The organism is Dactylosporangium cerinum, assembly GCF_042653625.1.
GTDB lineage: Bacteria > Actinomycetota > Actinomycetes > Mycobacteriales > Micromonosporaceae > Dactylosporangium > Dactylosporangium cerinum.
This window is the reverse complement of the sequence record NZ_JBHSIU010000053.1, coordinates 168,730-210,141: the sequence shown is the minus strand read 5'-3', so window position 1 is coordinate 210,141 and position 41,412 is coordinate 168,730. Positions and strand designations below refer to the sequence as shown.

The 41,412-nt window shown below is 70.8% G+C and carries 34 protein-coding genes and 1 riboswitch (1 of these 35 only partly in view); of the genes, 12 read left to right on the top strand and 22 right to left on the bottom strand.

What is annotated here, in order from left to right; genetic code table 11:
- Positions 1-79: 79 nt before the first annotated feature.
- From ACFPIJ_RS37905 to ACFPIJ_RS37895, 3 genes are all read right to left on the bottom strand, one after another.
- Positions 80-439: a DUF1801 domain-containing protein gene (locus ACFPIJ_RS37905; protein ID WP_380122673.1), complete on the bottom strand. Its 360-nt coding sequence runs from the start codon at positions 437-439 to the stop codon at positions 80-82.
- A 44-nt stretch (positions 440-483) separates the two neighbouring features.
- On the bottom strand, positions 484-2,070 hold the full coding sequence (locus ACFPIJ_RS37900) for a serine/threonine-protein kinase (protein WP_380122671.1): 1,587 nt from the start codon (positions 2,068-2,070) through the stop codon (positions 484-486).
- Between the two features lie 90 nt (positions 2,071-2,160).
- Complete coding sequence (locus tag ACFPIJ_RS37895) at positions 2,161-2,754, bottom strand: GNAT family N-acetyltransferase (protein WP_380122669.1); 594 nt, start codon at positions 2,752-2,754, stop codon at positions 2,161-2,163.
- Positions 2,755-2,793: 39 nt separating this feature from the next.
- Between ACFPIJ_RS37895 and ACFPIJ_RS37890 the strand changes: the two genes are divergently transcribed.
- Positions 2,794-3,513 (top strand): M50 family metallopeptidase, encoded by a 720-nt coding sequence (locus tag ACFPIJ_RS37890; protein WP_380122667.1) that lies wholly within the window; start codon positions 2,794-2,796, stop codon positions 3,511-3,513.
- A 416-nt stretch (positions 3,514-3,929) separates the two neighbouring features.
- Here ACFPIJ_RS37890 and ACFPIJ_RS37885 read toward each other — a convergent pair whose 3' ends face one another.
- On the bottom strand, positions 3,930-5,009 hold the full coding sequence (locus tag ACFPIJ_RS37885) for an LLM class flavin-dependent oxidoreductase (protein WP_380122665.1): 1,080 nt from the start codon (positions 5,007-5,009) through the stop codon (positions 3,930-3,932).
- 149 nt (positions 5,010-5,158) lie between these two features.
- On the opposite strand from ACFPIJ_RS37885, the gene ACFPIJ_RS37880 reads away from it, so the two are divergent.
- Entirely contained in the window at positions 5,159-5,806 is a 648-nt protein-coding gene (locus ACFPIJ_RS37880) for a hypothetical protein (protein ID WP_380122664.1), read from the top strand.
- A 925-nt stretch (positions 5,807-6,731) separates the two neighbouring features.
- Here the strand turns inward: ACFPIJ_RS37880 and ACFPIJ_RS37875 are convergent.
- Positions 6,732-8,429 (bottom strand): putative bifunctional diguanylate cyclase/phosphodiesterase, encoded by a 1,698-nt coding sequence (locus ACFPIJ_RS37875; RefSeq protein WP_380122662.1) that lies wholly within the window; start codon positions 8,427-8,429, stop codon positions 6,732-6,734.
- 107 nt (positions 8,430-8,536) lie between these two features.
- On the opposite strand from ACFPIJ_RS37875, the gene ACFPIJ_RS37870 reads away from it, so the two are divergent.
- The 3 genes from ACFPIJ_RS37870 (at position 8,537) to ACFPIJ_RS37860 (ending at position 11,343) form a co-directional block, all read left to right on the top strand.
- Positions 8,537-9,187, top strand: a complete 651-nt coding sequence (locus ACFPIJ_RS37870) for a hypothetical protein (RefSeq protein WP_380122660.1) — start codon at positions 8,537-8,539, stop codon at positions 9,185-9,187.
- Positions 9,188-10,100: 913 nt separating this feature from the next.
- Positions 10,101-10,430 (top strand): hypothetical protein, encoded by a 330-nt coding sequence (locus tag ACFPIJ_RS37865; RefSeq protein WP_380122658.1) that lies wholly within the window; start codon positions 10,101-10,103, stop codon positions 10,428-10,430.
- A gap of 76 nt (positions 10,431-10,506) precedes the next feature.
- Positions 10,507-11,343, top strand: coding sequence for a DUF5753 domain-containing protein (locus tag ACFPIJ_RS37860; RefSeq protein ID WP_380122656.1), 837 nt, complete (start codon positions 10,507-10,509; stop codon positions 11,341-11,343).
- On the opposite strand, the gene ACFPIJ_RS37855 is transcribed toward ACFPIJ_RS37860, so the two are convergent.
- The 3 genes from ACFPIJ_RS37855 to ACFPIJ_RS37845 all read right to left on the bottom strand — a co-directional run bounded on the left by ACFPIJ_RS37855 (position 11,344) and on the right by ACFPIJ_RS37845 (position 15,952).
- Positions 11,344-15,042, bottom strand: coding sequence for a PQQ-dependent sugar dehydrogenase (locus ACFPIJ_RS37855; protein ID WP_380122654.1), 3,699 nt, complete (start codon positions 15,040-15,042; stop codon positions 11,344-11,346).
- A gap of 413 nt (positions 15,043-15,455) precedes the next feature.
- Positions 15,456-15,740 (bottom strand): hypothetical protein, encoded by a 285-nt coding sequence (locus ACFPIJ_RS37850; protein ID WP_380122652.1) that lies wholly within the window; start codon positions 15,738-15,740, stop codon positions 15,456-15,458.
- A 2-nt stretch (positions 15,741-15,742) separates the two neighbouring features.
- On the bottom strand, positions 15,743-15,952 hold the full coding sequence (locus ACFPIJ_RS37845; RefSeq protein ID WP_380122650.1) for a hypothetical protein: 210 nt from the start codon (positions 15,950-15,952) through the stop codon (positions 15,743-15,745).
- Between the two features lie 235 nt (positions 15,953-16,187).
- Here ACFPIJ_RS37845 and ACFPIJ_RS37840 point away from each other — a divergent pair, with 235 nt between their 5' ends.
- Positions 16,188-17,165, top strand: a complete 978-nt coding sequence (locus tag ACFPIJ_RS37840) for a LuxR C-terminal-related transcriptional regulator (RefSeq protein ID WP_380122648.1) — start codon at positions 16,188-16,190, stop codon at positions 17,163-17,165.
- Between the two features lie 24 nt (positions 17,166-17,189).
- Here ACFPIJ_RS37840 and ACFPIJ_RS37835 read toward each other — a convergent pair whose 3' ends face one another.
- From ACFPIJ_RS37835 to ACFPIJ_RS37810, 6 genes are read right to left on the bottom strand one after another with little or no spacing between them, the layout of a single operon-like run.
- Positions 17,190-18,488 carry an ABC transporter substrate-binding protein gene (locus ACFPIJ_RS37835; protein WP_380122646.1) on the bottom strand — a complete coding sequence of 433 codons (1,299 nt, stop codon included), beginning with the start codon at positions 18,486-18,488 and terminating at the stop codon, positions 17,190-17,192.
- A 20-nt stretch (positions 18,489-18,508) separates the two neighbouring features.
- Positions 18,509-19,609, bottom strand: a complete 1,101-nt coding sequence (locus ACFPIJ_RS37830) for a branched-chain amino acid ABC transporter permease (protein WP_380122645.1) — start codon at positions 19,607-19,609, stop codon at positions 18,509-18,511.
- Positions 19,606-20,493 carry a branched-chain amino acid ABC transporter permease gene (locus ACFPIJ_RS37825; RefSeq protein ID WP_380122643.1) on the bottom strand — a complete coding sequence of 296 codons (888 nt, stop codon included), beginning with the start codon at positions 20,491-20,493 and terminating at the stop codon, positions 19,606-19,608. The genes ACFPIJ_RS37830 and ACFPIJ_RS37825 overlap by 4 nt, the downstream gene beginning before the upstream one ends.
- Positions 20,490-22,289: an AMP-dependent synthetase/ligase gene (locus ACFPIJ_RS37820; RefSeq protein ID WP_380122641.1), complete on the bottom strand. Its 1,800-nt coding sequence runs from the start codon at positions 22,287-22,289 to the stop codon at positions 20,490-20,492. Before ACFPIJ_RS37820 ends, ACFPIJ_RS37825 begins: the two co-directional genes overlap by 4 nt.
- Positions 22,286-23,050, bottom strand: a complete 765-nt coding sequence (locus ACFPIJ_RS37815) for an ABC transporter ATP-binding protein (protein WP_380122639.1) — start codon at positions 23,048-23,050, stop codon at positions 22,286-22,288. Before ACFPIJ_RS37815 ends, ACFPIJ_RS37820 begins: the two co-directional genes overlap by 4 nt.
- A 28-nt stretch (positions 23,051-23,078) precedes the next feature.
- Entirely contained in the window at positions 23,079-23,852 is a 774-nt protein-coding gene (locus tag ACFPIJ_RS37810; RefSeq protein WP_380122638.1) for an ABC transporter ATP-binding protein, read from the bottom strand.
- 290 nt (positions 23,853-24,142) lie between these two features.
- Positions 24,143-24,291: riboswitch (cyclic di-AMP (ydaO/yuaA leader) on the top strand.
- A 7-nt stretch (positions 24,292-24,298) separates the two neighbouring features.
- On the opposite strand from ACFPIJ_RS37810, the gene ACFPIJ_RS37805 reads away from it, so the two are divergent.
- Both ACFPIJ_RS37805 and ACFPIJ_RS37800 read left to right on the top strand, forming a co-directional pair.
- Positions 24,299-25,285 carry a C40 family peptidase gene (locus ACFPIJ_RS37805; RefSeq protein ID WP_380122636.1) on the top strand — a complete coding sequence of 329 codons (987 nt, stop codon included), beginning with the start codon at positions 24,299-24,301 and terminating at the stop codon, positions 25,283-25,285.
- A gap of 42 nt (positions 25,286-25,327) precedes the next feature.
- Positions 25,328-26,074 carry a methyltransferase domain-containing protein gene (locus ACFPIJ_RS37800; RefSeq protein ID WP_380122634.1) on the top strand — a complete coding sequence of 249 codons (747 nt, stop codon included), beginning with the start codon at positions 25,328-25,330 and terminating at the stop codon, positions 26,072-26,074.
- Between the two features lie 99 nt (positions 26,075-26,173).
- Here ACFPIJ_RS37800 and ACFPIJ_RS37795 read toward each other — a convergent pair whose 3' ends face one another.
- The 3 genes from ACFPIJ_RS37795 to ACFPIJ_RS37785 form a co-directional block, all read right to left on the bottom strand.
- Positions 26,174-27,097 (bottom strand): sigma-70 family RNA polymerase sigma factor, encoded by a 924-nt coding sequence (locus ACFPIJ_RS37795; protein ID WP_203847973.1) that lies wholly within the window; start codon positions 27,095-27,097, stop codon positions 26,174-26,176.
- A 415-nt stretch (positions 27,098-27,512) separates the two neighbouring features.
- Positions 27,513-28,484 (bottom strand): NAD-dependent epimerase/dehydratase family protein, encoded by a 972-nt coding sequence (locus ACFPIJ_RS37790; RefSeq protein ID WP_380122632.1) that lies wholly within the window; start codon positions 28,482-28,484, stop codon positions 27,513-27,515.
- Between the two features lie 73 nt (positions 28,485-28,557).
- Positions 28,558-29,502 (bottom strand): glycoside hydrolase family 16 protein, encoded by a 945-nt coding sequence (locus tag ACFPIJ_RS37785; protein WP_380122631.1) that lies wholly within the window; start codon positions 29,500-29,502, stop codon positions 28,558-28,560.
- Between the two features lie 225 nt (positions 29,503-29,727).
- On the opposite strand from ACFPIJ_RS37785, the gene ACFPIJ_RS37780 reads away from it, so the two are divergent.
- The 3 genes from ACFPIJ_RS37780 (at position 29,728) to ACFPIJ_RS37770 (ending at position 34,613) form a co-directional block, all read left to right on the top strand.
- Complete coding sequence (locus ACFPIJ_RS37780) at positions 29,728-31,575, top strand: bifunctional metallophosphatase/5'-nucleotidase (RefSeq protein WP_380122629.1); 1,848 nt, start codon at positions 29,728-29,730, stop codon at positions 31,573-31,575.
- Positions 31,576-31,689: 114 nt separating this feature from the next.
- Positions 31,690-32,484, top strand: a complete 795-nt coding sequence (locus tag ACFPIJ_RS37775) for an SAM-dependent methyltransferase (RefSeq protein ID WP_380122627.1) — start codon at positions 31,690-31,692, stop codon at positions 32,482-32,484.
- Between the two features lie 14 nt (positions 32,485-32,498).
- Entirely contained in the window at positions 32,499-34,613 is a 2,115-nt protein-coding gene (locus ACFPIJ_RS37770; RefSeq protein WP_380122625.1) for a putative bifunctional diguanylate cyclase/phosphodiesterase, read from the top strand.
- Between the two features lie 2 nt (positions 34,614-34,615).
- Here the strand turns inward: ACFPIJ_RS37770 and ACFPIJ_RS37765 are convergent, their stop codons facing one another.
- From ACFPIJ_RS37765 to ACFPIJ_RS37745, 5 genes are all read right to left on the bottom strand, one after another.
- Positions 34,616-34,990 (bottom strand): hypothetical protein, encoded by a 375-nt coding sequence (locus tag ACFPIJ_RS37765; RefSeq protein ID WP_380122624.1) that lies wholly within the window; start codon positions 34,988-34,990, stop codon positions 34,616-34,618.
- A 108-nt stretch (positions 34,991-35,098) separates the two neighbouring features.
- A complete protein-coding gene (locus tag ACFPIJ_RS37760) occupies positions 35,099-36,343 on the bottom strand; it encodes a CehA/McbA family metallohydrolase (protein ID WP_380122622.1) in 1,245 nt (414 codons plus the stop codon).
- Between the two features lie 71 nt (positions 36,344-36,414).
- A complete protein-coding gene (locus tag ACFPIJ_RS37755; RefSeq protein WP_380122620.1) occupies positions 36,415-37,677 on the bottom strand; it encodes a hypothetical protein in 1,263 nt (420 codons plus the stop codon).
- A 27-nt stretch (positions 37,678-37,704) separates the two neighbouring features.
- On the bottom strand, positions 37,705-37,920 hold the full coding sequence (locus ACFPIJ_RS37750; RefSeq protein ID WP_033358663.1) for a hypothetical protein: 216 nt from the start codon (positions 37,918-37,920) through the stop codon (positions 37,705-37,707).
- 12 nt (positions 37,921-37,932) lie between these two features.
- Positions 37,933-41,280: a cyclic nucleotide-binding protein gene (locus ACFPIJ_RS37745; protein WP_380122618.1), complete on the bottom strand. Its 3,348-nt coding sequence runs from the start codon at positions 41,278-41,280 to the stop codon at positions 37,933-37,935.
- 106 nt (positions 41,281-41,386) lie between these two features.
- Here ACFPIJ_RS37745 and glpK point away from each other — a divergent pair, with 106 nt between their 5' ends.
- Positions 41,387-41,412 carry the beginning of a glycerol kinase GlpK gene (glpK, locus tag ACFPIJ_RS37740; RefSeq protein WP_380122616.1) on the top strand. The gene runs 1,447 nt beyond the window's last position, so 26 of the gene's 1,473 nt are visible here — the first part of the coding sequence; it begins with the start codon at positions 41,387-41,389; its stop codon lies beyond the right edge, outside the window.

Below are 41,412 nucleotides of genomic sequence, written 5' to 3'. Positions count from 1 at the left end.
GCAGGCTCCAGTGGCCACCGGCCGCGCAGGCCCTGATCTCAACCAGGCGCTCGCGGGTCGACGCGGCGCTGTCGAGCGCCTACGTGACGGCAAACTCCAGATACTCGACCAGATGCTCGTGGGTCGGCGCCGAGCTGTCGGGGGTGAAGTGCAGGTAGCGCAGCCGCTTGCCGGTGCCTTGCAGCAGCCCGTGCGGATCGGGCATGTCGGCGCCGTGCTCGAACCCGACCGACACCGAGTCGGTGCCCGGAAAGAGGCCGGCCACATATCCCCGCTCGGGGTGGTGGAAGCCAAGTCCGTGCCAGCCCTGATAGATCCGCTCGGTCAACTCGGGCCGTGCGTCGAGGATGACATCCCGCAGGTGGCGGGCCAACGCGGCGATCTCAGCACAGTGCTCTTCGAGAAGTTGCTCGAGGCCCGAGGGCTCGGTGGCTATCATGCCGACACCTCACCACATGGGTACGACAATTCCAGCGACTTTTCCTACCAGTCGAACTCGGGTCCCCAGGCCTCCCCACCGGGCAGGATCGCCCGGCCGGTGTAGACCCATTTCTGCAGCACGGCGTACCTGTGGCCGCGCGGCACGGTGGCGTCGAACGGCCCGCAATTGTGCTCCGGGGCGAAGTCGGTGAACATCAGTCCGGTGCATGGGTGGGGTCCGTCCATGACCTCGCCCGAGTCGACGTCGACGAGCGAGATCGACATGTCCGCCTGGATACCGGGCAGCGCCTGGGCGTGCCCGACCATGCGGATGCCGCTCTCGCTGGTCTGATGGCACGGCTGCGCCAGCAGTGGATGGCCGAGATCCCAGGTGTACTGCTCCGCACACTGCCAGGCACCCCAGACAATTGCCTCGACAGGTCCGGCCGAACGCGTCGGCGCACCTGCTCCGAGTCTCGATCCGCCAGGTGTACGACTACCGCCCGCCACTGGCCCGCCACTCTGCTCCGGCCTCGCGGCCTGACTCTCCGCGATCGCCGTCGGCGTCTCGGCGCGCTGGGTCGCGGTCCCGGCGCTCGGCTGGTGCGCGATCCGCCAGGCGGGCACCGCCACGACCGCGAGCGCCGCGAGCGCGACCGCAAAAACTGTCATACGCGAGCGCGATGATGTCGGCGTTCGGGGCTTCGGCACCGGCGGATCGAAGGAGGGCACCTCATGGATCACGGGTTGGGGCGGCAGCGGCGGATCGCCGGCGGTGCGCTTGGCCACGACGCGCAGCGCGTGCGCCAGTTCCTTCGCCGATGGGCGACGGCCTGGGCGCTTGTCCATGCAGGCCTCCACGACCCGCCAGACCGTCTCCGGCATGCCCTCCACGCGCTGCGGCGACTCGTCGACGTGCCGGCGCAGGATCGCCCAGGCCGGGCCGCCGGCGTAGGGCGGCCGTCCGGTGACGAGCTCGAACAGGACCACGCCGAGGGCGTAGACGTCCGCGGACGGTGCCGGCCGCCCGCCGTAGACGGCCTCGGGCGCGATGTAGTTCGCGGTGCCGACGAGCGCGCCCGGCGTGGTCATGCTCGGCGTGTCGAGCACCCGCGCGATGCCGAAGTCGGTGAGCCGGGTGTGCGGCTCACCGCCGTCGCGGTCGAGCAGGATGTTGTCCGGCTTCAGGTCGCGGTGCACGATGCCGCGCCGGTGCGCGGCCGACAACGCGTCGGCGACCTGGGCGAGCAGCGTCGCCGCGGCGGCGGGCGCCAGGGTGCCCTGCTCGTGCAGGTGGTCACGGAGGCTGCCGCCGTCGACGAGGTCCATGACGAGGCCGAGCGACGTGCCGACCGTGACCAGATCACGGACCCGCACGATGTGCGGGTGGCTCAACATGAGCAGGATCGCGCGCTCCTGGACGAACCGGCTGACCGCCTTCGGCTCCGCCATGAGGTCCTCGCGCAGCAGCTTGACGGCGACCTCGCCCTCGCCCTGCAGCGCCCTGGCCCGCCACACGGTGCCCGTGCCACCGCCACCGATCGGCTCGATCAGCTGGTAGGCGTCACCGATGAGGTAACCGGTGAGGTCCTCGCTGAGCGACTGGAGACGGTCGTCCGTGTCGTCGCGCGCTTCGGGGGGAGTACGCATCGGGGTATTCGTACAGAATGCAAGATGAAGGTCACAACCGTTACCAGGCATTACTCCCCTCATGGGGGACTCTTCGGGCGTCGGGGACCTTTACAACTGCCGATACATGATATGGAAGTCGACCAACCCGTGCTTCGTGCTGCGGAAGCCGTCCGGAATCGTGCCGACGATGATGAAGCCGAGCGAGCGCCAGAGCTTCACGGCGGTGGTGTTGGTGGAGACGACCGCGTTGAACTGCATCGCGGCGAAGCCGAGCTCGCGGGCCCGGTCCAGGCAGTGCTCGCCGAGCGCGCGACCCAGGCCACGGCCTCGCGCACGGGTCGACACCATGAAGCTCGCGTTCGCCACGTGGTCGCCGAGGCGTCCCTTGTTCGGGCCGACCTTGTAGGTGCCGAGCACGTCGCCGTCCTCGACCGCTACCCAGACCTCGAAGGGTGGTGGCAGCAGCCAGTGTGACCTCGCCTGCTGCTCGGTGGACGCCGGGTCGTTGTCATAACTCTCACCGGCCGCGACGACCTCGTGCCAGACCTCCCAGAGCCCACGCCCGTTCCCGCCGCGCTTCCCGCCGTGTCCATGACCGTCATCGCCGAGGTCGACGCCGTGCTCACGACCGTGTTCGTCGCCCAGTTCGCCGCCCAGTTCGTCGCCGTTCCAGTCGGTGTCGACAAAGCGCCTGATCTCCACGCTGTTCATTCAACACGTCAGGTGGCAGGCTCTGCATTCGTGTTCGATGTGTTGAGCGACGCATTCAGCCGGTTGCCCGCACCTCCGCGTGAGGTCGTCATCGCCACCGCCGTGGTGGCGCTCCTGGCGGTCCTGCTGCGGCCGGCCTGGCGGGTCATGCGCAACTTCGTCACCATCGCGCATGAGGGCGGCCACGCCCTGGCGGCGGTGTTGAGCGGCCGGCGGCTCTCCGGGATCCGGCTGCACTCCGACACGTCGGGCCTGACGCTGTCGAAGGGCCGGCCCAACGGGCTGGGCATGGTGGTGACCGGGCTGGCCGGATACATCACGCCGTCGCTGCTGGGGCTCGGCGCCGCCGCGATCCTCGGCGCCGGTCGCATCACGGTGCTGCTCTGGCTGCTGCTGCTCCTGCTCGCCGCGATGCTCGTCATGATCCGCAACGTCTACGGCGTGGTGTCCGTCGTCGTGGCCGGCGCGATCATCTTCGGCGTCTCGTGGTTCGGCTCGCCGCAGGTGCAGGGTGCGTTCGCGTACGCCTTCTCCTGGTTCATGCTGCTCGGCGGGGTCAGGGCCGTGTTCGAGCTGCAGCAGTCCCGGTTCCGGCGCCAGGCGCCCAACTCCGACGCCGATCAGATCGGCCGGCTGACGCACGTGCCGGCGATCATCTTCGTGGCGTTCTTCGTCATCGTGTCGCTGGCCTCGCTGGCGTTCGGCACGCGGCTCATGCTGGGACCGGTGTCAGACCTGATCTCCGGCTGAGCGGATCTGGGCTTCTCCCGGCGCGCCAGATCCGCCGGCTCACGCCAAGTCCGGGCCTCCAGGCTGAGCACCGCATTGCCGACCTGGCGTCAACCCGGACTTCCAGCCGAGCACCGCCTCGCCGACCCCGCGCACCGGTTCCTGCGGCTCACGCCGGTCCGGCTTCCGGCTGAGCACCGCGTTGCCGACCCGGCGCACCGAATCCGGTGGCTCAGGCCGGTCTGGGCTTCCGGCTGAGCACCGCGTTGCCGACCCGGCGCGCCGGAGCCGGCGGGCTCACGCCGGGATTTGGCTTCTCCTGATCTCCGGCTGATCGGATCTGGCGCGTCTCCCGGTATGCCAGGCCGGCGGTTCACGCCGGTCCGGGCTTCCGGCTGAGCACCACTTTGCCGATCCGGCCCGCCGGATCCGGCGGCTCACGCCAGGACGGGCGTCAGTCCGGGCTTCCGGCTGAGGACGGCTTCGCCGACCCGATGCGCCTCCTCGAGGTGCGGCCAGCCGGAGAGGATGAACTCGTCGACGCCCTCGTACTCGGCCAGGCGCTGCCGGATCTCCACGGGGCTGCCCACCAGTGCGGTGCCGGCGCCCTCGCGGACCAGCCCGATGCCGGCCCACAGGTTGGGCGCGATGACCAGGCCGTCGGCCGTGCCCGCGTTGAGCGCGGTCATCCTGGCCTGCCCCACCGAGTCCATCCTGGCGAACCTCGCCTGCGCCGCCGCGATCCGCCCCGGGTCCATGCCGCGCAGCAGCCGGTCGGCCTCGGCCCACGCCTGGTCGGCGTCGTCACGGACGATGACGTGCACCCGCAGCCCGAAGCGCAGCGTACGCCCGTGCGCCGCGGCCTTGGCCCGCATCCGCGCGACCCGCTCCGCGATCGCGGCGGGTGGCTCACCCCACATCAGGTAGACGTCGGCGTACTGGGCCGCCACGTCCTCGGCGGCCGGTGACGCGCCGCCGAAGTAGATGGGCGGGACGTCGGCGAGCGGGGTACCGAGGCCGCCGCATTCGACGTGGTAATAGTCGCCGTGGAAGTCGAACCGTTCACCCTTCCACGTGTTGCGAAGGACCTGGAGATACTCGGCGGTGCGGGCGTACCGGCCGTCGTGCTCGACGAAGTCGCCGTACGCCCGCTGCTCCTGCTGGTCACCGCCGGTGACGACGTTGAGGGCGAGCCGGCCACCGGAGATCCACTGGAACGCCTCCGCCTGCTGGGCGAGCAGCGTGGGCAGCGTGAACCCGGCCCGGAACGCGACGAGCATCCGCAGTGTGGTCGTGTGCTGTGCGATCGCGGTACACATGACGAGCGGATCCAGGCAGCCCGCGCCGACGGGCGTCAGCACCGAGGCGAACCCCGCCTCCTCGGCCGCCCTGGCCACCTCCGACAGGTACGCGACCGTGGGCGTCCTCACGTGTGCGGCGGCACCCGCAGCGACCGTCGCCGCGCCGACCTGATCGCCGTCTCCGGTCGTCGGCAGGAACCAGTGGAACGTCGTCATGCCGCCACCCTACCTACTGAAACGGTCTGTTTCACAGACAGTCCGCCGAGACTGGGAAATGTGGCGCCGATCGATTAGAATGTGTGTACGAAAGTCGCTCTTGAGCTGGGGTTCTTGAGCCGGTTTCGTTGGCTGGGAGGAGAGCGCAAGTGACCGTGTCCACCGTCACCCCGGGGTCCGTTCCGTATGCGACCCTGTTGAGTTTCACGCGCTATGTCGGCCGCACCGGCCCGCGCAAGGCGAGCTTCGTGGGCGGCCTGCGCCGTCAACGCGAGTCGGGCTCCGGCTTCAACCCGCACGGCCAGCTCGTCAAGGCACTGAAGGCCGACATCCGGTTCCGGACCGGCGGCACGTACCTCAACGCGGTCGTCGATCAGGTCAACTCGCGGTGGCGCCCGCTGTATGAGTCCGTCGTCCCCGGCGCGCTGCGCTACATCGAGTCCCTCGGCGATCTGTCGCAGGTGGAGATCACCCCGACCCGCGACGCCCTCGGCATGCTGGGCAACCTCCCCGTCAAGATCAATCCGCACTTCGGCCTGCGGTATGCGGACGGTCACGGCGAGGCGGTCCGGCTGCACTTCGACGAAGACCCGCCGCAGAACGAGGCAGCGGTCGCCACCCTGCACCTGATGACCCGCCACATGGACCTCGTCCTGCCCAACGCCACCCCCGTCCTCGTCGACCTCCGCCGCGGCGACGTCCTGCGCCCCGACCCGGCACTCAAGCAGGGCGAGGTCGAGCGCTGGCTCGCCGGCGAGGCGGCCGCGTTCGCCGCGATGTGGGGCACCACCGCCTGACCCAACCCGACCCGATCCGACCCCGCAGGACGCGGACGAGGCACGCCACCCCTCTGGCGCGCCTCGTCCGCCCGCACCCACCAACTGCCGTGCGCCCCTGGGCACGCGGTTCTGGGCATGGGCTCCAGGCACACGGCTCCAGGCACACGGCTCCAGGCACACGGCTCCAGGCACACGGCTCCAGGCACACGGCTCCAGGCATGGGGCTTTCAAGGGCGAACATCTTGGGTCGATGCCGGGCAGGCCGCTCCGGGCACACCGCTCCGGGCACACCGCTCCGGGCACACCGCTCCGGGCACACCGCTCCGGGCACACCGCTCCGGGCACACCGCTCCGGGCACACCGCTCCGGGCACACCGCTTTTCAGGGGCGTGCACCGTGAGGTCGATGCCGGCGACGTGGACGAGGCACGCCACAAGGCACTCCACCACCTCGGGCAGGGCCTTATCCGTCACCGCGGAGCCCCTTCCCTGCCTCGCCGGTGATCCAGGTCGACACTCGGCGGCGCGACCAGAAGCGCGGTGCGCACCGACTACGCCCACGCCGGATCGAGTCGCCCCACCGACCGGTCCAGGCAGCCGTCGGGCGACCATCCTGACGACCAACCCGCGACTTCGATCAGTGATCCGGCTGATCGAAGTCGCCCGACGGCCGCCCGGACAGCCAGCCCGCGACTTCGATCTTTGAAAGTCCCGCCGGTAGGTCCTGGCACGACAAGCCGAACGATCTCAACGTCACCGCGTGCCAGCGCCCAGTCCGGCACGACCGATGTCCGGATCAGCCCCTTTGCCCGCTTGTGCTGCGCCGGAAGTGGATCTCCCCGTGATCCACTTCCAGCGCGGAACAACCGCCCAAACCTCGAAACCCCTCATGATCCGGAAGACCTTGCACACCCCTGGGTGCGCAAGGTCTTCCGGATCATGGGTCAGGGGCGGTAAGCGGGGGAGGTCAGGGACGGTTCGGGAGTGCAGAGCGGGGCGATCTCCGCCGCCGGCAGTGGCCGGGCGAAGTAGAAGCCCTGGGCCAGCCGGTACCCCAGCTCCAGCAACCGCGACGCCTGCTCGGCTGTCTCGACGCCCTCCGCCACCGCCTCCAGCCGCAGCGCCTGGGCGATCTCGCTGATCGAGGTGGCGATCGCCTCCTGTTCGACCGAGCCCGTGACCCCGTCGACGAAGGACTTGTCGACCTTCAAGACGTCCACCGGGCAGGTGCGCAGCAGGCCGAGCGAGGAGTGCCCGGTGCCGAAGTCGTCGAGGGCGATCTTCACCCCGAGGGCGTGCAGGGCGCGGACGGTGTCCAGGGCGCGGCCGCCGCCGAAGACCGCGGTCTCGGTGATCTCGATGGTGAGGCGGGCGGGGTCGAGGCCGGTGTCGGCGAGGGTGTCGGCGACGGTGCCGACGAAGGCCGGCTCGAGCAGCTGCCGGGCGGAGGCGTTGACGCTGATCTTCCAGGGTGCAAGGGGACCCAGGGAAGCGGCCCAGCGGGCGCCCTGCGCGCACGCCTGGCGCAGGACCCAGGCGCCGATGGGCACGATGAGGCCGGTGCGCTCGGCGACGGGGATGAAGGTGACGGGTGAGACGAGGCCGCGGGTGGGGTGGCGCCAGCGGATGAGGGCCTCGACGCCGCGGACGTCGCCGTCGGGGAGGCCGACGATGGGCTGGTAGAGGACGAACAGCTCGTCGCGGTCGAGGGCCTGGCTGAGCTCGGCGGCGATCTGGGCGTGCTCGACCGCGTGGGCGTCGAGCTCGGGGCCGTACTCGACCCAGCGGCTCTTGCCGAGCTCCTTGGCCGCGTACATGGCCATGTCCGCGCGGCGCAGCAGGTCGCTGGCGTCGCAGTCGGCGGTGTGCCGGGCCACGCCGATGCCCGCCTGGATCAACAACTCGTAACCGGCGGCGCGGACGGGGGCGGCGAGGGCGTCGATGAAGGTCTCGGCGATGCGGGCGCTCTCGGCGGCGTTGGCACCGGGCAGGAGGACTGCGAACTCGTCGCCGCCGAGGCGGGCGACCGTGTCGCCGGGGCGGACGCTGGCGCGGAGCCGCTCGCTGACCTCGACGAGGAGGGCGTCGCCGACGGCGTGGCCGAGGCGGTCGTTGATGGCCTTGAAGTCGTCGAGGTCGACGAGGGCGAGGGCCAGGCCGGCGGCGGAGGAGGACTGGGCGACCCGGACCGCCTGGGTGGTGGCAGTGTTGAACAGGGCCCGGTTGGCGAGGCCGGTGAGCGCGTCATGGGACGCCTGGTAGCCGAGCTGGTCCTGGTAGCGGCGGGCCTCGGTGATGTCGCGGGCGTTGCTGACGATGCCGCGGACGCTGGGGTCGTGCAGGAGGTTGCTGCTGACCACCTCGAACCAGCGCCAGTCGCCGGCGGCGTGGCGCAGCCGCACCTGCTGGGTGACGGTGCCGGCGGGCGCGCGTGCCAGGCGGCGGGCCTCGACCAGGTCCTCGGGGTGGACGCGGTCGCTGATGGTGGCGCCGAGGATCTCCTCGACCGCGAGGCCCAGGAAGCGCAGGAGGCTCGGGCTGGCATACGTGACCCGCCCCGCGGCGTCGGTGATGGCGAAGATGTCCGCGGAGTTCTGCACGAGGGAGCGGAAGCGGCGTTCGTGGCGGCGCAGCTCCAGCATGCTGGCGTCGACGCGGGCGAGCAGGGTGCTGTTCTCGTAGAACGAGATGAGCTGGCGGGCGACGACGAGCAGGGTGAGCAGGACGGAGCCGCCGACGAGGACGCGGTGTGGCGCTGGTCGGGGCCGATGCCGGCCAGGACGAAGCCGTCGGCCACGATGACCGCCAGATACGGCAGCAGGCTGAACGGCCGCGATGGGGCCCGGGGAGCCGCCACCCGCACGACGGCGAACCGCTGGAGGAGGGCGGCGAGGGTGATGCCGGCGGCGCAGACCGGATCGACAGGTGGCAGTCGTTGAGGTACGGCCGGGACTCCAGCAACGGCGCGACCGCACCGAGGGCGGCGCCGGCGATGACGGTGCCGCCGAGGACCCACAGCGCGCTGCGGTCGAGCCCGCCGGTGCCGGCGAGGGCGACCTTGGCGACCGCGAGGAGGCCGGCGAACAGCAGCACCACCACGCCGAAGATCGCCCACGCGGTGCCGGTGACCCGGGCCAGCTCGACCGAGCCGCGGGCGGCGAAGTACCAGGTCATGAGGCTCACCGAGCAGACCACGACGGCGAGGTCGAGCCCGAACGTGATGAGCCGGCGGCGGACCGGCAGCCGCAGCAGGGCCCAGACGAGGACTAGGACGGCACCCAGGTACAGGGTCATGGTGACGCTGCTGGAGCGCTGCGTCGGCGCGCCGGGGCCGACGAGGGAGTCCACGGCGCTGCTGAGGACACCGCCGAGCAGGATGAGCATGATGATGCCCAGGTGACGCCAGAAGCGGCCGGCGGGGCCGGCGAGGCGGGCGGTGCGGAAGCACACGGCGGCGGCGAGGCCCGCGCTGAGCGGCACGGGGATCCAGCCGATCGCGGGGTGGACGATCACGTGCGGCCACTGTGCGACGAGCCAGCCGGTGCTCAGCACCGCCAGGATCACGGCGCCGCGCAGCGCAGGGTGCGCGCGCACCGACCGCACATCGACCGACATCGACAGAGCCCTCCACCCGCCCGGACGTGCTGGACATTCGGCCGCCCACCGCCAGATCTGAGAGATTCCAGAAGAATGTCCAAATTGTCCAATCCTCAGATACCGCGAAGCGACTTGATCTATGGGTAGCCGGACGGTCACACATCGACGGCTCCCAGTGCTAGGTTGACCGCAGCGTGCTTCCTCATCCTTGCGCTGCGTAGCGGCCTCGCCGCCGAGAAGGGAACTCGATGACCGAGGGCCGGCACCACCGGCGTCGCGACGTCGAACACACGGAGGACGGGATCTACTTCCCGCCGCCGCGTGAGGTGCCACGCTCACGGGCTGCGCCGCAGGTCCGGCCGGTCGCCCCCTCCCCCTGGGCACCGACCGCACCGGACCGGCCGGCGCCGCATCTCCCACCGGCCCCTCCACCCGCGGCGTCGCCACCCGCACGCGAGCCGACTGCACGGCAGCCGGGCGGCGACACCCACCCCCCGGAGGCACCGGTCTACTACGCACGCGCGTCCGACTGGACCGTCCGCCCCTCCCCCTGGGCGACGGTCAAGGACGACGAATTCGCGGATGAGGACACGTACGCACCGGCGGAGGACCAGCCCCCACCTCCGCCGGTGCGGGCCCCACATCAGAAGAACACAACGACAAAAGCGGCCACGGTACCGGCAGGCCGCGCACAAAAGCAGCAACGGCGCCAACCGGTGCCCAGGGAAACAACCGTCCCGGCCCGGATGCCCGATCTCGCCGACAACCCGGTCTCCCCAACCGTGCCGGCGCCCGCGCAGCGACAGACCGTGCCGAGACAGACCGTGCCGGCGCCCGCACCGCGACAGACCACGCCGAGACAGACCGTGCCGGCGTCCGCGCCCGCCCAGGTGAGCAGCACGACCGCGTGGTGGATCGCGGCCGGCGTGATCATCGTCGCGCTCGCGGTCGCCGCCGGCATCCTCGTCGGGCTCAGCCTGGCTCAGCGCGATGGCCAAGATCTCCCTGGCGGCACCCACTCCCGGCCGGCGTCACCAGCAGGCTGAAATCATCAGGTGCATTTGCCGCAAAGAGGGTAGAGACGCCGCGTTGCCATCTGGACGCGATTTGGGGGAAGAGTCCATGAGTGGACCGATCGTGGGCAAGCGTCGCCTTCGAGCCGAGTTGCGACGGCTCCGGCGGGAGCGCGAGCTCACCCAGGACCTGGTGGCCGCCGAAATGGAGTGGTCACTGTCGAAACTGATCCGGATCGAGAACGGCACCGTCGCCATCTCGGTCAGCGACCTGCGCAGCCTCCTGGCCTACTACCGGCTGCACGACACCCAGCTGGTCGACGACCTGCTGGAACTGGCCCGGGCGGCGAAGCGGCGGATGTGGTGGGACGAGTACCGTGCCGCCTTGCCCGGCTCCCTGCTCACCTACGTGGGCTTCGAGGCGGAGGCGGTGTTCGTCGGCGGCTTCGAGCCGATGCAGTTCCCCGAGCTGATGCAGACCCGGCGGTACGCGACCGCGACGACCGCCGAACAGAAGGCCGGCGATCACGAGCAGCGCGTCGAGTTCCGGCTGCGGCGGCAGAGCGAGCTGTTCGAAAGGGAGACGCCGTCGCGGTTCCAGGCGCTGATCGACGAGTCGGTGCTGCGCCGGTTGCCGCTGCACGACGACGATTCCGTCCTCGTCGACCAGATCGAGCACGCGGTCGAGTTCGCCCAGCGGCCCTACACGGACGTGCGCATCGTGCCGTTCAACGCCGGCCACCACGTCGGGTGGGAGGGCGCGTTCACCGTCCTCGAGTTCGGCGCCGACGACGGGATCCTGCACAAGGGCGGGCAGCTCCTCGAGGAGCCGGAGCTGATCACCGCGTACACCGAGGGGTTGCGTGCGCTGGCCGGGATGGCCCTGCCGCATGAGGCCTCGATCGACCTCATGCGGCAGGTGGCCGCCGAACTGAAACGGGGATGATCAGGCGGGCGGGTGGAAGAGCACCCCGTTGCCGCTGACCAGCACCGGCTGGTTGTTGGCATACTGGTAGGCAACGGTCCCGGCGGCGTTCTCGATCCCGACGGTGGCGTTGCTGCCCTGCTCGAACGCGTTGTCGAGGTCCTTGTACGCGAACGCGATGTCGCCGTTCTCGTAGAAGACCGCCTCGAACGTGAGGCGACGGGACAGGTTGCCGTAGATGTACACGTTGCGCCACTCGATGACGTAGGCCCGGTTCGGCGCCGCACCGGTGGTGGCGGTGCGGACGCTGGACTGGCCGTCCACGACGAGGTCCGACCAGAACGGGTAGACCGTCGCGTTGGGCGCGGCCGTGGTCGGCAGCGTCGTGTGATCGGCGTTGGCCGCACCGGGGTTGACGAAGCTCGCCTTGCCGTTGGTGTCGACCCAGACGGAGTTGTACGAGGTGCCGTACAACTTCACCGGGAACGGCGTGGTGAGCTGGACAATGCTGTCGTCTCCGGTGAGCGTCAGCGGCGTGTCACCGTCGATGAACGCCCGGGTGCCGTCGGCGCAGGTGTAGCCGAACGCGTCGGCCCCCTGCGTCAGCGCCAGGTTGACGGTGGTGCTGCCGGCGGCGACGGTCACCGGGGCCGAGGCCCCGCCGCCACCGCACTGCCCGCCCGAGCCGATCGAGGCGGTCACCGTGTACGAGCCGGCGGCCACGTTGGTGAACGTGTACGTGCCGTTCGCGGCGGTCGTCTTCGACGCCCCGCCCGGGGTCAGCGTCACCGTGGCGCCGGCCACCGGCGTGCCGGTGCCCTGGTTGGTCACGGTGCCGGTGACGGTGCCGGTCACGGGCGGCGGTTCCTCCCCGCCACCACCGGGCGCCTTGAACAGCACACCCATGCCGTTCTGCAGCGCCGAGGTGTTGTTGGAGTACTGGATACCGACGGTGCCGGCGGCGTTCTCGATGCCGACCGTCGAGGACGCGCCCGCCTCGGCGGTGTTGTCGATCCCCGAGTAGTTGGTGACGACGTCACCGTTCTCGTACAGGATCGCCTCGGCGTTGATCCGCCGGGACGTGAACCCGTACTGGTAGGCGTTGCGCCACTCGACCACGAACTGCCGGTTGGGCGCGGAGCCGATCGTCGCGGTCCGCACGCTCGCGGAGCCGTCGACGACGAGGTCGGTCCAGTACGCGTACACCGACGAGTTCGGCGTGGCCGTCGACGGGATCGCACCGTGCGCCGTGGTGGAGGCGCCCTGGTTGGCGAAGCTCAGCCGGCCGTTGGTGTCGATCCAGGCCGAGTTGTACGTCGTGCCGTAGAACTTGAAGCCGAACGGCAGCGAGATCTGGCTGAGGTTGTCGTCGCCGGTGAGCGGCAGCACGGTGCCGTCGGCCGGCACGAACGCCCGCGGCGCCGCCGAGCAGACGTAGCCGAAGGCGTCCACGCACGAGGACGTGTAGGTGGCCGTGTAGGTGGTGTTGGTCGCCGGCGCGGTGATGACGTGTGTCTGCGCCCCGCTGTCGGACCAGCTGCCGAACGCGGCCGGCACGTTGTTGACCAGCTGCGGCGTCGGCGCGCTGACCGTGTTGGTCGAGCCCTGGATGACGGTGCGGGTGAACGGCGCGGTCTGGCTCGTCGCGCCGACCGTCAGGTTCAGCCCGGCCGGGTTGCTGACGAACGTCAGGTCGACCGTCTTGGGCTGCACGTTGACGGTGGTGGTGCTGGTCAGCCCGCCCGAGTCGGTCGCCGTCAGCCGGAACTCCAGATACGACGGGTACTCGTGGTCGGGTGCGGTGAGCGTCCCGCCGGCGACGCCGTTGAGCGTCTGCATCGGGTGCTCGTGGCATACGCCCGGCGAGGAGCAGTGGTGCAGGATGATCGTCCAGCTCAGCGCGGACGCGGGCAGGGTGCCCTGCTGCGGGTCGGTGGCGCGGCCGGTGAAGTTGATCTGGTTGCCGACCGCCCAGGTGAACGAGGCCGCCGGCGTGTCGATGATCGCGGTCGGCGCGTCGTTGCCGGCCGTGATCGTCACCGTCTTGTCGTTGGTGACGCCGAGCGTGTCGGTGACCCGCAGCCTGGCCGTGTACGTCCCGGGCGTGGTGTACGTGTAGTTCGCCGTGACGCTGGCCGCGTTGTTGGGCGTGTCGAGGGTGCCGTCGTTGGTGAAGTCCCAGGCGTAGGTGAGCAGGCCCTGGTCGGCGGGGTCGGCGTCGGATGACGTGGCACCGCTGAAGGTCACCGCGAGCGGCGTGCCGCCGGACGTCCGGTTGGTGGTGATCGCCGCGACGGGCGGCTGGTTGCCGGCGTAGTACCGGATCCGGCGCACGGTGCCGCCGAGGTCCACGTAGTACAGCTCGCTGCCGGGGCCGATGGCCAGGTCGACCGGGTTCGCGGCGCCGGCGGAGAACGTGATGATGTTCGACGTGGACGGCAGGCCGCCCGCGGTCGCCGGCATCATCGCCCAGATGCAGTCACGGCTGTAGTCGGAGAAGAACATCGCGCCGCGGTAGGCGGCCGGGTAGGGGCCGCTGTCCGGGTAGAAGGCCACGCCGGAGGACGAGGAACTGCCGCTGGGGCAGGTCTCGCCGGTGACGACCTTCGAGCTGTGGTTCCAGGCGAAGTACGGCTGGACGTTCGGCACCGACGGGGTCGCGCCGTACATCGGCTCGCACAGGTTCAGGTTGGCGCCGTCGTAGCCGCTCTGCGGGCTCGGGCCCTCGATGCACGGCCAGCCGTAGTTGCCGATGGTGCTGGCGACCGGGTTCTGCACCCGGTTGATCTCCTCGTAGGTGTTCCAGCCGACCTCGCCGCTCCACACCTCGTTGGTGCCGGGCTTGATGTTGAACCGGAACGGGTTGCGCATGCCGTAGGCCACGATCCGGCGGGCGTTGGCGTCCGCGGAGGCGAAGTTGGGGTTGGTCGGCAGCGCGGCGCCGGTCGACGGGTCGATCCGGATGATGGTCCCGTTGAGCCCGGTCGGGTCGGCGGTGGTGCGGATGTCCTGCGCGCGCAGGGCGCCGCCCTCGGCGGTGGGCGGGGTCAGCGCGGTGCCGGCGGCCGACGGCGGGTCGCCGCACCCGTTGGCGAACTGGCCGTAGTCGGTGGCGCTGAAGCTGGCGCCGTCACCGGAGGAGGCGTAGAGCGCGCCGTCGGCCCCGAAGTGCAGGTCGCCGATCGAGTGGCTGGGGTACTGCTGGCACCAGTCGGTGATCAGTACCTGCTCGGCACCGGTCATCTGGTTGCCGTTGGCCTGCAGCCGGGACAGCCGGCCGGTGACGATGCAGCTGCCGTTGTTGATGTCCGGGCAGACGTCGTTCCACTTCGGCGCGGCGCCGCCGGGCAGCGCGTCGTAGGTGTACAGGACGTAGACCCACGGGTTGGTCGGGAAGCCCGGCGCCAGCGCCAGGCCGAGCAGGCCCCGGTCCCACTGGTCGTGCACGTTGGTGCGCAGGTCGGCGAAGACGTCCGGGGTGGTGTCCGCAAGGCTGTCGAAGACCTTGATGAGCCCGCTCTTCTCGGCGACGAAGACGCGGCCGTCAGGCGAGAACTCGATGTTGGTCGGGTTGGTCAGCCCGCTGTAGACGACCTGCTCCTGGAAGCCGGTCGGCATGGTTGCCGCGGCGGCCTCGGGCGCGCTGGTCAGCGGGACGAACACGCTCGCCGTGAGCACGGCGGCGAGGAAAGCGCGCACGGTACGTCGACGTATCGACATGAACCGTCCTCTCCTGGGGGGGTGGGCAGAGAGGCGGGAGTCCCGCTGAAATTGCGCCAGCGTACCGAGCGGTAGGGCGTGAAGAAGTGTCGCGTTACCGACGGCGCACGGCCCGGCCCAACGCGAATCGGGCGAGTTCCGGACAAGATCGACGGAAAACGACCCGTTCGGCCAGTCAGCCGAACGGGTCGTGTGCAGGCCCGGAACGGCCCTGGGCCCCGTCAATGGCCCGGCCCGTCGGTTGTCGGGCTCCCGATGCGGTGCCAGGCCATGGAAACCGGTCCGGAGCAGTCGTGCACATCACTCGAAGGCGGCGCAGGCCTCGACGATCAGCGGCTCGTTGTCGCCGCAACCGAGGCCGTGGCCGCGGACCAGGATCTGCCGGCTGCCGTCGGCCACGCACAGGAGTTCCCTCATTCCATGAACTCGAGTTCGGAATTGAGTCGCCAGCCACCCAGAACGGGATCGGTGGACAATGCGCGGTGACACACCCGGCGCGCATTCGCGGTTGCCTCGGCGAGGTTTCCGGCGAGCCCGAAGAATCCGACGTGCATGCCGTTTCCGGTGGCTTTCACGCTGATGTGCTCCACCCGGTCGGACGGGATCACGCGGGCCCGCAGCGCCGCCGCCACCCGGTCCGGCCCGACACCCGGTGGCGCCCCGGGCCTCGCCTCCAACAGGAGCTTGACCAGGTACATCGCTACGGCCAGCCCCAGCCGTCCGGGTGCGCCGGCGGGGTCGTGGAGACCACCACCACCGGCTCGCCGCCATCGGCCCGGAAGCCCGTCGCGGCGCCGGCCCCGCTGGCCCCACCGATCCCGGCCAGGAGCGCGAGCGCCGCCCCGAACAGCATTCCGACAATGACCGTGGCGATGATTCGACGGTTGGTGAGGCGGGCGGAAAAAGGCATGGCTGCGCTCCTGCTCGATTCGGTGTTCCCCGTTTCCGGAGGTTTTCGATCGCCTCCGGTGAGGAATACCTTCCGGCATTGCCGGCGGCGCCGGAAGGTGTCCGGACGGGCCGGAACCGGCCTGACCGGAACCGGCCAAGTGGACCTTGAGCAGGCCCCCGGACTCTGAAAGAATCAAGCTGTCTCGATAGGTGCGGGGACGCGCCGTCACGGGGAATCGGACAAGGGGATCGACGTGCTCGAAGTGCTCGGTCTCGGCGCGACCGCCGAGACGGTCTACCGTGCGATGCTGCAACAGCCGGGCCTGGGCGTCGCCCCACTCGCCGACGCCCTGGGGGTCACGGCCGGCGAGGTCCGGGCCGCGCTCGACGAGCTTTTCGAGCTCTCACTGCTGCGCGAGTCGGTCGAACACGAGGGCCAGCTCCGGGCGGTCAATCCCGGTGTCGGGCTCCAGGCGCTGCTGGCCCGCCAGCAGGCGGAGCTGGAGCGCAAGCAGCTGCTGATCGCGCAGAGCCAGACGTCGGTCGCCACCCTCATGGCGCAATACGCGGAGCGGCCGGTGGCGGCGCTGGACGCGGAGCGGCTCGTCGGCCTCGACGCGGTGCAGGCCCGGCTGGAGGAGCTCGCGCAGGGGATCCGCATGGAGGCGCTGAGTCTGCTGCCCGGCGCGGCGCTGCCGGCGCCCGGCCTGGCCGCGGCCCATCGCAACAACACCGACCTGCTCGCCCGCGGGATCACGATCCGCACGGTGATGCAGGACTCCGCCCGCAACGACCGGCCGACCCTGGCCTACGCCCAATCATTGACCGACGCCGGGGCCGAGGTGCGCACCGCACCCGTGCTGCCGCCGCGGATGTTGATCGCCGACCGGCGGGTGGCGATCGTGCCGATCGACCCGGAGGACACCGGCGCGGGCGTCGTGCAGCTCACCGGCAGCGGTGTGGTCGCGTCGCTGGTGACGCTGTTCGAGCAGGTGTGGAGCACGGCGGTGCCGCTGGGTGCGAGCCGGGCCCGGGACCGCAAGGGCGTCACGGCGCAGGAGGCGGAGCTGCTGAAACTGCTCAGCCAGGGCCACACGGACGAGTCTGCGGCCAAGCGCCTGGGGCTGTCGGAGCGCAGCGCCCGGCGGATGATGGCCGATCTCATGGAGCGCCTCGGCGCGCGGTCGCGGTTCGAGGCGGGGCTGCTGGCCGCGCGGGAGGGCTGGCTGTGATGCCCTCCCGCGCGGCGGAGCCGGTTAGAGCTTCTCGTAGCAGGGCTTGTCGAGCTTGTAGTCCTTCGCGACGGTGCCGGTGAAGTAGTCCTTCATCAGCTTGATGTCGTTGGGGCCACCGGCGCCGACGGTCGGGTTGTAGATGAGGGACTGGCGGAAGACGCCGTCCGCGCCGGCGGCGTAGTTGCCGGCGCCCTCGGGCAGCATGCCCTCGTAGTCGACCTTGCTGAGCGACTTCGCGGCCTTGAGCAGGCCGGCCCGCGTCAGGTCACCGTCGGCCTGGGCCTTCTTCAGGGCGGCGAGCAGCGGGTAGGACCAGACCCAGCCCGACGTGTAGCCATCGTTCGGCGTGACGGACGAGCCGAGCGCCTCCCGCATGGCCTTGTGTCCGGGGGTGTCGGACGCCCACGACTTCCACGGCGAGGACTGCAGGTAGAGCGCCTTCAACGCGGGTGCCGCGGCGGTGGCGAGGAGGCCCTGGTTCCACGACGGGCTGGTGCCGATGAACTTGCCGGTGAAGCCGCGCTGGGCGGCGCCGCCGACGATCGCGGCCGCGTCCGCCGGTCCGGTGGTCAGGATGACCAGGTCCGGCTTCTGCGTGACGATGGCGGTGACCGCGCCGGCCTGCTTGTCGGTGCCGGAGTCGGTCTTCACGTTGATGAACGTCATGCCCAGCTTCTCCGCGGCGATCTTCGCCCCGGCCGCGGCGTCGTCGCCGTAGTCGCCGGCGAGGTGCACCGCCATGACGGTCTTGGGCTTGAAGGTCTCGTTGGCGTAGTCGACGGCGTTCATCGACTCGATGCAGTAGTTGGCGCCGGACTCGAGGATGTTGTCCTCGAACGCGTACGCCGAGGTCCAGGCGGCCGGGGCGGCGATGATGTTGTTGGTCTTCATGTCGGGCAGGATCGCCGCGGTGGTCGGCGAGCCGAGGCTCTGGGCGAGGGCGAGGACCTTGCCCTTCATCTCCTGGTAGGCCTCGTTGTGCGTCTGCGGGTTGTACTTGTTGTCGCGGACGTAGGTCTCCGCGTCGATGTCATAGCCGCCGATGCCGCCCTGGGCGTTGACCCGCTTCCAGAACGCCTTCTGCGCATCGGTGATCGGCACGGCGAGGACGTGGAAGGGGCCGACCGTCAGGTCGGAGATGATGCCGAGGTAGATGCAGCCCCGGTCCTTGTGCTCGGACTTGGGGCAGGGTTCCTTGGTGATACCGACGTCGGACTTGGCGCCCGATGCCCCCTTGTCCGTGCTGTCCGCGCCGCGGCATCCGGCAAGTGCGCCGGCAGTGAGCACCGCGGCCAGGGCAAACATGCCCAACCTCTTCATTGAGGGGCTCCTTTACGGGGTCAGTACGAGAACGGCCAGGCTTTCCAGTAGTTGCGGAGCCGGATCCAGATGCCGAACAGTCCGCGTGGCTCGAAGATCAGGAACACGATGATCAACACGCCGTAGAGGACGGTTTCGAGCTGGTAGGCGTTGGGGGACTCCGCGGGTGAGTTGCTGATGAACGGCAGGAACGACGGGACCTCCCGGATCAGCCGCGGCAGGAGCGTGATCAGGAAGGCGCCCAGGACGGCGCCGCTGACCGTGCCCGCACCGCCGATGAGGATCATCGCGATGTACTGCACCGACAGCAGCAGGTTGAAGGTCGTCGGGTCGAAGTAGCCGATCCCGACGTAGAGCAGCGCACCGGCGCAGCCGGCGTAGAACGACGACACCCCGAAGGCGATCGTCTTGTACCTGGCCAGGTTCACGCCCATCACGCCGGCCGCGATGTCGCGGTCCCGGATGGCGGTGAAGGCCCGGCCGACCCGCGAACGCGCCAGGTTGCGCGCCGCGAGAGCCGCGAGGACGAGCAGCACGAGCATCAGCAGGTACAGCTTCTGATCTCTCGTGAGGAAGGCGTCGCCGGTGTTGAGGTCGTAGCCCAGCAGGGTCGGCGCCGGGGGCTGCCGGCCGATGCCGGGCCCACCGGTCAGCGACGACCACTCGTTGATCACGTGGCCGCCGATGAAGACCAGGCCCAGCGTGACGATCGCCAGGTACAGGCCACGCAACCGGGTCGCCAGGGGCGCCACCAGTACACCGGCGAGCGCGGCGACGACACCGGCGGCGGGCAGCCAGATCAGGATCTCCCGGACCCCGAACCCGATGGTCCGCGCGTCGGGGTCACCGGCGATGGCCGCCGCCGTGTAGGCGCCGATGGCGAGGAAGAACGCGTGCCCGAGCGACACCTGCCCGGCGTAGCCCGTGACGATGTTGAGCCCGATCGCGCCGATCGCGGTGACGCAGGCCAGCCCGATCAGCTGCAGCAACTGGTCCTCGACCAGCCACGGCAGCGCGACGCCGACCGCGAGCAGGATGCCGACCGCCACCTTCTTCGAGGTGGTGTCGAGCAGCGCCAGCTCCTGGTTGTAGGAGGTGCGCAGCAGTGGACGGTTTCTCATACCCTTTCGACCTCCCGGGTGCCGAACAGGCCGTAGGGGCGCACGAGCAGGACCAGGAACATCACCACGTAGGGCGTGACGACCGAGATGTTGCCGCCGAGCCACGGCAGCGAGCCCTGATACGTGGCGGTGAGCTCCTGCACGGTGCCGACGGCCAGGCCGCCGATGACGGCGCCGGGCAGGGAGTCGAGACCGCCGAGGATGATCACCGGCAGCGCCGTCAGCGCGATCAGCCACAGCGACTCGCTGACGCTGCCGCCGACCGCGGCGAACGTGCCGGCGACCGCGGCGAGCGCGCCGGCCAGGGCCCACGACAGCGCGAACACCGCGCCGACGCTCACGCCCTGGGCGAGCGCCGCCTCCTGGTCGTAGGAGGCCGCCCGCATCGCCAGGCCGGTCCGGGTGTACCGGAAGAACAGGAACAGCAGGGCGATGAGCACGGCGGTGGTGAGGACCATCGCCACGTGCCGCTGCTCGACCTGGACCCCGCCGGGCAGTTTCCACACCTTCAGGCCCCACGGGTCGCCGACCTGCCGCACGTCCAGGCCGATGGCGGCGTTGACGACGACCCGGACCGCGATGTCGATGCCGAGCGTGATGATCGCGACGGTGAAGACCGGCCGGCCGATCATCGGCCGGACCGCGAGCCGTTCGACGCCCAGCGCCAGGCCGCCCGTGAGCACCGCGGCCGCGGCCAGCCCGAGGAAGAAGCCGAGCGGACCGACCAGGTAGGTCACCAGGACCGCACCGGCGAGCATGAACGCCGGCTGGGCGAAGGAGATGACCCGGGTGGCCTTGTAGATGATCACGAACCCGAGGCCCAGCAGCGCGTAGACGCTGCCCGTGCCGATGCCGCGCAGGACGCTCTCGACGAAGTCCTTCACACCCTGCTCCCGTACATGTCGTCGACGAGCGTTGCGAAGGTCGTGGCGACGGCGCCGCGCCGGACCTTCTGCGTCGCGGTGAGCTCGCCGTCCTCGTGGTCGAGCTCCTTGGGCAGCATCCGGAACGTCTTGACCTGCTCGACCGGGTTGTGGCCGGCGTTGACCGCGTCGACGACGCCCTGGATCAGGGCCACGACCTCGGGCTTGCCGGCGAGGTCGCGGTAGGTGGTGTAGCCGATGCCGCGCCGCTGCGCCCACTCCCCGACGGTGTCGAGCTCGATGCCGATGAGCGCGGTCAGGAACGCGCGCCGGTCGCCGATGACGATCGCCTCCTTGACGAACGGCGAGGCCTTCAACGCGTTCTCGATCTCGCTCGGGGCGACGTTCTTGCCACCGGCCGTGATGATGATGTCCTTCGAGCGGTCGGTGATCTTCAGGTGCGTGCCGTCGAGCAGCACCCCGACGTCGCCGGTGCGCAGCCAGCCGTCCGGCGTCATCGCCTCCGCGGTCGCCGCCTGGTTGCGGAAGTAGCCGGCGAACGTGCCCGGGTGCCGGGTCTGGATCTCCCCGTCGTCGGCGATGCGGATCTCGACCCCGCTGTGCGCCTCGCCGACCGTGCCGAGCCGGACCCGGCCGGGGCGGTTGGCGGTGCTGATCGCGGTGTTCTCGGTCATGCCGTAGACCTCGTACATCGGCACCCCGATGCCCATGAAGAACCGCAGCACGTCCGGGGCGATCGGGGCGGCGCCGCTGGCGGCGTAGCGGACCCGGCGCACCCCGATGCGCTCCTTCAGCGCCCGGTAGCACAGCAGCCAGCCGATCGCGTAGAGCAGCCGGCTGCCGGCGGTGTGCTTGCCGCCGTTGGCCTCCAGGGTGGCGCCGATGCGGTCCGCGACGCGCAGCCACAGCCGGGCGTTGGAGCGTTTGATCAGCGACGCCCCGGCGAGCCGGATCGTGACGCCGGCCATCATCTTCTCCCAGATGCGGGGCACCCCGAACAGGATCGTCGGCTGCACCTCGCGCAGGTCGGCCTGTACCGTCGCGATCGACTCCCCGAAGTGGACGGTGACCCCGGCGGCCGCGTTGAACCAGACGGTGAAGACCCGCTCCGCGACGTGGCACAGCGGCAGGTACGACAGGGTCAGGTCGCGCGGTCCCGGCGGCGGGTCGGAGAAGCCACCGCCCTCGATCAGGACCCGGATCGCGAAGTCCACGTTGGCGACGGTGAGCATCGCGCCCTTGGGCCGCCCGGTCGTGCCCGACGTGTAGATCAGCGTGGCGACGTCGTCGCTGTGTGCCTCCAGGTCGATCGTTTCCGCGCCCTCGTGCGACGCGAGGAGGTCGCTCCAGGCGATCAGCTTCGGGTGCTGGTACCGGCCGCGGATGCCTCTGGGCTCCAGGTAGACGATCCACTCCAGGTCCGGGCAGTCGTCCAGGACGGCCAGGGCCTTGTCGACCTGTTCCTGGTCCTCGGCGAAGAGGATCCGCGCGCCCGAGTCGGCCAGCATGTGACGCACTTCATCGGGTGGGTTGGTCGGGTACAGCCCGACGGTCGCCGCCCGGACCGCGACGGTCGCCACGTCGACGAAGAGCCACTCGGAGCGGTTCTCCGACTGGATCGCGACGCGGTCGCCGGGCTGGACACCGAGCGACCGCAGCGCCCGGGCGACCGTCTCCGCGGTGCTCCAGTAGTCCCGCCAGGTGATCTCGCGCCAGATGCCGCGGTGCTTCTCCCGCATCGCGACCGCGTGCGGTGTCCGTTCGGCGTGCTGTTTGACCAGGTCGGCGATCGTCATGCCGCCTCCACCTCCCCCAGGTAGGCGCGCAGGACGTCCGGGTTGTTCTGCACCTCGGCCGGCGTGCCGGTGGCGACCGGGACACCGAAGTCGACGACCATGACCCGGTCGGCGAGATCCATCACGAGGCCCATGTCGTGTTCGACGAGGATCATCGGGATGCCGAGCTCCTCGCGGACGTCGAGGATGAAGCGGGCCATGTCCTCGGTCTCCTCCAGGTTCATCCCGGCGACCGGCTCGTCCAGCAGCAGCAGCTTCGGCTCCATGGCGAGGGCCCGGCCGAGTTCGACGCGTTTCTGCACGCCGTACGGCAGCAGCCCCACCGGGAGCCGGCGCCACTGCGCGAGCTCCAGGAAGTCGACGATGTCCTCGACCACGGCCCGGTTGGCGATCTCTTCGCGCCGGGCGCGGCCGAGCCACGCGATGGCCGCCAGGGTGCCGTAGCGGATGTGATGGTGCCGGCCGAGCATGAGGTTCTCCAGCACGGTCAGGTGCTGGAACAGCTCGACGTTCTGGAAGGTGCGGGCCACGCCCAGCTTGGCGATCTTGTCCGGGCGCAGACCGGTGAGATCGGTGCCGTCGAGCGTCACCTTGCCGTGCTGTGGCCGGTACACACCGGAGATCACATTGAAGATCGACGTCTTCCCGGCCCCGTTGGGACCGATGACGGCGAACAACTCGTCCTTGGCGACGGTGAACGAAACACCGTCGATGGCTTTGACGCCGGCGAAGCTGAGCCGGACGTCTTCGAAACGCAGCACGGCGACTCCTTCTAGGTTTCCGACAGCGCTACGACAGCCAGCGCTTGCGGCGCTTGTAGTGCTTGACGTCGCGGAAGGACCGCTCGGCCCGGCCGAGGTAGAACTCGCGGATGTCGTCGTCGGCGAGCAGTTCGGCGGCGGGTTTGTCGAGCACGACCTTGCCCGTCTCCAGCACGTATCCGTGCTCGGCGATGGACAGCGCCATGGTCGCGTTCTGCTCGACCAGCAGCACGCCGGTGCCGGCCCGGTTGATCTGCACGATCAGGTCGCGGACCTGTTCCACCAGGCGCGGCGCGAGGCCGAGGCTGGGCTCGTCGAGCAGCAGGTACGCCGGGTCGGACATGAGCGCCCGCCCCATCGCCAGCATCTGCTGCTCGCCGCCGGAGAGGTAACCGGCGGTGCTGCCGCGCCGCTGGGCGAGGACGGGGAAGAGGCCGTACATGCGCTCGAGGGCCTCCGCCCGCCCCTTCGAGCGGGTGTGCGCGCCGAGCCGCAGGTTCTCCTCGACGGTCAGCTCGGCGAACGTCCTGCGCCCCTCCATCACCTGCGTCACGCCGCGGCGGACCACGGCGGCCGGTCTGAGCCGGTGGATGGGCCTGTCGTCGAGCGTGACGGCGCCCTTGGTGATGGCGCCGTCGTGCACGCCGAGCAGGCCCGACAGGGCTCGCAGCAGCGTGGTCTTGCCCGCACCGTTCGCGCCGAGCAGCGCGACGATCCGTCCTGGTGGCACCTGCAGGCTGACGCCGCGAAGCACCAGCATCACGTCGTCGTAGACGACCTCGAGGTTCTGGACACGCAACATCGGTGACGCTCCTCCGGGGGTGTTCGGAGTGGGCGAACTATGTGCATCGACGGTGAATAAAGTTACGTGTATTTAACCGGGTATCAGAGCAGAATCAAGCCCCAATTGTGTGTCCGTCAACACCTTCTTCCGTGTTGCATCACCGTCCGATGTGGACCGACAACTCGCCGTGATACGGACTTTTGGGGTAATAGATATAGAACAACGCGCGTGGGTTTCGCTTCTTTGTTGATCACGTTAAGTTAGGTCCTGGCCTGCTCGGCAGTCCGTCGCCCAGCCCGGGTGGCGCCGGGCAAGCGCCGCCGAATCGAGCGCCGTCCGGCGCTGTGCGAGCCGGGGACCCAAGGTCCTTTGGGGTGAATCCGCGAAGGCGCGGTAGGGCGGCACTCTTCCCGCCCGAACCCGTCAGCTAACCCGGTAGGCGGTCGGTGAAGAAGGGTCATCCCTTGTCCGCTGGACACCGCGCCAGACGATCCCTGCTGCGCACCCTGATCATCGGGGCTGTGTCGCTGGCCGTCGTGGCACCGACGAGTGTCGCCAAGGCCGAACCCACCCTCGCCGAGATCGAAGCCCAGCTCGAGAAGGCGGGCAACGATCTCGAAGACCTGGTCGAGGCCTTCAACAAGATCAATGGGGAGCTGGCCGCCACCCAGGCGTCCGCCGCCACCCTCCAGACCAAGCTCCAGCCCCTCGCGGACAGCATGGCCGCGGCCAACGCCAACGTCGACGTCATCGCCGTCGCCGCTTTCAAGGGCGCCGGTCCCCTGCAGAGCCTCAACGTCGTGCTCAACGCACAGTCGTCGGACACGCTGATCGACCAGCTCGCCACGCTGCAGCAGATCGGCAAGCACCAGCAGCACGAGATCGCCGACTACACGGCGGCCAAGACCAAGCTGGACGACGAGAAGAAGAAGATCGACGAGACGCTCGCCGCGGAGAACGCGCAGAAGGCCGAGCTCGAGACCAAGAAGAAGAAGATCGAGGGCGACGTCAAGAAGCTCGAGACCCTCCGCCGCCAGGCCACCGCGGCCGGCAGCACCGGTTCCACCGGCGTCAAGGTCACGCTCGGCGCCGAGTGCACCAGCCCGGCCAACGCGGCCGTCGCCTTCGCCTGTGCCCAGCTCGGCGAGCCCTACAAGTGGGGCGCCGCCGGACCGAACAGCTGGGACTGCTCGGGCCTGACCATGGGCGCGTGGAAGGCGGCCGGCATCACGCTGCCGCACAACGCCGCCGATCAATGGAGCAAGACCACGCACATCTCACGGTCCGCGCTCTCCCCCGGCGACCTGGCCTTCTTCCGGGGCCTGGGGCACGTGGGCATCTACATCGGCAACGGCAAGATGATCCACGCCCCGACCACCGGGCGGAACGTCGAGGTCCAGTCGATCGACGGCCGCAGCGACACGTACGGATACGGCCGGCCACACAAGTAACCCCTGGTGAACCACGCAGAGGCCATGCCCGCAAGATGGGGCATGGCCTCTTGGGATCCCGGGCAGTACGCCCGCTTCGCCGACGAACGCGCCCGCCCGTTCCACGAGCTGGTGGCGCGCATCCCGACCACCGCCCCGGTCGCGGTCGTCGACCTCGGCTGCGGCCCCGGCACCCTGACCGCGACCCTCGCCACCCGCTACCCGGACGCGGCGGTGCTCGGGATCGACTCGTCCCCGCAGATGCTCGCCGCGGCGGCGCCCCTGGCCACGCCGCAGCTGTCCTTCCAGCTCGGCGACATCGCCGGGTGGCGCCCGCAGCGCGGCTCGGTCGACGTCATCGTCGCCAACGCCTCCCTGCAGTGGGTCCCCGACCACGCGGCGCTGCTGCCGGTCCTCGCCGCGGGCCTCGACGACGGCGGCACCCTCGCGTTCCAGGTCCCGACCGGCGGCCCGATCCTCGACGCCGACATCCTGGACCCCGGCGTCCCCGGCCCGCGCGGCGCGACGCCGGTGCGTGAGCCCGCCTGGTACGTGCGGACCCTCGCGGCGCTCGGTCTGACCGTCGACGCGTGGGAGACGACCTACTTCCACGTCCTGCCGGGCGAGGACCCGGTCCTGGAGTGGTTCAGCGGCACCGGGCTGCGCCCGTACCTCGACGCGCTGTCCGGCGCCGAGCTCGACGACTTCCGCGCCCGGGTCGCCGCCCGGCTGCGAGACCGGTACCCCCGGGAACCGTTCGGCACGATCCTGCCGTTTCCGCGACTGTTCGTGGTGGCGCACCGGCCCTGAGGCCGCGCAGCAACCCAGGCGCCCGCCTGGGTTGAGGTCTGACACGGGGCAGCCCCCGACCGGGAACGGTCAGGGGCTGCGGTTGTCGGTTGCGATCGGCTAGGCGGCCTGGAGCCCCTCGGCGCGGGCCAGCTCACGGAGCCGGCCGAGGGCCTGGATCTCCAGCTGGCGGATGCGCTCGCGGGACAGGGAGAACCGGCTCGCGACCTCGGTCAGCGAGTGCTCGCGACCGTCCTCGAGACCGTAGCGGGCGCGCATGATGCCCGCCGACCGGTCGTCCAGGTGGTTGAGCAGGCCCTCGATGCGCTGGCGCTCCAGGGCGGCGAGGACCACGTCCTCCGGCGACGGTGCGTCGGAGTCGGAGACCAGGTCGCCCAGGCTGGTGTCGCCGTCGTCGCCGACAGGGGTGTCGAGCGAGACGGTGTCCTGGGACCAGCGCTTGAGCTCGTGGACGCGCTCGACGGGGACGCCGAGGGCGGTGGCGAGCTGCTCAGGCTCGGGGTCGTTGCCGAGCTCACGGGTGAGCTGACGCGCGACGTTGCGCATCCGGTTGACGTCTTCGACGAGGTGGACGGGCAGCCGGACGGTGCGTTCCTGCTGCGCGATCGCCCGGCTGATCGCCTGGCGGATCCACCATGTCGCATATGTCGAGAACTTGTAGCCGCGCACGTAGTCGAACTTCTCGACGGCGCGGACCAGGCCGGTGTTGCCCTCCTGGATGAGGTCGAGCATCGGCATGCCGGACCGCACGTAACGCCGCGCGATCGAGACCACCAGGCGCAGGTTGGCCCGGATGAACCGGTCCTTGGCGCGCTCGCCCTCGTCGACCAGACGCTGCAGCTCGGCGGCGCTCACGCCGTCGGGCAGCTCGTCCACGTCCAGCAGATGCTCCGCATAGAGACCAGCCTCGACCGCTTTGGAAAGCTCGACCTCAGAAGCGGCGTCGAGCAGCGGCGTGCGGGAGATCTCATGCAGGTAGACACCAACCAGGTCACGCTCTTCGGCACCTGTATCGGGTCGCATCTCCACTTTCACGTTCTCCACCTTCGGGCCCCTCCCCGTCCATCCTTCGCCTTCCCCGTTTCACCCTGCTAAAACGGGTGCCCCCCGGGTATGCCCCCTACACAACGGTCACGTGGCCTGCCGAATTCCACCCTCGCGGGCGATTCGGTGACGACCCGTGAGAGTTGCACCACTTACCTAGACGACTCGGGAGCTTCTCCGGTTCGCTTCGGTTCCAACAAGTGATACGTGGTATTCCTGCCCGTCAGACGCCTAAACTCGCTGTGAGTTCCCTGGGAACGGCACCGACTGGGACCGGGGTCACCGCAGTTCATCGGCAACAGTCGCCCGCATGACAGGCAAATGCGCAGGTATCCGCAGGAATCGACGCGTGCTGCCGTCTGTCGAAATGCTGACGGGCTCGTCACACTCCCGCCTACCGAGCGTGCCATTCCCGCAACAGCGCGACTTCTTCCTCTTCCGTGAGACCTGTGCTGTGGCGTACATCACCGAATGCGGCGAGTGTGTCCGCCGCGGTTTCGGCAAGCGCGCGGGGACGAAGCCCGGCGGCAAGGGCCGGGGTGGTGTCATGGGTGAGAAACCCGGCAAATTCGGGCAGCAGTAGCCACAGGGGCAGCGACCGCGGACCGAACCAGGGCTCGACGCCCTGCGCGACCAGGAAGTCCTGTGACACCCAGGTGAGCGTGCCGTCGCCGCCGAAGCCGGCATGGAAGTCCCGGCGGGTCATCGGCGCACCTATACCGTCGAACGTCCCCGTCAGGCCCTCCTCCGCGGCCCGCACCGTCCAGTCGGCCAGGTCACGGACATCCACGAACTGGACCCGGTCGTCCGGGTCACCCGGGGTCAGGATCTCGCCGCCGCGGGCGTGCCGGGCCACCCAGTAGTCGAACCTGCCGGTGGGGTCCTCCGGCCCGACGATCAGTCCGGCCCGGTTGACGAAGACATCGGCGAAGCCGTCCCGGACGAGCTCCTCACAGGTGACCTTGCAGCGGCCATACGCCTCGGCACTGGCGGCCGGGTCGTCGAAGTCCGGGTCGGCGGCCGGGAGCAACGGCGCCGTCGCCACGGTCTGGTCCGGGGTCGCGGTGTCGGCGTAGACGGAGCAGCTGGAGACGAAGGTGTAATGCCCCACCCGGCCGGCGAGCCCCGCGACGGCGTGCCGGACGTGGCTGGGCTTGCGGGCGACGTCGACGACCGCGTCGAAGGTGCCCTCGACGGCGCGCAGCCCGTCGGGGTCGGACCGGTCGACGGTCACGAACCGGGCGCCGTCGACCGGGTCGCCGGACGTGCCGCGGGCCGCGCAGGTGACGTCGTGGCCGGCGGCGAGGGCCTGCCGGGCAACCGCCCGGCCGAAGAACACGGTGCCACCGAGTACAAGGATTCTCATCCGGCGATCCTTTGCCGTCCGTGCCGCTCGGCACAGCCCTGTTCGCTGTGAGCGACTACGCGGGGAGCGGAATCTACGCCCGATGGGACGGTGGGGGGCGGTGCGGGCGGGTCTTGTGCACGACCAGGACGAACAGGGCGACCGCGGCCATCACCGTCGCCACCACCGCCAGCCACAGCGACCACCGGTGCCCCTGCGGCGTGCCCGGCACCGCATTGGGCACAGTGGACGGTGGCGCGGCGACCGCCGGCAGCGACGACCCGGGCGCGAGCGCATAGACGCGCAGGAAATCGATCTGGAACTCCACGGGCAACGCCGTCGACGTGCCGGGGGTGGCGGATCCGCTGGTGGTCACCGCGAAGCCGAACCAGCGCTGCGCCGTGGAGACGGCCGGGTCGGCGACGCGCTCCTTGCCGTCGACGGACACCTTGAAGCCCGCCGGTGACCACTCGATCGCGTAGGAGTGCCAGTCGCTGAACGGGCCGGGCAGCGTCCGCACGGAGGTGCCGGCGCCGAAACCGTTGCGCACCAGGGCCTTCTCCTCGCCAGGCCGGGCGGTGATCTCCAGCTGCGACGTGTGCTGGGCGACCTGCTGGTCGACTGGGCGCAGCATGGCGATCGACGAGATCCCCGCGCCCAGCGGCACTCTGGCCAGGAACTCGTATCGCCCGAACTGCTGGGCCGCGCCGAGGCAGCGCAGCTCGCCGGTCACGAACGCCTTGCCGCCGTAGGCCCGCCGGTGCAGGGCGAGGTGCAGCTTCCCGCCGGAGACGGTGACCGCCTCGGGCCGGAAGTAGCTCGCCGAGGCGCCGCCGGTGGCCCCCTCGGAGACCCCGTCGGACGTGCCGTCCGAGACGCCGTCGTAGGCGGCGCAGCCCGGGGGCAGCGCACCGGAGTCGTCGAAGGACTCGGAGAAGACCGGCTGCCAGTCGCTCGGCTCCACGGCGAGGACCGGCGCGGGGGCCACCCACATCGCGGACGCGACGGCGACCAACATGGTCGCGGCCCGCCTCAACATGGTGTCAGCCCCCTCTCCCGCAAAACCTACCGGATACCTTGCGTCCGCACAGCATCGCGGAGCGTCGACGATCGTGCGTACTCGGCGGCCCGATCGGAGCGGACCGATCGGATCTGGACCCTCGCATTCACCCGCATGCAATCCATCCGTCTCCGGCAGGTGCTCGTGCGGGATCGACGGCTACGGAAGGATGGCCAACGACGCATGTCTTCCGAAGGAGAGATCATGGCCCAGCCCCGCGCCCGCGCGTGGCGGATCGCTCAGCACCTCGCGGTGCCGACGCTCGCCGTCGCGGTTGTCGCCCTCCTGCCCTTAGCCAAGTCCGGCGCGCCGGAACAGACCGACCGCTGGACTCCGCTCACGCCGGCCAACGTGTCGTTCGCCCAGAAGACCGGGCCGACGACCTCCGCTCAGCTGCTCGGGTTCAACGACTTCCACGGCAACATCGACGCGCCGCTCGGCAGCGGCGGCCTCATCAACGGCACCCCGGCAGGCGGCGCCGAATACCTCAGCACCTGGCTGACCAAGCTGCGCGACGCGGCGAAGGCCGACGGCGTCCGCAACAGCGACACGGTCGTGGCCGGCGACAGCATCGGGGCCACCCCGCTGGTCAGCGCCGCGTTCCACGACGAGCCGGCGATCGAGGTCCTCAACGCGATGGGCGTCGACATCTCGTCCGTCGGCAACCACGAGTTCGACGAGGGTGTCGACGAGCTCAAGCGCATCCAGTTCGGCGGTTGCCACCCCGTCGACGGTTGCCAGGACGGCGACGGCTTCGCCGGCGCGAAGTTCCCCTACCTCGCGGCCAACGTCACCAACAAGTCCAACAAACTGCCGATCCTGCTGCCCTTCACGATCAAGTTCTACGACGGCGTCCCGGTGGCGTACGTCGGCATGACCCTCGAGGGCACGCCGAGCATCGTCAACCCGGCCGGCATCAAGAACGTCGACTTCCGGGACGAGGTGCAGACCGCCAACCAGTACGCGACCGTCCTGGGCTGGCTCGGCATCAAGTCGATGGTGCTGCTGATCCACGAGGGTGGCCTGCAGAGCAGCCCGCCCGCGCCGCTGGACCCGTCCGGCTGCGCCAACTTCGCCGGCCCGATCACCGACATCGTCAAGGGCCTCAACCCGGCCTACGGCGTCGTCGTGTCCGGTCACACGCACCGCTTCTACACCTGCGAGCTGCCGAACTCCTCCGGCGCCAACTCGCTGGTGACGAGCGCCGGCACCGCCGGCACCCTGGTCACCGACATCCGCGTGTCGCTGGACAAGAAGACCCGCAAGTTCGTCGACGCGTCCGCGACCAACGTCATCGTCGAGAACGGCGTCAAGCTCGCCGACGGCACGTGGCAGAAGGACGCGGCGGGCAACTTCGTCCGCAACCCCGCGCTCGCCGACCCGAAGATCAAGGTCATCGCCGACAAGTACCGTGTCGCGGTGGCGCCGCTGGCCAACAAGATCGTCGGCAGCATCAGCGGTGACATCACCAACATCGCGCTGGCCAACGGCGAGTCGACGCTCGGTGACGTGATCGCCGACGCCCAGCTCAAGTACACGGCCTCGGCGGGCGCGCAGATCGCGCTCATGAACCCGGGCGGCATCCGCCAGTCACTGATCTACGCCAACTCCCCCGGCGGCGAGGCGCCCGGCCAGGTCACCTACGGCGAGGCCTTCACGGTCCAGCCGTTCAACAACCTGGTCGTCACGCAGTCGTTCACCGGCGCGCAGATCAAGGACGTGCTGGAGCAGCAGTTCGTCGGCTTCGGCGGGCAGACCGTCCAGCGGATCCTGCAGCCGTCGGCGAGCCTGACCTACACCTACAGCGCGTCGGCCGCGGCCGGCTCGAAGGTCAGCAACATCGCGGTCAACGGCACGCCGATCGACCCGGCGGGGACCTACCTGGTCACCACGAACGACTTCCTGGCCAACGGCGGCGACGGGTTCACCAACCTGTCGCTCGGCACCGGCCGGGTCTACGCGCCGGGCTTCGACGTCGATGCCCTCACCGCGTATCTGACGCCCGGTCCGGTCGCTCCGGGTCCGGGTAACCGCATCACCAAGATTGCCTGATCACTGCCCATGAACGGACCGTGTGGGCGGGCGGCGGGTTTTGCTCGTGCCCGCCCACACGTATGCTCGCAGGCGCCTGTGAACTGATGGACCGAGGTCGAAAGGTGTTGATCGGTGGAGCGACCGAGCTGGGCACCCGCGGATGTGGACCTCGACCAACCGAGCGTGGCCCGCGTCTATGACTACTACCTCGGCGGGTCACACAATTTCGCCGCCGACCGGGCGTTCGCCGAGCAGATCCTCAAGGTCATGCCCGCCGTCGCGCCGCTGACCCGCAGCAACCGGGCGTTCCTGCGCCGCGCCGTCACCATGCTGGCCGGACTGGGCATCCAGCAGTTCATCGACCTCGGCTCCGGCATCCCGACGGTGGGCAACGTGCACGAGCTCGTGCCCGGCGGCAAGGTCGTCTACGTCGACCACGACCCGGTGGCGGTGGCGCACAGCCGCGCGATCCTCGCCGACGTGCCGGGCACCGCCGTGGTCGCCGCCGACCTGCGGGCCCCGGCCGACGTGCTCGCCGCGCCGCAGGTGCAGGGCCTGCTCGACTTCACCCAGCCGATCGCGTTCCTCCTCGCCGCGGTGCTGCACTTCGTCCCCGACGAGGAGCGCCCGGCCGACATCGTCGCCGGCTACGCGGCCGCCGGCGTGCCCGGCAGCCACATCGTGCTGTCCCACGCCGGTCTCGACCGGCCGCTCACCCCCGCAGAGGAAGCGGCCAAGGAGATGTATCGCAAGTCCCCCACGCCGCTGATCCTGCGCAGCAGCCAGGAGGTCGCGAAGCTGCTGGGCGACCTGACGATCCTGGAGCCGGGGGTCGTCGCGACCTACGACTGGCGCCCGGACCCCGGCGCCGAGACCGCACCCGACGGCGACGCGATCGGCTGCGCCGCCGTCGCCCGCAAGGACTAGTGCACCCACGGATCATGACCGCCCTCAGCCCCACGCAGACGTCATGGGACCGCCCGCGTGACCGAGCCGCCGAGCGGCTGGCCCGCAGCTGGTCGCTGGCCATCGCCGGCACCAGCTACGTGTCGATGAACGGGCTCGAGGTGCAGGACTTCCTGACCGCCCTGTCGTCGCGGCTGATCCACGCGCTGACCGCCGAGACGTTCGACCCCGACGACGTGCGCGAGGTCGGCTCCACGCTCGTCGCCACGCACTTCACCGAGCCGACCACGCTCGAGCGGACCGTCGCCGTGCTCGCCGAGCAGTTCGCGAAGGCACCGACCCGCCGGGTCGCGGAGATCCAGGGCGCGCTCGCCGCCGGCTACGCCCAGGCGCTGCGCGACCGGGTCCTCGACGAGCAGGAGGAGATCCGCACCGCGGCGCTGTGGGCGCGGGCCCGCGCCGAGGAGAGCCGCCGCGTCAGCGAGGCGCGGTTCCGGGCGATCTTCGCCGGGGCCGCCATCGGGATGAGCGTCAGCACCGTCGACGGCCAGGTCATCGAGGTCAACCAGGCGCTGTGCGACATGCTCGGCTACAGCTCCGACGAGCTGCGGCTGATGACGTTCGAGGACTTCGTGCACCCGCAGGACCCGCCGGTCGCCGCCGGCATGTTCGAGGAGCTGCTCGCCGGCGGGCGGGACCAGTTCCGCATCGAGAAGCCGTACCTGCACAGGGACGGCCACCAGGTCTGGACCGACCTCGTCGCCTCGATCATCCGCGACGAGGACGGCGAGCCGAAGTGGCTGGTCGCGATGTTCGAGGACATCACCGAGCGGTACCTGCTCCAGCTGCGCCTGCGCCACCAGGCCCTGCACGACCCGCTGACCCAGCTGCCCAACCGGACGATGTTCTTCGACCGCCTCGCGGAGCTGCTCGCCGGCGCGGAGGAGGAGGCCGACTCCCGTGTCGGGGTCTGCTACCTCGACGTCGACGGGTTCAAGGTCATCAACGACACCCTCGGCCACGACGTCGGCGACCAGCTGCTGCAGACCGTCGCCCGGCGGCTCGCCCGCTCCATCTCCGGCGACGGCCAGCTGGTCGCCCGGATGGGCGGCGACGAGTTCGTGGTGCTCATCGAGCGCTCCGACGGCACCGACGACGTGGTCGCGGTCGCCGAGCGGGCCCTGGACACCGTCCGGGCGCCGGTCCACGTCGGCGGGCACGAGATCAGCATCTCGGCCAGCATCGGCGTGGTCGAGCAGCCGCTGCGCGGCACGAGCACCGGTGAGCTGATGAAGGCCGCCGACACGACCCTCTACTGGGCGAAGGCCGACGGGCGCAACCGGCTCGCGCTCTTCGACGCCGAGCGGCACGCCCGCGAGGTGACCCGCTACGAGCTGTCGGCCAGCATGCCGGCCGCGCTCGAACGGCGCGAGTTCTTCGTGGAGTACCAGCCGCTGGTCCGCCTCGGCGACGCGGTCACCATCGGCGTCGAGGCCCTGGTCAGGTGGCGCCATCCGCGCTTCGGGGTGCTCGGCCCGGACGCGTTCATCGGCATGGCCGAGGAGACCGGCCTGATCGTGCCGCTCGGCCGGTGGGTGCTGCACGAGGCGTGCAAGCAGGCCGCCCTGTGGCACCGGGAGCACGGCGCGAAGGCACCGCTGATGAGCGTCAACCTGGCGGTCCGCCAGATGCGCGACCGCACCATCGTGCGGGACGTGAAGGCGATCCTGGAGCAGACCGGGCTGGCCCCGGACCGGCTGCAGCTGGAGCTGACCGAGAGCGCCGTCATGGGCAGCGGCGGCGAGCCGACGGAGGCGCTCAACGCCCTGGCCGCGCTCGGGCCGCGGATCGCGATCGACGACTTCGGCACCGGCTACAGCAACTTCGCCTACCTGCGGCACCTGCCCGTGCACAGCCTGAAACTGGCCGGTTCGTTCGTCGCCGGGCTGCGGCCGCCGGAGGGCGCCGACCCGGTCGACCAGAAGATCATCGCCGCGGTGATCGGGCTCGCGCACGCGCTGAACCTGAGCGTCACAGCCGAGGGCGTCGAGACGGCCGAACAGGCCGACCGGCTGCTGGCCCTCGGTTGTGACACGGCGCAGGGTTGGTACTACGCGAGCTCCGGCCCCGCGTCAGCGATCAAGCTCTAGCTCTAGTTCGCCGCGTACGGGTTGACGTCCTCGTTCATGTCGACCATCAGCTGCGACCAGAGGTCCGCCTCGTGCGAGTCGGCGCCGATCAGGTCGTAGGACCCGTCGGTGAAGCCCGGATCGAACTGGAACTCCGGTAGGTCGGTCTCGTCGACGTACTGCGACTCGTCGCTCACGTCGCCGAAGCTCGGCTGCTCGTCGTGATAGTCGCCCAGAACGTCGCCGTCCAGGGTGGCGTGCTCGCCCTCCTGGCCGCCGGCGTCGAACGCGTCGTGGTGCTCGGCGAACTGCTGGTCGGAGGAGAGCAGGTCAGCGCCACCGTCATGGTCGACGTGGAGGCCGTCCTCCATCTCCCAGTCGATGTCAAAGTCGCTCATGGCCCGCTCCCGGTTGGTTGGTTACCTGGGCAACGGTAGGCCGATCCCCCGTTCGGCTGATCCCCGAAACGTGCCACGAGCGGTTTCGGATGCCATGGCAAGCCCTTTTCAGGGCTGCAGCCACCAGGGGCTGGAGTAGGCGAGGCCGAAGTCGTTGCAGGGGTGACCGTTGGGGCCGGGGCTCGGGTTGGGCTGGGTGGGATCGGAGATACGCAGCACCACCCAGTTGCCGGCGGCGACGTCCAGCGGCACCGTGAAGCGCACGACCTGGTTGGCGACCGTGTCGATGACGTCGGCCACCGTGGGCGCGGCCACCCCGGGGCGCAGCACCTGCACGCGGATCGGCTTTCCGTCCCAGTCCGGCCCGCGGTCGAGGTCCAGGGCGAAGCGCACGTCGCCCCTGGCGAGGGGCAGCACGCCGCCCATCCGCACGTCGTTGGCGGTGGCGTCGACGCGCAGGCCGGAGACCCGGGTGGCGAAGAACCGCCGGGACCGCATCGCTTCCAGGACACCGGCGCGGGTGTTCTGCGTCACCCACAGCCCGGTGCGGCCCTTGCCCTCGGGGAAGCCCCAGTCGGTGCCGTGCTCGTCGGACACACCGCTGATGCCGGTCCGCCAGCCGGCGTTGAGGCACGCGTTGAACGCGGAGGTGCGCCCCTCCGACCAGCCGTCGAAGAGGTAGTCGTCGCCGCGGTTGAACATCTCCAGGCTGACCATCGCGTCCTGGGCGGCGGCGGAGTAGGAGAAGTTGCCGAAGCGGGCGATCTCGCGGCCCGGATGGTTGAAGCTGGCCACCCCGCCGTTGCCGGCGATCCAGTTGTACAGGCCGCCCATGTTGCTGGAGCCGCCGAGATCGGTGAAGCCGTTGGTGAACCAGACGTTGACGTGGCCGAGCAGCGGGTGCGACCACTCGAAGCCGCGGATCGCGGTGTAGTTGCCGGGGTCGTCGGCCGCGTTGGCGAGGGCGCCGGTGCGGTCCCACTCCGACTTCGACAGGCCGCTGATGCCGAACAGGGTGGTGTGGTCGGTGAGCGCCGCGACGTCCAGCCCGGCCGAGCGCATCGAGGCGAAGGCCAGGTTGGGGTCGCCGTCGCCGTCGGACATGACGGTGTGGTTGTGCAGGTCGGCGTGGACCAGCGCGGTGCCGGCGGTGATCGCCGACGCGCGGGCGGCGCCCGTCAGCGCGGCGGGGCCGGCGCCGACCGTGGCGGCGGTGCCGGTCTCCGCGCGGGTGGTCCGGCCCTCACCGGCGTGCGCGGTGCCGGGCGCGGCGAGCAGCAGCAGACCGCCGGCGCCCGCGGCGAGCAGGCCCCGGCGGTCGAACCCGTGGGGGTGGCTGTGGTCTTCGGTCATGCCCCACAGCACACGCCACCCATCGCAACACGTCGATACATGGTGATGTCCGGCAGACGAACTCCGACCGGTCAGCGGGTGCGGCGGTCCAGCCAGCCGTCGCCGTTGAGGTCCTCGTACCGCTGGTCCATCACGCCGTCGTCGTTGGTGTCGAGCTCGGAGGAGTTGATGAGGCCGTCACGGTCCGTGTCGTGCCCGACGAAGTCGGCCCGGCCGTCACCGTCGGCGTCCACCACGATGTCGACGCCGCCGTCGGCCCGGTTCACGTAGGTGTGCTGGTCCCACTTCCCGTCGCCGTCCCAGTCGACCCTGGTGTGGTAGCCGTCGGTGGGCGCCTGCCCGACACCGCCGCCGGCGCCGTGCTGCAGCGCGCCGGCCAGGCCACCGGTGAGGCCGCGGCCGCCCTCGGCGCCGGGCGGCGGCGCGACCGGGGAGCCCCCGCGGGCGGCCTCGAGCCCGTCCAGGGCGCCGCCGATGCCGTGCCGGCCACTGCCGGCCCCGCCGTCGGCCGCCCCGAGCCCGGCCGCGCCACCGGCCGGTCCGAAGCCGGCCGAGCCGTCGCCGGCGGTGCTGGAGCGGTACACGGTGCCCTGGCTGCTGGAGTGGACCTCCGTGACGTGGCTCGTGCCGCCGTGCGCCTGCGCGGCGTAGGGGTCGGCCTCGGCGAGTCCGGCGCCGCCGGACGCCTGCGGGTCGGGTGCCTCGGCGAGGCCCGCGCTGCCCTCGCCGCCGCCGTGCCCCGCGGACGCGTAGACACGCGGCCCGCCGTCCGGCGCCTCGGCCAGACCGGCGCTGCCCGACCCGGCGGCCGGCGCCTCATCGAGCCCCGCGCTGCCGCTCTGGGCGTCCGCGGCCCCTGCGGACGCATACGCTCCGCCGGATCCGGCGTGCGCCTCGACCCCGCCGGCGGAGGCGTGTGCGCCGTGCCCGACGGCGTCGTGGAGGTGCCCGGCGAGGCCACCCTGGTGGGAGTCCGGTTCGACGGCGGCGTGCCGCCCGCCGGACTGCTCCAGCGCACCCAGCCCCCGGGCCGCGCTCTGCCCCGGACCGGAACCGTGCCCGGCGGTGTCGCCCAGGCCCTGGCCGTGGCCGTGGACGACGTCGCCGAGGCCCGAGCCGATCGAGGACAACAGGCCGAACATGCTGGCCTTGCTCGTGCGCTGCTCGACCCGGGACTGCCCGGCGTCCCCTCCGCCGACCTGCGCCTGGAGCAGCTCCAGTTCATCGGCGGACAGCCGGTACCCGGCGAGCGCACCCGCCGGGTCGGCGGCCAGGCGGGCCTGGAAGCCGGGGTCGGTCAGCAGTCGCTCCAGTACGTCGTCGAAGTCGCTCATCGGAACAGTCCCCCAGGTTGGCGTCGGTCAGTCGAGCTCGGGCATCGGCACGGGCTGTGGACGCGGACGGCAGGTGCCGCACTGCACGGCGTCCTCCACGACCAGGCCCTCGGCCCGGCCGCGGCTCTGCGAACGGTGCACCTCCAGCAGGTACGGGCCGAACTTCGCGTGGTCCTCACACAACCCACGCGCGCAGAACCGGCACGACCCCCGCGCCGCCTTGGCGCAGAACCAACAAAGCACGTTCGAGCTCCCTTAACCGACGATGCATTGCGAGTAGTAGATGACCGAGATCGTTGCGGAGCCGACGTTGCCGGCGGGGTCCGTCGCTGTCGCGGTGACGACGATGGTCGTGTCGGCCCGGAGGTTCACCCCACCGTAACTGGCGGAGAACGTCTTGCCGTCGCCGTTGTACTTGGCCGAACCGCTGCCCACCCTGGCGCTGATCGAGACCTTCAGCGTCGAGGTGGGGTCGACGGAGTCGACCGCGTACACCGTCAGCGGCACCGTGCTCGGGCCGCCGTACTTGCATCCGGGCGGATAGATGTAGTTCTGCTGGGTCGAGAAGGTCAGCCGGACCGTCGGCTTGGTGGTGTCCCGCGGCGGCGGCGCTGTGGTGGTGGTCGGTGGCGGAGGGCCGGCGGTCGTCCGGGTCGGACCAGGGGTCTTCGTCTTCGTCGGGGTGGTGCCCGGCGTGGCGGACGCGGACGGCGAGGCGCTGTCCGAGACCGACGGCGACGCGGACGGCGACTCCGACGGCGTGTCCGACGGTGACGGCTGCACGGTCGGCGTCCCGCCGGGCTTCGGCAGCGCGACCCCGTCGCCGCAGGTCAGGTCCGCCGACGGGTCCACCGAGACGGCCGAGCCGCCCTGGGTGACCACGCCGGAGGCGACCTCCGGCGACCCGTTGCCCGCGGCCAGGGCGAACCTGGCCCGCCCGTCGTTGCCGACGGTGTCGCCGACGCCGGTCACGGTGAGCTTCAACGGATCGAACGCCGTCGTCGTGCTCGTCGTGTCGACCAGGGTCCGGCCGGAGCGCAGGGTGAAGGCGCCGGTGGGCTGGATCGGGCGGCGGTCGACCGAGCTGACCAGCTCGCCGACGTCGAGGCGGGAGCCCGCGCACAGGACCGTGACGCTGCCGCCGCGGAAGGTCATCGTGGCCGTCGAGCGGTCCGCGACGGTGACGGTGTCGCCCTGCTCGACGTACATCTTGCCGTCCCGGCGCAGCGTGCGGTCCTCGCCGTTGATCCGGACCGTGGCCTGGCCGCGGGTGACGGTGATGAGGGCCCGGTCGGTCGGCATCTCCGCCCACACGGGCGCGGAGAAGAGGTTGCTGCCGGTCAGGAGGAGCGCGAACAGCAGCAGCAGCACCAGCAGCCACCACAGTTTGCGTTCGAAGCGTTTGTCGATGGACTCGTCGGTCTTGTCGTAGACGCCGGGCGGCGCCGCGAGGGGCGGGTACGCCGCCGGCGGGTGGGCCCCCGAGGACGGCGCGCGACCCCCGGCGACCGGGCCGCTCACCGCGGGACCACCGATGAGCAGCGGCAGCCCGGCGACGGCGGGCAGCACCCAGACCCGGGCCGCGGAACGGGCGGTGGCGACCTGGCCGGGCGGGCTGTCGCCGTACGGTCCGATCATCGCGCCGCGGCCGAGCTGGACACCCTCGGGCAGCAGCAGCGAACCGGAGGCGACCACGATCGCGTCGGCGCCGCTGCTCAGGTGCACCGGCTGCCCCGGCATCAGCTGCGCGGGCTGGGCGCGGGTCATGAGCCCGAGGCGGTCCTCCGGGCCGAGGCTGGACAGCGCCGGCGCCTCCGCCAGCAGCGCCTCGAGCTCGGCCCACTCCACCGGCGGCGGGCCGGACAGCGGGCCGACGGCGGCGGCGACCGTCGACGGCGGGATGGCCAGGAGGGTCGTGCCGGCGGTCAGCCAGCCGAGCGCGGCCGGCGCGCCGGTGAGCGCGTTGGCGAGGCCGACGACGCCGCCCTTGCCGACGCGTTCCCGCACGGTGCCGGTCGGGTCGCCGGGACGGCGGGCTTCCAGAGCGCCGTCGACGACGACGTACACCGACTGCTGCGCGGCACCGGCGAAGACCAGCTGCTCACCCGTGCGGGGGTGCACCCACCGGGCCTGCTCGGCCAGCTTGGCCAGCGCGGCCGGTGGCAGGTCGGCGAGGCCCGAGCCGCGCAGGGCGGCGAGCCGGCGCGGCTCGTCCCGGGACAGCTTGCGCTCCCCGAGGCGGTCCCGGACCCGCCGGCCGCGCCGGCGCAGCCAGGAGAACAGCAGGTACACCAGCGGGGCGAGCAGCCCGGCGACGATGACGGCGAGCAGCGCCCGCGCCAGCCAGCCGGCGTTCCACAGGCCGGTGACGACGCCCGCCACCCGGTCGGTGTAGATCCGGTAGATCAGGTTCACGGCGATCGCGAGCCAGACGACGGCGAGCATGCCGTAGAGGGCGACGAGGCGGCCCTCCCGGTCGAGTTCGCCGAAGCGGGGCGGGCGCCGGCGCAGGCGGGCGAGGACCCAGGCCAGGCCGCGGGCCCGCAGGTTGGGCACCTCGAGCCAGTCCATGAGCAGGTAGTAGCCGTCGAGGGCCATGAACGGGTTCAGGTTGAACAGCGCGTTGAGGTACCACGCGAAGGCGAGCTTGAACGTCCACGGCTGCAGCTCGGGGTAGAACAGCCCGACCAGCTGGCAGGCGCCGGCGAGGACCAGGCCGGTGGCCGGTCCGGCGACGGTGGTCACGATCCGGGCCCGCCGGCCGGCCATCCACACGTCGGTGGTGTCGACGAACACCGACGGGATCCCGAAGTACACCAGGAAACCGGCGACCGGAACCTTGCGGCCGGCGTGTTTGGCCCCCAGCGCGTGGCCGAGCTCATGGCAGGCCAGCGCGACCACGTTGAGGCCGAGCAGCACCAGGGCACCGGTGAAGTACGAGTCCTGGGTCAGGAACACCGACTGGTCGGCCCGGAACCAGTTGAAGACGAACACGCCGAGCCCGGCGAGGGCGACCAGACCCGCGAGCACGGCGACGATCCGGGTGAAGAACAGCCGGCCGCCGGCCTTGTACAGGAACGTGACGACCGGGTCGACGCGGGCGATGACGACCCGGCGGCCCTGTGCGGTCGCGAGGAGCGCCTTGCCGAGCCGGATCGGCCACGGCCGCCGGTGCACCCGTTGCAGCCGGTGGAACGCGTCGACGGGCAGCTCGTCGAGCATGCGGTTGCCGGCGAGGTCGGCGACGATCCGGGTGACCTGGTCGGGCGCGAGCCGCCCGGAGATACGGGCGAAGTCGGCGACCAGCCGCGCGACGGTGCGGCTGCCGTCCATGAGCTGCGCCAGGCTCCACTCGTCGGGCGTGAGTCGCAGGTAGCAGGCCTCGCCGCGGTCGGGCGAGCGCACCATCACGTAGTCGACGCCGCGGGCCGACGTCAGGGTGACCGCCTCGACCTCCGCGCGGAGGACCGGACGGGCACGAGCAGGGTTGAGCCGGTCCGTGACGGCCTGCCACAGACCTGAGTCGGCTGGGGCAATAGGGACCCCAGGGGCGCGCCCGGCGAGGGCCTCCCAGACACTGATGCGCGTCTCGATGACGGCCACGATCGCTCCTGTTAGGGCCACTGTTCCGGCAGGCAGCGTAAGCCGCAACCGCCACCTCGGGAAGGTTCCGTCCCGAACGTGACAACTCTTCGGCGAAGATGGCACCGTGTACATCCTCGCCATCGACCAGGG

Coding starts and splice junctions, on each gene's coding strand:
- ACFPIJ_RS37800 (WP_380122634.1), top strand. CDS start 25,328: ATGGCCTCTTGGGATCCCGGGCAGTACGCCCGCTTCGCCGACGAACGC.
- ACFPIJ_RS37860 (WP_380122656.1), top strand. CDS start 10,507: ATGAGTGGACCGATCGTGGGCAAGCGTCGCCTTCGAGCCGAGTTGCGA.
- ACFPIJ_RS37885 (WP_380122665.1), bottom strand. CDS start 5,009: ATGACGACGTTCCACTGGTTCCTGCCGACGACCGGAGACGGCGATCAG.
- ACFPIJ_RS37830 (WP_380122645.1), bottom strand. CDS start 19,609: ATGAGAAACCGTCCACTGCTGCGCACCTCCTACAACCAGGAGCTGGCG.
- ACFPIJ_RS37760 (WP_380122622.1), bottom strand. CDS start 36,343: ATGACCGAAGACCACAGCCACCCCCACGGGTTCGACCGCCGGGGCCTG.
- ACFPIJ_RS37795 (WP_203847973.1), bottom strand. CDS start 27,097: ATGCGACCCGATACAGGTGCCGAAGAGCGTGACCTGGTTGGTGTCTAC.
- ACFPIJ_RS37755 (WP_380122620.1), bottom strand. CDS start 37,677: ATGAGCGACTTCGACGACGTACTGGAGCGACTGCTGACCGACCCCGGC.
- ACFPIJ_RS37765 (WP_380122624.1), bottom strand. CDS start 34,990: ATGAGCGACTTTGACATCGACTGGGAGATGGAGGACGGCCTCCACGTC.
- ACFPIJ_RS37905 (WP_380122673.1), bottom strand. CDS start 439: ATGATAGCCACCGAGCCCTCGGGCCTCGAGCAACTTCTCGAAGAGCAC.
- ACFPIJ_RS37820 (WP_380122641.1), bottom strand. CDS start 22,289: ATGACGATCGCCGACCTGGTCAAACAGCACGCCGAACGGACACCGCAC.
- ACFPIJ_RS37785 (WP_380122631.1), bottom strand. CDS start 29,502: ATGTTGAGGCGGGCCGCGACCATGTTGGTCGCCGTCGCGTCCGCGATG.
- ACFPIJ_RS37790 (WP_380122632.1), bottom strand. CDS start 28,484: ATGAGAATCCTTGTACTCGGTGGCACCGTGTTCTTCGGCCGGGCGGTT.
- ACFPIJ_RS37810 (WP_380122638.1), bottom strand. CDS start 23,852: ATGTTGCGTGTCCAGAACCTCGAGGTCGTCTACGACGACGTGATGCTG.
- ACFPIJ_RS37850 (WP_380122652.1), bottom strand. CDS start 15,740: ATGTACCTGGTCAAGCTCCTGTTGGAGGCGAGGCCCGGGGCGCCACCG.
- ACFPIJ_RS37845 (WP_380122650.1), bottom strand. CDS start 15,952: ATGCCTTTTTCCGCCCGCCTCACCAACCGTCGAATCATCGCCACGGTC.
- ACFPIJ_RS37770 (WP_380122625.1), top strand. CDS start 32,499: ATGACCGCCCTCAGCCCCACGCAGACGTCATGGGACCGCCCGCGTGAC.
- ACFPIJ_RS37835 (WP_380122646.1), bottom strand. CDS start 18,488: ATGAAGAGGTTGGGCATGTTTGCCCTGGCCGCGGTGCTCACTGCCGGC.
- ACFPIJ_RS37875 (WP_380122662.1), bottom strand. CDS start 8,429: ATGCTGGAGCTGCGCCGCCACGAACGCCGCTTCCGCTCCCTCGTGCAG.
- ACFPIJ_RS37900 (WP_380122671.1), bottom strand. CDS start 2,070: ATGCGTACTCCCCCCGAAGCGCGCGACGACACGGACGACCGTCTCCAG.
- ACFPIJ_RS37780 (WP_380122629.1), top strand. CDS start 29,728: ATGGCCCAGCCCCGCGCCCGCGCGTGGCGGATCGCTCAGCACCTCGCG.
- ACFPIJ_RS37855 (WP_380122654.1), bottom strand. CDS start 15,042: ATGTCGATACGTCGACGTACCGTGCGCGCTTTCCTCGCCGCCGTGCTC.